The 57,671-nt window shown below is 62.1% G+C and carries 49 protein-coding genes (2 of these 49 running past the window's edge); 27 read left to right on the plus strand and 22 right to left on the minus strand.

All coding sequences use genetic code 11. From position 1 onward, the window contains the following. On the plus strand, positions 1–2,362 hold the 3' portion of the coding sequence (locus tag DWB85_RS10210) for a TonB-dependent receptor (RefSeq protein ID WP_117954137.1). The gene continues 92 nt to the left of window position 1, outside the view; the window shows 2,362 of its 2,454 coding nt (coding positions 93–2,454); the start codon falls outside the window, past its left edge; the stop codon is at positions 2,360–2,362. Here DWB85_RS10210 and DWB85_RS10215 read toward each other — a convergent pair. Further along, entirely contained in the window at positions 2,359–3,039 is a 681-nt protein-coding gene (locus DWB85_RS10215; protein WP_117954138.1) for an SOS response-associated peptidase, read from the minus strand. The two genes, DWB85_RS10210 and DWB85_RS10215, sit on opposite strands and share 4 nt — an antisense overlap. Positions 3,040–3,178: 139 nt before the next feature. Between DWB85_RS10215 and DWB85_RS10220 the strand changes: the two genes are divergently transcribed. The 5 genes from DWB85_RS10220 (at position 3,179) to DWB85_RS19955 (ending at position 6,278) form a co-directional block, all read left to right on the plus strand. Beyond that, positions 3,179–3,613, plus strand: a complete 435-nt coding sequence (locus DWB85_RS10220) for a Zn-ribbon domain-containing OB-fold protein (RefSeq protein ID WP_117954139.1) — start codon at positions 3,179–3,181, stop codon at positions 3,611–3,613. Between the two features lie 31 nt (positions 3,614–3,644). Beyond that, positions 3,645–4,832 carry a lipid-transfer protein gene (locus tag DWB85_RS10225; RefSeq protein WP_117954140.1) on the plus strand — a complete coding sequence of 396 codons (1,188 nt, stop codon included), beginning with the start codon at positions 3,645–3,647 and terminating at the stop codon, positions 4,830–4,832. 557 nt (positions 4,833–5,389) lie between these two features. Beyond that, positions 5,390–5,623 (plus strand): CopG family transcriptional regulator, encoded by a 234-nt coding sequence (locus DWB85_RS10230; protein WP_117954141.1) that lies wholly within the window; start codon positions 5,390–5,392, stop codon positions 5,621–5,623. Next, positions 5,610–5,873: a type II toxin-antitoxin system RelE family toxin gene (locus tag DWB85_RS10235; protein WP_117954142.1), complete on the plus strand. Its 264-nt coding sequence runs from the start codon at positions 5,610–5,612 to the stop codon at positions 5,871–5,873. Before DWB85_RS10230 ends, DWB85_RS10235 begins: the two co-directional genes overlap by 14 nt. Before the next feature lie 147 nt (positions 5,874–6,020). Further along, complete coding sequence (locus DWB85_RS19955) at positions 6,021–6,278, plus strand: GNAT family N-acetyltransferase (protein WP_117954143.1); 258 nt, start codon at positions 6,021–6,023, stop codon at positions 6,276–6,278. 73 nt (positions 6,279–6,351) lie between these two features. Here DWB85_RS19955 and DWB85_RS10245 read toward each other — a convergent pair whose 3' ends face one another. Next, positions 6,352–7,008, minus strand: coding sequence for a TetR/AcrR family transcriptional regulator (locus tag DWB85_RS10245; RefSeq protein WP_117954146.1), 657 nt, complete (start codon positions 7,006–7,008; stop codon positions 6,352–6,354). Positions 7,009–7,200: 192 nt separating this feature from the next. Between DWB85_RS10245 and DWB85_RS10250 the strand changes: the two genes are divergently transcribed. Together DWB85_RS10250 and DWB85_RS10255 are read left to right on the plus strand one after the other, a co-directional pair. Further along, a complete protein-coding gene (locus tag DWB85_RS10250; protein WP_162846079.1) occupies positions 7,201–9,492 on the plus strand; it encodes a TonB-dependent receptor in 2,292 nt (763 codons plus the stop codon). Positions 9,493–9,544: 52 nt separating this feature from the next. Continuing rightward, positions 9,545–10,780: a serine hydrolase domain-containing protein gene (locus DWB85_RS10255; RefSeq protein WP_117954150.1), complete on the plus strand. Its 1,236-nt coding sequence runs from the start codon at positions 9,545–9,547 to the stop codon at positions 10,778–10,780. 184 nt (positions 10,781–10,964) lie between these two features. On the opposite strand, the gene DWB85_RS10260 is transcribed toward DWB85_RS10255, so the two are convergent. Continuing rightward, entirely contained in the window at positions 10,965–11,600 is a 636-nt protein-coding gene (locus DWB85_RS10260; RefSeq protein ID WP_117954153.1) for a hypothetical protein, read from the minus strand. Positions 11,601–11,991: 391 nt separating this feature from the next. On the opposite strand from DWB85_RS10260, the gene DWB85_RS10265 reads away from it, so the two are divergent. Genes DWB85_RS10265 through DWB85_RS10275 form a run of 3 tightly spaced genes read left to right on the plus strand, consistent with a single transcriptional unit; the run spans position 11,992 to position 17,085 of the window. Beyond that, positions 11,992–12,630 carry a TetR/AcrR family transcriptional regulator gene (locus DWB85_RS10265; RefSeq protein ID WP_117954155.1) on the plus strand — a complete coding sequence of 213 codons (639 nt, stop codon included), beginning with the start codon at positions 11,992–11,994 and terminating at the stop codon, positions 12,628–12,630. After that, entirely contained in the window at positions 12,614–13,987 is a 1,374-nt protein-coding gene (locus tag DWB85_RS10270) for an efflux RND transporter periplasmic adaptor subunit (protein WP_117954159.1), read from the plus strand. Before DWB85_RS10265 ends, DWB85_RS10270 begins: the two co-directional genes overlap by 17 nt. After that, positions 13,984–17,085, plus strand: a complete 3,102-nt coding sequence (locus DWB85_RS10275; RefSeq protein WP_117954161.1) for an efflux RND transporter permease subunit — start codon at positions 13,984–13,986, stop codon at positions 17,083–17,085. Before DWB85_RS10270 ends, DWB85_RS10275 begins: the two co-directional genes overlap by 4 nt. Positions 17,086–17,130: 45 nt before the next feature. On the opposite strand, the gene DWB85_RS10280 is transcribed toward DWB85_RS10275, so the two are convergent. From DWB85_RS10280 to DWB85_RS10300, 5 genes are all read right to left on the minus strand, one after another. Continuing rightward, positions 17,131–17,634 (minus strand): thioesterase family protein, encoded by a 504-nt coding sequence (locus tag DWB85_RS10280; RefSeq protein ID WP_117954163.1) that lies wholly within the window; start codon positions 17,632–17,634, stop codon positions 17,131–17,133. A 54-nt stretch (positions 17,635–17,688) separates the two neighbouring features. Further along, entirely contained in the window at positions 17,689–18,165 is a 477-nt protein-coding gene (locus DWB85_RS10285) for a nucleoside deaminase (RefSeq protein WP_117954165.1), read from the minus strand. A gap of 319 nt (positions 18,166–18,484) precedes the next feature. Next, a complete protein-coding gene (locus DWB85_RS10290) occupies positions 18,485–18,901 on the minus strand; it encodes a c-type cytochrome (protein ID WP_117954167.1) in 417 nt (138 codons plus the stop codon). Next, a complete protein-coding gene (locus DWB85_RS10295) occupies positions 18,901–20,421 on the minus strand; it encodes an FAD-dependent oxidoreductase (protein ID WP_117954169.1) in 1,521 nt (506 codons plus the stop codon). The genes DWB85_RS10290 and DWB85_RS10295 overlap by 1 nt, the downstream gene beginning before the upstream one ends. Before the next feature lie 11 nt (positions 20,422–20,432). Continuing rightward, positions 20,433–20,888, minus strand: a complete 456-nt coding sequence (locus tag DWB85_RS10300) for a MaoC family dehydratase (RefSeq protein WP_117954171.1) — start codon at positions 20,886–20,888, stop codon at positions 20,433–20,435. 156 nt (positions 20,889–21,044) lie between these two features. Here DWB85_RS10300 and DWB85_RS10305 point away from each other — a divergent pair, with 156 nt between their 5' ends. From DWB85_RS10305 to DWB85_RS10315, 3 genes are all read left to right on the plus strand, one after another. After that, on the plus strand, positions 21,045–21,851 hold the full coding sequence (locus DWB85_RS10305) for a mechanosensitive ion channel family protein (RefSeq protein ID WP_117954174.1): 807 nt from the start codon (positions 21,045–21,047) through the stop codon (positions 21,849–21,851). 149 nt (positions 21,852–22,000) lie between these two features. Next, positions 22,001–23,263 (plus strand): efflux RND transporter periplasmic adaptor subunit, encoded by a 1,263-nt coding sequence (locus DWB85_RS10310; RefSeq protein WP_117954176.1) that lies wholly within the window; start codon positions 22,001–22,003, stop codon positions 23,261–23,263. Next, a complete protein-coding gene (locus tag DWB85_RS10315) occupies positions 23,260–26,406 on the plus strand; it encodes an efflux RND transporter permease subunit (RefSeq protein WP_117954178.1) in 3,147 nt (1,048 codons plus the stop codon). The genes DWB85_RS10310 and DWB85_RS10315 overlap by 4 nt, the downstream gene beginning before the upstream one ends. Here the strand turns inward: DWB85_RS10315 and sppA are convergent. The 4 genes from sppA to arsC are packed head-to-tail and all read right to left on the minus strand — an operon-like array spanning position 26,403 to position 29,577. Next, the gene (gene sppA / locus DWB85_RS10320; protein ID WP_117954180.1) at positions 26,403–28,253 is read right to left on the minus strand and encodes a signal peptide peptidase SppA; all 1,851 of its coding nucleotides are present in this window, start codon (positions 28,251–28,253) and stop codon (positions 26,403–26,405) included. The two genes, DWB85_RS10315 and sppA, sit on opposite strands and share 4 nt — an antisense overlap. Positions 28,254–28,259: 6 nt before the next feature. Then, positions 28,260–28,631, minus strand: coding sequence for a DUF2069 domain-containing protein (locus tag DWB85_RS10325; protein WP_117954182.1), 372 nt, complete (start codon positions 28,629–28,631; stop codon positions 28,260–28,262). After that, positions 28,628–29,227 (minus strand): NAD(P)H:quinone oxidoreductase, encoded by a 600-nt coding sequence (wrbA, locus tag DWB85_RS10330; RefSeq protein WP_117954184.1) that lies wholly within the window; start codon positions 29,225–29,227, stop codon positions 28,628–28,630. The genes DWB85_RS10325 and wrbA overlap by 4 nt, the downstream gene beginning before the upstream one ends. After that, positions 29,227–29,577 carry an arsenate reductase (glutaredoxin) gene (gene arsC / locus DWB85_RS10335; protein ID WP_117954187.1) on the minus strand — a complete coding sequence of 117 codons (351 nt, stop codon included), beginning with the start codon at positions 29,575–29,577 and terminating at the stop codon, positions 29,227–29,229. Before arsC ends, wrbA begins: the two co-directional genes overlap by 1 nt. A gap of 84 nt (positions 29,578–29,661) precedes the next feature. On the opposite strand from arsC, the gene DWB85_RS10340 reads away from it, so the two are divergent. The 3 genes from DWB85_RS10340 to cysK all read left to right on the plus strand — a co-directional run bounded on the left by DWB85_RS10340 (position 29,662) and on the right by cysK (position 32,711). After that, entirely contained in the window at positions 29,662–30,891 is a 1,230-nt protein-coding gene (locus DWB85_RS10340) for a YihY family inner membrane protein (RefSeq protein ID WP_117954190.1), read from the plus strand. Then, positions 30,888–31,397, plus strand: coding sequence for a TlpA family protein disulfide reductase (locus DWB85_RS10345; RefSeq protein ID WP_117954192.1), 510 nt, complete (start codon positions 30,888–30,890; stop codon positions 31,395–31,397). Before DWB85_RS10340 ends, DWB85_RS10345 begins: the two co-directional genes overlap by 4 nt. Before the next feature lie 333 nt (positions 31,398–31,730). Further along, entirely contained in the window at positions 31,731–32,711 is a 981-nt protein-coding gene (gene cysK / locus DWB85_RS10350) for a cysteine synthase A (protein ID WP_117954258.1), read from the plus strand. Positions 32,712–32,723: 12 nt separating this feature from the next. On the opposite strand, the gene DWB85_RS10355 is transcribed toward cysK, so the two are convergent. The 5 genes from DWB85_RS10355 to DWB85_RS10375 all read right to left on the minus strand — a co-directional run bounded on the left by DWB85_RS10355 (position 32,724) and on the right by DWB85_RS10375 (position 39,743). Beyond that, the gene (locus tag DWB85_RS10355; RefSeq protein ID WP_117954194.1) at positions 32,724–33,302 is read right to left on the minus strand and encodes a GNAT family N-acetyltransferase; all 579 of its coding nucleotides are present in this window, start codon (positions 33,300–33,302) and stop codon (positions 32,724–32,726) included. 5 nt (positions 33,303–33,307) lie between these two features. Then, positions 33,308–34,285, minus strand: coding sequence for a quinone oxidoreductase family protein (locus DWB85_RS10360; RefSeq protein WP_117954196.1), 978 nt, complete (start codon positions 34,283–34,285; stop codon positions 33,308–33,310). Then, positions 34,285–35,622, minus strand: a complete 1,338-nt coding sequence (locus DWB85_RS10365) for an NTP/NDP exchange transporter (RefSeq protein WP_117954198.1) — start codon at positions 35,620–35,622, stop codon at positions 34,285–34,287. Before DWB85_RS10365 ends, DWB85_RS10360 begins: the two co-directional genes overlap by 1 nt. 24 nt (positions 35,623–35,646) lie before the next feature. Beyond that, positions 35,647–37,533 carry a metallophosphoesterase gene (locus DWB85_RS10370; protein ID WP_117954200.1) on the minus strand — a complete coding sequence of 629 codons (1,887 nt, stop codon included), beginning with the start codon at positions 37,531–37,533 and terminating at the stop codon, positions 35,647–35,649. 68 nt (positions 37,534–37,601) lie between these two features. Continuing rightward, positions 37,602–39,743: a cation:dicarboxylate symporter family transporter gene (locus DWB85_RS10375; protein ID WP_117954202.1), complete on the minus strand. Its 2,142-nt coding sequence runs from the start codon at positions 39,741–39,743 to the stop codon at positions 37,602–37,604. 51 nt (positions 39,744–39,794) lie between these two features. Between DWB85_RS10375 and DWB85_RS10380 the strand changes: the two genes are divergently transcribed. The 3 genes from DWB85_RS10380 (at position 39,795) to prlC (ending at position 43,759) form a co-directional block, all read left to right on the plus strand. After that, on the plus strand, positions 39,795–41,135 hold the full coding sequence (locus DWB85_RS10380) for a DEAD/DEAH box helicase (protein ID WP_117954205.1): 1,341 nt from the start codon (positions 39,795–39,797) through the stop codon (positions 41,133–41,135). Next, on the plus strand, positions 41,135–41,656 hold the full coding sequence (thpR, locus tag DWB85_RS10385; protein WP_117954207.1) for an RNA 2',3'-cyclic phosphodiesterase: 522 nt from the start codon (positions 41,135–41,137) through the stop codon (positions 41,654–41,656). Before DWB85_RS10380 ends, thpR begins: the two co-directional genes overlap by 1 nt. A 69-nt stretch (positions 41,657–41,725) precedes the next feature. After that, a complete protein-coding gene (prlC, locus tag DWB85_RS10390) occupies positions 41,726–43,759 on the plus strand; it encodes an oligopeptidase A (protein WP_117954209.1) in 2,034 nt (677 codons plus the stop codon). A 29-nt stretch (positions 43,760–43,788) separates the two neighbouring features. Here prlC and DWB85_RS10395 read toward each other — a convergent pair whose 3' ends face one another. After that, positions 43,789–44,271, minus strand: a complete 483-nt coding sequence (locus tag DWB85_RS10395; protein ID WP_117954260.1) for a 6-pyruvoyl trahydropterin synthase family protein — start codon at positions 44,269–44,271, stop codon at positions 43,789–43,791. A gap of 124 nt (positions 44,272–44,395) precedes the next feature. Between DWB85_RS10395 and DWB85_RS10400 the strand changes: the two genes are divergently transcribed. Next, entirely contained in the window at positions 44,396–45,097 is a 702-nt protein-coding gene (locus DWB85_RS10400; protein ID WP_117954211.1) for an SDR family oxidoreductase, read from the plus strand. Beyond that, complete coding sequence (locus DWB85_RS10405; RefSeq protein WP_117954214.1) at positions 45,098–45,877, plus strand: queuosine precursor transporter; 780 nt, start codon at positions 45,098–45,100, stop codon at positions 45,875–45,877. A 16-nt stretch (positions 45,878–45,893) separates the two neighbouring features. On the opposite strand, the gene DWB85_RS10410 is transcribed toward DWB85_RS10405, so the two are convergent. Next, positions 45,894–46,949 carry a Glu/Leu/Phe/Val family dehydrogenase gene (locus tag DWB85_RS10410; protein WP_117954216.1) on the minus strand — a complete coding sequence of 352 codons (1,056 nt, stop codon included), beginning with the start codon at positions 46,947–46,949 and terminating at the stop codon, positions 45,894–45,896. Positions 46,950–46,980: 31 nt separating this feature from the next. After that, positions 46,981–50,481, minus strand: coding sequence for an indolepyruvate ferredoxin oxidoreductase family protein (locus tag DWB85_RS10415; protein ID WP_117954219.1), 3,501 nt, complete (start codon positions 50,479–50,481; stop codon positions 46,981–46,983). Between the two features lie 129 nt (positions 50,482–50,610). On the opposite strand from DWB85_RS10415, the gene DWB85_RS10420 reads away from it, so the two are divergent. The 4 genes from DWB85_RS10420 (at position 50,611) to DWB85_RS10435 (ending at position 53,954) form a co-directional block, all read left to right on the plus strand. Beyond that, the gene (locus DWB85_RS10420) at positions 50,611–51,087 is read left to right on the plus strand and encodes an Lrp/AsnC family transcriptional regulator (protein ID WP_117954221.1); all 477 of its coding nucleotides are present in this window, start codon (positions 50,611–50,613) and stop codon (positions 51,085–51,087) included. After that, a complete protein-coding gene (locus DWB85_RS10425) occupies positions 51,084–52,235 on the plus strand; it encodes a methionine aminotransferase (RefSeq protein WP_239017287.1) in 1,152 nt (383 codons plus the stop codon). The genes DWB85_RS10420 and DWB85_RS10425 overlap by 4 nt, the downstream gene beginning before the upstream one ends. Further along, positions 52,223–52,996: an amidohydrolase gene (locus tag DWB85_RS10430; protein WP_117954223.1), complete on the plus strand. Its 774-nt coding sequence runs from the start codon at positions 52,223–52,225 to the stop codon at positions 52,994–52,996. Before DWB85_RS10425 ends, DWB85_RS10430 begins: the two co-directional genes overlap by 13 nt. A 79-nt stretch (positions 52,997–53,075) precedes the next feature. Further along, positions 53,076–53,954, plus strand: coding sequence for a DUF3014 domain-containing protein (locus DWB85_RS10435; RefSeq protein WP_117954225.1), 879 nt, complete (start codon positions 53,076–53,078; stop codon positions 53,952–53,954). A 19-nt stretch (positions 53,955–53,973) separates the two neighbouring features. Here DWB85_RS10435 and DWB85_RS10440 read toward each other — a convergent pair whose 3' ends face one another. Both DWB85_RS10440 and DWB85_RS10445 read right to left on the minus strand, forming a co-directional pair. After that, on the minus strand, positions 53,974–55,158 hold the full coding sequence (locus tag DWB85_RS10440) for a serine hydrolase domain-containing protein (RefSeq protein WP_117954227.1): 1,185 nt from the start codon (positions 55,156–55,158) through the stop codon (positions 53,974–53,976). A 24-nt stretch (positions 55,159–55,182) separates the two neighbouring features. Then, the gene (locus DWB85_RS10445; protein ID WP_117954229.1) at positions 55,183–56,607 is read right to left on the minus strand and encodes an aldehyde dehydrogenase family protein; all 1,425 of its coding nucleotides are present in this window, start codon (positions 56,605–56,607) and stop codon (positions 55,183–55,185) included. 221 nt (positions 56,608–56,828) lie between these two features. Between DWB85_RS10445 and DWB85_RS10450 the strand changes: the two genes are divergently transcribed. Then, a protein-coding gene (locus tag DWB85_RS10450; RefSeq protein WP_117954231.1) for an NAD-dependent succinate-semialdehyde dehydrogenase crosses the window boundary here: on the plus strand, positions 56,829–57,671 show its 5' portion. 621 nt of this gene lie beyond the right edge of the window; only the first 843 of its 1,464 coding nucleotides appear in the window; it begins with the start codon at positions 56,829–56,831; the stop codon falls past the right edge of the window.

Here is a 57,671-nt window from a genome sequence, read left to right on the forward strand (position 1 = left end):
TTCCGCTGTCGCCACCCCTGCGCTGGCCCAGGACGAGCCCCGGCAGAGTCGTTACAACCTGCAGCTGGAGGAGGTTCTCGTCACCGCCCAGAAGCGGGAAGAGGACTTCATGTCCGTGCCCGGCGCCGTCAACGCTTTTACTTCACAGGACATGGTCAACACCGGCGCCGCTACCATCCAGGATATCGACGCGTTTATGCCGGGTGTGGAGATCGGCGATGCGGTGGGCGGCTCCACCCAGCTGGGCATCACCGTGCGCGGAGTCAGCAGCCCCAATATCAGCTCCGGCCAGGATCCCTCGGTGGCGACTTTTTACGACGGCTCCTACATGCCCCGGGCAGTAACCTCCATCCCCTTCACCGACATCGCCCGCACCGAGGTGCTGAAGGGCCCCCAGGGCACCCTGTTCGGCCGCAATGCCACCGCGGGGGTGATCAATATTGTGCCCAACAAACCGCACGCGGATTTTGAGGGTTTCGCCAAGGCCCGCCTGGGCACCAACGACCTGGTTCGCGTGGAAGGCATGGTCAACGCCCCACTGACTGACGACCTGTTCCTGCGCGCCAACGTGTTCAGCAACCAGCGCAGTGGCAACACCGGGTCCGCTACCAATGGCGGCGACTACCGCGACGAGGGTTACTGGGCGGCCCGCGGCGTACTGCTGTGGGAAGTCGGCGAAGACACCGAGATCCAGCTGGCGGCGGACTACGAGGACCGTGACGAAATGCCCCGGGCCACTATCGGGGTCAGCAAGTACGCCTACCAGGGCAGCGACAAGCCCTTCCGCAGCAAGGACCAGCACGATGTAGTTGGCGACGGCAGCAGTTATGACAACAGGCGTAACAACGAGGAAGAGACCCGCGAGATGTACGGCGTCTCGCTGAAAGTGGAGCACAATTTCAGCGACCAGTGGTCCATGTTCGGCCTCGTCAGCTACCGCGACTGGGAAACCACCAACCTGGAGGAGGAAGACGGCACCCCGGATCCTCGCCGCTACCTCGATACCAACAATATCGAGGACTCTGACATCTTCTACTCGGAAGTCCGTTTCAATTACGTGGATAAAAAAATCAACCTGATCACTGGCGCCAACTACAGTGAAGAGGACGTATTCCAGCGCACCGATATCGGCCTGCTGGCAGATTCATACATGCAGTTCCTGACCATCCTGGGTGGCTTCGGCGGGCCCGACGTCATTATCTGGGATCTGCTGGAAGGTGCTCCGGAGGAGGTCTACCTCGCCCTGTCGGCGGGTGAAGGCATCGCCGTACTGCCGCCCTCCCTCTCCGGCACCTATATGCTGGAAACCATGGATAACACCGGCGACTTTGTTAACTGGGGTGTATTTGTTGACGGCAGCTACCAGTTGACCGACAGCATCCGCGTGGCGGCGGGCCTGCGCTACAGCTACGACGAGAAAGAGTACTCCTGGCAAACCTATGAATCAGCGCTGAACTGGCCCTTCGCGCCCGAGCGGGTGAACTACAACCCCGCGGAAACCGGGGCCCCGGAAGAGGACTGGTTCGACAGGTTTGTCGCCGATGACGACTGGAGCAAAACCACGGGACGACTGGTGGTCGACTGGCAGTTCACCGATTACGCAATGACCTACGCGTCGGTCGCCACCGGTTACAAGTCCGGCGGCTTCGATGGCCAGAGCTTCAAGTCCTTCACCACCGGCGCCTTTGATCCCGAGGAAATGACCAGTTACGAAATCGGTATCAAGGGCGACTTTTTCGCTAACAGCCTGCGCACCGAGCTGGCCCTGTTCCACCACGAACTGGATGGCCGCCAGCGCTCCACGGATATCAAGGAAGGTCCCGACGACCCTACCGCCGCGCCCGGCGTGATCTCCAGTGACGAGGAAACAGACGGCATCGAGCTGATCGTGACCTGGAATATCAGCGACAGCCTGCGTGTCGCCGGCCTGACCACCTACCGTGAAACCGAGAGCATTTCCGAGGAGTACTACAACGCGGCAGGGGAACTCTCCGGCGGCGACAAGACCCAGTCGGAGAGCAACACCGAGTATACCCTGAAGCTCGACTGGACACCGGAGATCGCCTACGGATACCTGTTACTGCACATGAACTACCAGTTCCTCGAGGACCCGGGTCCCGACGAGAACACCGCCGTCTTCGCCACCGGCCCCTGGTACTTCCAGGACAGGAAGTACCTGAACGCGCGGCTGGCCTGGTCCAATGCGGACGACAGCATAGAAGTCGCGCTGTGGGGTAACAACCTGCTGGATGAAGAGTATGCGAGCAACCCGGGCGGTCTCGCGGCGGACACCCTCGGCGCTTACCACACCACCCCGGAGGACACCCTCACCTGGGGCCTGGACCTGCGCTACTCGTTCTAGTCCGGGTCCAGCACCACGGCTTCGGCGACTGCCCGCAGCAAGTCTTCGGACTTGTTGCGGGCGTTACCGACCTCTCGCGATAAGGGCGACAACCGCCACTGCTGCTTTAATTCACTCCTGAACAGGGGATCTTTGGCGGCGATCAACTGGCTGTTATCCAGCCAACGGGCCTGCTCCTGCGCATCCAGCACCACCGGCATCCGCTTGTGCCAGGGCTCGAAGGGCGGCGCGGCGGCCGTGGTGACCAGGGTGCAGCTGAGCAGCTCCGAGCCGTCGCCATTCCAGATATCCCACAGGGCGGCAGCGGCAAAGGCGCCCTGCGCGTTACTGACCAGCCAGGGCTGCTTGACCCCGCCCTCGCTGCGCCACTCGATAAAACTGCTCATCGGCACGATGCCCCGCTGGCGCTGGAAAGGCGCCTTGAACGCGCGACTGCTGGCCAGGGTCTCGCTGCGGGCATTGAACATGCTGTACTTCTGGTCCACCGCCGGTGCCCAGGAGGGGGTCAGCCACCAGCGGGCGGCGTCCAGCTGGTTGCCCGCGGGCAGCGCCCGCACCAGGCCCACCGCCTCGGTGGGGGCGATATTGGCCCGGGTCGGCAGCTGCAGGTCTATGCCCAGGTCCTGCAGCAGCTGCTGCAGGCCGGGGCTGTCGATCACGTTAAATCGTCCGCACATCAGCGAACTTTGCCCAAATACCCGCGCCGCGGCAAGGCAGGTCTGTATTGGTATACCCCGGCGCCCCTTGTCAGCCGCGCCCTTGCCTGCCTCGCCGCCGGCGGTTTACCCTGAGCCGCGCTTACCCCGGGAGACACCAATGAGCAACAAACCACTGGCCCCGGCCATTGACGGCTGGCACACCATGGAGGTCAAACCGCACCTGATCGGCACTCGCTGTACGGCCTGCGGAACCTACTTCTTTCCCAAGAATCTCGACTACTGCCGCAACCCGGCCTGTGACAGCACCGATTTCACTGAAGTTGAGCTGAGCCGCAGCGGGCACATCTGGAGCTACACCAACGCCTGCTACAAACCCCCGGAGCCCTATGTCGCCGCCGATCCCTTTGAACCCTACGCCATTGCCGCCGTGCAGCTGGAGAAGGAGCAAATGGTGGTGCTGGGGCAGGTGGTGACGGGCGTGTCCTGCGAGGACCTGAAAGTCGGCATGCCGGTGGAACTGGTGCTGGAACAGCTGCACGAGACCGATGACGACATCAAGATGACCTGGAAATGGAAGCCGGCCGCCCAGTAAGGGCCACGGCACACGCGGAGCAGCACAGACAATGTCCAATGAAATAGCAATTCTCGGCGCCGGCATGCACCCCTGGGGTAAATGGGGCCACAACTTCGTCCAGTACGGCGTGGCCGCCGCCCGGGAGGCCCTCAAGGATGCCGGCGTGCCCTGGCGGGACGTACGCTTTGTTTCCGGCGGCGCCACCGTGCGCTGCGGCTACCCCGGCTACGTGGCCGGCGCCACTTTTGCCCAGGCGCTGGGCTGGCAGGGCGCCGAGGTCAACACCTCCTACGCCGCCTGTGCCTCGGGCTCCCAGGCCCTGGCCGCGGCCCGCAACAAGATTCTCGCCGGCGAGTGCGATGTCGCCCTGGTGGTGGGCGCCGACACCACGCCCAAGGGCTTCCTGGCCCCCGCCGGCGGCTACCGCCCGGAGGACCCGGACTGGGTGCGCTTCTACCTCGGCATTACCAACCCCACCTACTTCGCCCTCTACGCGCGCCGGCGCATGGACCTGTACGGCGACACCCTCGAAGATTTCGCCGCGGTCAAGGTCAAGAACGCCGCCATCGGCAGCAAGAACCCGCGCGCCCGCTATCGCAAGTGCTTTACCGCCGAGGATGTGGCGGCATCGGCCATGGTCGCCGACCCGCTGCGACTGATGGACATCTGCGCCACCTCCGACGGCGGCGCGGCGCTGATCGTATCCAGCCTCGACTACGCGAAGAAGATCGGCAAGGGCGACGCGCCGCGGGTGGCCGCGATCTCGACCACCACCCCCACCTTCGCCAGCAGCGTGGTGGAAATGCCGGACATTGCCACCGACTCTGCAGCAGCAGCAGGTGTAGAGGCACACGCATTCCGCTCCACCCTGCCCCTGAAAGCCTATGAAGAGGCAGGCCTGGGACCAGAGGACGTCGACCTGGCGGAAGTCTACGATTTGTCCACCGCCCTGGAACTGGACTGGATAGAGGACCTGCAGCTGGCCCCGCGCGGTGAGGCCGCCGCGCTGTTGCGCGCCGGCGACACCGCCATCGGCGGCAGGATACCGGTCAACGTCTCCGGCGGCCTGGCCTGCTTCGGCGAGGCGGTGCCCGCCCAGGCCCTGGCCCAGGTCTGCGAGCTGACCTGGCAGCTGCGCGGCGAGGCCGGCGACCGCCAGGTCGCGGGAGCCAAAGTCGGCATTACCGCCAACCAGGGCCTGTTCGGCCACGGCAGCTCGGTGATCATCAAGCGCTAGTTCACCGGACGTCCGGCCCTGCTGCATCAGTCAGCGAGTGTTAAAGGTTTGCTAGCTCCCGGCCGATAGCATCAGTGGCCGGAGCCGCTTCGGAGCCCGGGCGAACTGGCGTCGCCGGCTTACAGCCCTTTCTGCTATCCTGATATTGGGGTCCGCTTTCATCCTACAAAGCGGACAGCCAGGTTTACAGGATTTTCGGGTGCACACTGAATTAATCAATATACTTAGCTGTTAATGTGCGCAAGTCTCTTTGGTGAGTTAAGCTGGAAAAATGAGGCATCGAGAAGGAATTCGATTCATGTCAGTATTTGCGCCGGGCAGTACATCATTGCGTCAGCCCACTTGGGCAGCAGGCTCCATCCTTTCACGTTTCCGCGGAAACGTTTTTCCCTTCCACGCTTGGCGCAAATTAACAAGTTGCGCCAATTCGCCCCTGGCGGGGCCGGACGCCCAAACCGCTACGCGGTTTCTGCGCCGTTGCGCAAGGCGTTAATTGCCCCCTTGAGCGTCGCGATGCCATAACGTTATAATGCTCTAGCGTTGTTGCGGAGGTCGCTATGAGCAATTTATCAAAGCGCTCAACTATCTATTTTGAGCCCAATATCCACCAAGCCCTGAAAGTACGGGCCGCTACATCACATTTGTCCGTGTCTGAGCTCGTCGACGAGGCGGTCCGTCTTCTTATGAGTGAAGACCAAGAAGATTTGGCGGCATTCTCTGAGCGAGAGAGCGAAAAAGAGATCAGCTATGAAGCCTTGCTCAACGACTTAAAGAAGCATGGCAAAATTTAAGATTACCTTTAAGAAGTCCGTTGCCAAAGACTTGCGGAGCATTCCACCAGCCGATGTTGAGCGCATTCTTCAGCGAATCGACATGCTAGCAGAAAACCCCAGAGGGGAAGGTTGCGTCAAACTTTCAGCCCAGGAGCGGTATAGGGTGCGCCAAGGAGTTTATCGTGTTGTATATGAAATCCGTGATGAATCTCTCATTGTTCTGGTGGTGAAAGTTGCGCACCGATCAGCCGTTTACAAGGTCAATTAACAAGGCCGTGTTGCGGACAACTTTCAGTTGCCGCAAATGGAGGCGTTGCCTGACATGAACATCGAGCTGCGTCCATTCGAGTTAGAGGATGCTGCGAGCGTGGCGAATCTTGTTGGAGATCGAGCGGTTTCAAAATGAACATCCAATATTCCATTTCCGTACTCCGAGCAAGATGCTATTGATTGGATCACGCATACAACATCAAGTTCACTCAGAATGCCCAGGGCAGTTGAATTGGATGGCCACTTTGTAGGCTGTGTTTCCTATTGGCCTCATCATCCGGGCGGCTTTGAAGTGGGCTATTGGGTGGGCAGGGACTTCTGGGGGAAAGGAGTATGTACGGCGGCCTTAATGCGACTAATGGCAAGCGATGGACATGGCCCAGTGCCCGGGATCGCTTACTAACTGCCTGGTGGACGCTACGTAGCGCTGAAAATACGCTGGATACCCGCGCAATGGTCGCCAGCGGAACCTGTCATCAATCTTCAAGCACACGTGCCAAATGGAAGATCCAGGTTTCGTAATCCAGACGATAAAAGGCCTGTTCCCTGTCGCTGCCCATGGTCGGGGCGATATCCCGGATTGAATCCGAGGTGATCATCAGGTAGCGCGCCAGGTGCGCCAGGTATTTCTCGGACCTGCCTGCGCCGTAGCGGCGCAGGTGCCTGACAAAGAACCGGGTCATGTATTCATAATGCAAATCCAGCATGCGCTGGAATTCCGGGTAACTTGCCCAGAACGGCATCAATAACGTATACGCCTTGTCGGACTCCGGCAGCGCGGCGATCATCTCGCCGTGCCTGGCAAAAAACTCCCGCCAGGGCAGTTCAAGCAATCCTTCCTCCTCCATCGCCACACAGCTTGCGCGAATCTTCGCCAGCCAGCGCTCTGCCGCCCAGTACAGTATTGCTTCCTTGTTGGGGAAGATGCGGTACAGCGAGGCAATATCGAGGTCAGCCTGCTCGGCAATCATATTGGTATTGATTGTCGATAAGCCCCTGGCCAGCGCTAGGTCTATCGCGGCATCAAGAATCCTGTCGAAGGCAGCCTGCGTCCTTTTTTGCTTGGGTTCGCTGCGCAGGCGAACACGCTCTGGCAATGAGTCGTTGGGTATCAGGGGGCTGCTGTGCTGCATCAACGGGCTCTCCTGGCTGGCTGGGGCAGTATATTCAATGGCTCACGTTTCCAAAAACATAGTTTGGTTTCAATACCTTGGGCCAATGGCCGACAGTCTCTTAGCGGCGGCTTGACAGGGGAAACGAGCCCACAATATCATATACCGCAGCTGTAACTGCGGTTTTAACCGCCAACAATAATGAGGCTTATCATGTCCAGAACCAGCACCACTGTATTTGATCATGGGGTTTTGCACCGCCCCTGGCTATTGTTTTTCGCCGTCGTGCCCGTGCTCGCAAGCGCCCAGGAGAGCACGAGAGTCCCCCTTGCCGCCATCGAGGAGGTTGTGGTAACCGCGCAGAAAAAAACCGAGTCCCTCCAGGACACGCCCATTTCCATTGCCGCTTTCGGCGAGGATACCCTGGTCGAGATTGGCGCCTTTGGTGCCACCGCCATCGGTGAATACACCCCCAATGTGGATGTTTATCCCACGCTGGGCAGCAGTAATAACATTACGATTAACATTCGCGGCCTGGGCACTGCCGAGCCCTCGCTGAGCATCGACCCCAAGACCGGCATTTATCTCGATGGTGTCTACATCGCCCGCAATGCCGGCGCCGTGTTCGACATTGTTGACCTGGAACGCATTGAAGTTCTGCGCGGACCGCAGGGCACCCTGTGGGGTAAAAACACCACCGGTGGCGCCCTGCAGATTATCACCAAAGCGCCCACTGGTGAGTTCGGTTTCAAGCAATTCCTGTCCGCGGCCAACGATGGCTATTTTCGCTCCTTGACCACGGTTGATACGCCCAGTACGGCCGGCATCAGCGCCAAACTCAGCTACATGTTCAGGCAGTACGACGGCTTTGCCCGGAATACCCATCAGTCTGGCGAGGAAGAGCTTGGCAGCGAGGATGTGGAGGCCGCTCGTCTCGCCATCGCCTGGGACATCAGCGATACATTCGGCCTGGTCTATCGCTACGACCAAACGGACAGCGATGCAGTGCCCAAGCCGCTACAGGTCACCGACGTCGGCCCGGGCGCTGCTGTTGGCGCAATTTTCGATTTGGCCAGCGGCGACCTCATCATCGGCAGCCCGCTGGGCGATCTCGCGGCAATTGCCGAGGGCAACAAGCGCCTGGACCGGTTCAACCTGGACTTCCAGGGGACAGAGTACGTGACTATCAAAGGTCACAACCTCACTTTCACTGCCGACCTGGGCGACAGCGAACTGAAATCCATTACCGCGCACCGGGAGTATGATTCTGACTTTTCGGAGGGCAATGACCTCGATGGCGGCGCGTGGCGCGGATTCTCCACTGGCAGTGGAGAAACGGTTGCAACGCCGATCTTCCATTACACCAACGAAAAGTCCCAGCGCCAGTTTTCACAGGAGTTTCAGCTTGTCGGCAGTGCGTTTGCCCAGAAACTCGACTATGTCACCGGTATTTTCTACTTCGAGGAAGCGGGAAAGGAAGAGAATCCCTGGAACACCACCACCTATTTGCCCGATTCACCGGTGCTCCTACGGGGTATTCCCATGGGCAGTTGGTATGAAACCGACAACAGTTCGCTTGCCGTGTACGGCCAGTTCTCATTCTACCTTGACGATCAATGGACGCTGACCCTGGGTGGCCGCTACACCGAGGATCGCAAGGAAATCAAAGTGCTCAGGGAGGACCCGAGGCTCACCTCCGACCATTCCGCATCGGCCCGGTGGAACAAGTTCACCCCCAGCATTACTGCCGCCTATCAGGCTACCGATGATCTGAACTTCTATGCCCGGATATCTGAAGGCTATAACGCCGGTGTTTTTAACCCGGGAGCGATCAACCCCGTCGATCCGGAGGACTTCAGTGTATTTGACCAACCTGCTGACGAAGAGGAAACCCTGGCTTACGAGATCGGCATGAAGTCTGAATGGTTTGACAACCGACTGCGCCTCAATGCGGCGATTTTCTATAACGATAACCAGAACCTGCAGGTCACCGATTTTATCAACGGTGTAAGAACCACCATCAATTCAGGCGAGTCCACCACCGAGGGGGTCGAGATTGATCTCCAGGCCATCCCCCTGCCGGGACTGGTGATCGACGCCGGTTATGGCTATGTACAGGGAAGCTACGATATCGGTGAGGAGCTGGTGGATGACGGCAACGGGCGCGGCACTGGCCGGCTCGGTGTCTCCTACAGCACACCGGTCATGAGTCTCGCCCTGCTGAGCGCGCGTATCGACACGACGTATTCGGGAAAATCCTACTACCTGGCATCCAGCCCCGTTGCGGTGGGAGAGTCCTATACCTTGCTCAATGCCCGCGTCACCCTGTCAGACCTGGAGTTCCTCGCTGGCAGAGTGTCAATGTCGCTGTGGGGTAAAAACCTCGAGGACAGGGAATACCGCATTCATGGCACTGACTTTGGTATGGAGGAAGGGTTTGGTTACTCCGGTCATGTTTTCGGCGACCCCCGAAGTATTGGCCTTGACCTGCAGTACGAATACTGAGGCCTGCTGGCAACACAGGCCATCGCAACTGGATTAACGAGCGGAGAAAGACATGTCGACCAGACACCTGCTGAAGACTGTGGCGCTGATAGTGGCTGCCGCTATTGTCGCCGCCTGCAGTACGGAGCGGGCCTTTACCATCACCGGTGGCGCTGCTGCCGATTGCAGCGAGAACACGGGATTCGACGCCTTATTCGCGCCTAAATGCCGCTTCGAAAACTTCCGTAATTTCGATCGTTTCGGCCCTACCACGGTAATCGAGGCCGCGACCAGGGCAGAGCCACTTCCCACTGATATCAATGAGATACAGTTCTCCCATTCCTACCTCGGCGAAGAGCTGACGCTCGGCCGGTTTCTGGAGCAAACGGCAAGCAGTGGCTTCATCGTTGTCAAAGATGGCACGGTAATAGACGAGCGCTACTACCATGGCAACCGCCCCAGCGCCCCCAATGCCGGCTTTTCCATGACCAAATCGATCGTTTCGGCACTGGTCGGGGCGGCACTGGCCGACGGTGATATCAAGAGCATCGACGATGCGGTCACTGACTATGTGCCGGCCCTGACTTCACCAACCTTCTCGGGGGTGACCATCAAGCAGGTGCTGCAGATGTCCAGTGGTGTGAAGTTCAACGAGGACTACAGTGATCCCGGGTCAGATATCAACAAGATGAGCTACCTGGTGCAGCAAATGAGCTATGTCGACTACATCAACACCCTCGACAGGCAGCACCCACCCGGGTCGCATCATGTTTACGCCAGTATCAATACACATATTCTCGGGCTGGTTGTTGCCAATGCCACCGGCAAAACCCTGTCGACCTACCTGGCTGAAAAAATATGGGAGCCCCTCGGCATGCAGTATTCCGCCCGGTGGATGGTGGACAAGGACGGTTATGAATTACCCATGGGCGGCCTTGCCATTACCCTGCGTGACTGGGCACGCTTTGGTCAACTGTATGCCAACAGAGGCGAGTGGCAGGGCCGGCAGATTCTGCCTGCCCCTTGGGTCGATGAGTCGACACAGCCCACCGAGGCGCATTTGCTGCCGGGGAAAAGGCAGAATTCTCAACATGACTTTGGCTACCAGTATCAGTGGTGGACGCCCGTTGCGGCCGCCAGGGACTTCATGGCGCTGGGCATCTGGGGCCAGGTGATGTACATCAATCCCGAGCACAACACGGTCATCGTAAAACTCAGCGCTGATCCACAGAGTTTTTCCGCGGACAGTGAGCACGAGATAGTCGCGTACCTGCAGGCCTTGAGTGCCGCGCTGGATAAGGAAAAGTAGCGTCTTCAGCTGAAAAGCCACGGACCGACTCAACCCACAGATGAGAGCGGGCAATAAAGCCCGCTTCCATCGGCTACCGAGTGCCGGACGGAGCCAGGGTAATTACAATCAGGTCACTCTTCTCGTGCCCAAATAAAACCCCGCTTGTAGCGGGGCTTCGTAGTGGCCTTGAGAAAGCTACCAATTAAACAGCCTTACGTAATCTCCTGGCCCCAAGGAGTCCCATGACACCAACGAGGATCCAAAGTGCCGTCAAGGGAACCGTTGGAACTGGAACGGCTGGTGTGGGCGGTGCGGCCGGTCCGGAGCCTACCGCAGTGACCTCGGAATACAGTGTAGAGTGACCACCTATTACGGTTGTAACCGGCGTGACTTCTGGAAGAATAATATCCGCATCGGTCGCGGCATCCATGGTCAGCGTGCCATTGATAGTAATTACGTCGCCTGTGCTCAGAGTCCCGACGGGAAGAGCGAAAAGAAAGGAAACATCTTCCGGCGTCCAGGGAGACTGGAAACCAGGCCTGTACTGCCAACCGTTCCACCAGTCCAGATTCACCGCGGGGCCACCGTTGACAGACATCGTTGCAGAACCTGAGATACGAGAGCCATCGGATACCGACCCTCCCCCTGGTAAAAATACATCGAGATACGCGACATAGAGGATATTCTGGGACTGATCGGCAGTCAGGGTGTAAGTTTCGTTCACCACTTCCATGGTGACCTCATCCCCATTCTGGCTGAAAGTTACTGCTGCGTTAGCAAGCCCCGACCAAAACCCCAAGGCTGCAATCAATGCAGCCAGCATCGTTTTACTGATCATAAAAATTTCCCCTTCTTATAGATTGAAATAAATGTTATCGGCTGACGCTAAATCATCGCGGCTTCCTTTTCAAGATGTAATAGTCCACTAACCCGCAAGCGCGAGCCCCGTTCCCGCTGTTGAAAATCAGCATCTGACAGATGCAGTAAGTGCTGAGGCCGGCGCACCGGCCTCACCCGGTTGACCTCGAGGCCGCGCGATCCACTCGGCGCTGCCGCAGGCGGCTCGGTAAACGGACAGATTATCGGCAACCCAGCCAGCACCCGCCGGGTTTTACCACCGTCTCGCCTTCGATAGGGTTTCCATTCGCTGCGGGAAACCGGCCCTTGCTTTATCTGTGTCCGCCGGCCAGAATAAAGCAATTACTCACTTTCTTTTTGCTGTAAGCCCTATGGCCATCTCGTCCACACCCGCGAAGCGCGCTTACCAGCGCACTGAATTGCGTCAGTCGGCTACCATCGAAGCCGTGATCCAGCTGAGTGCCGAGCAGGACCCGGCCACGCTCACTACCGCCCGCATTGCGAATAAAGTGGGTCTTTCGCAGGGCGCCCTGTTCAAGCACTTCCCCAACAAGAGCAGGCTGTGGGAGTCCGTGGCTGCCTGGGTGTCGCAACAGCTCACGCGACAGGTCTTCAGCGTTGCGGACCAGCATGCACATGCAGATCAGGCACTGGAGGCCATGTTCCTGGCCCACGTGGGATTTGTCGTCCGGCACCCGGGGATTCCGCGCCTGATACTCGGCGAGTTGCAGAAGCCCGACAACGGTCCCGCCAAGCACATCATCCGCAACATGCTGGCAGCTTATCGCCAGAAAGTGATCGGTTTGCTGGACCAGGGCATGACAGGTGGGCGGATAGCCGCCGGTATCGACACTGAAGCGGCGGCAGTGTTGTACCTCGGAGCGATCCAGGGGCTGGTCATCCAGGCTATGGTCCATGGCGAGATGAGCAGCCTTGAGCAGATGGCGCCCCGCGTTTTCAGACTCTACAGCGCCAGTTTCCAGGAGTTGCCTGATGACCCGGAAAAATAAACTGATGCTGGCTATTGCCCTGGTAACAGGCATCGCCTTTGTGGTGCTGATGGTCAAGTTCAGGCAGGCGCCTGAACGCTCGCAGGCCCCACCGTCGGCAATCCCGGTGCGGATCCTGCAAATCAGCCCCCAGGTGTTTCACACCGAAGCACACGGTTACGGTCAGGTTATGCCAGCGCAAAGCTGGAACGCCGTGGCCAATGTGGGGGGGCGGATCATCTGGAAACACCCGGAACTGGAGAGTGGCAGCCTGGTCCCCGCAGGTACCCGCCTGCTCGAGATCGACCCTGGCCGTTACCAACTGGCGCTAGACTCCACCATGGCCGACCTGGCCGGGATCGAAGCCGAACGGCGCCAGCTCGAGCAGGAAGAACACAATACGCGCGAGCTGCTGCAACTGGAAGAAAGCCGGCTGGCACTGGCCAGCCGGGAACTGGAGCGGGCAAAAACCCTGTCCGGACAGGGTGCCCTGTCGCAAACCCGGCTGGATGAACAACAGCGTGCCACCCTGCAACAGCAACACGCGGTACAGAGCCTGCAAAACCAGCTCAGGCTTATCCCCTTGCGACGGGAGACCCTGGCGGCGCGCAAGACTCGCCTGGAAACCGTTTTGGCCTCCGCCCAGGAAGACCTAAAGGATACCCGTTTCGAGGCGCCCTGGAACATGCGCATTCACCAGGCCAAGGTCGACACTGGCCAGCATGTCAGCCCCGGCCAGACACTTTTCGTTGCCGACAACATCAGCCGCGCCGAAGCGACAGTACAGCTGGAAGTTGCGGAACTGCGGCGAGTGCTGTCACAGCTTACTGACACGGACCGGCCGGCACCCGCTAACCGGCCCGCCGGGGATTTCACCGACTTCCACCGCACACTGCCGCTGCACCAGCTGGAAGTCTGGGTTACCCCCACCAGCATGCCAGATACTCGCTGGTCTGGCAGGCTCACCCGGGTAACCAGCAGCCTGGATTCCACCACCCGCACCGTTCAGGCGGTCATCTCGGTTGAAGAGCCCTATCGCAATGCTCGCCCGCCGGCCCGGCCCCCGCTGGTCCGCAACATGTTCGTTCAGGCCACCCTCAGCGCCCCAACACCGAAGCCCGTGATCGCGGTTCCGGTCAGCGCGGTACACCAGGGTGTGGTGTACCTGGTGAGCGATGATGCCCGCCTGCAGCGCCAGCCAGTTACCCTCGCCTGGCAACAGGGTGATGTGGCGATCATTGCCGACGGGCTCGCAGCCGGTGACCGCCTGATTCTGGATGACCTCGTGCCCGCCATTGACGGCACTCCCCTGGCCCCGCACGTGGAAGAACCGGCCAGCATGGCCGCGCGACAGCCGGGCGCGGAAAAGCAACCATGATCCGCTGGTTTGCCGGCCATCCCACCGCGGGCAACCTGCTGCTGATCCTGATTCTGGCCGCGGGATTGTTCGCCGCGCCGGTCCTGGTGCGGGAAACGTTCCCGGATTATCTGCCACCCGAAGTCAGCGTGACCATGGAGTACCGTGGCGCCACGGCAGCAGACGTGGAAGAAGCCATCTGCCAGCGACTGGGAGAAGCCCTGCAACGGGTGGACTATCTGCGAGAAATGTCCTGTACCGCGAGAGACAACCAGGCCAGCAGCATAGCCAGCATGGAAGCCGGCGGCGACATTGGCCGGTTTCTGGACGACATTCGCACCGAAATCGAAGCCCTGACAGACCTGCCGGAAGAAGCCGAAGAACCGATTATCCGTGAGCTCTATCGCACCGATCTGGTCGCAGCCATTGCCGTTACCGGCCGTATGAGCTTCGCCCACCTGGAAAGCTACACCAGACAACTGGAAGACCATCTGTTCGCCATTGATGGCGTCGCAGATGTGGTGCCGGTGGGGCTTTCGCAGCGCCAGTGGCAGGTGACCCTGTCCCGGGACCTGTTGCGCCAGTACGGGATGGGGGTACGAGATATTGCCCGGGCTATTGGCAGCCAGAATGTCGACATGCCACTGGGTACACTGGAAACCCGCAGCCAGGATATCCAGTTGCGCTTTGTGGACGAACGTCGCTCGCTGCAGGCACTGGCCAACCTGCCCGTGCTGGGAGGCAAGGCGGGGGCCGTACTGACCCTGGGGGACATTGCCACCCTGACGGAAATCCATGAACGGCGCGAGGAGCGGGTCGAGTTCAACGGGCAGCGCGCCATCATACTGGAGGTGCACAAGAACAGGGGCGAAGACGCCCTGCGGGTCATGGATGCACTGCGCACCTTCATCGCCGGAGAAGCAGCCCGGCGGCACGGCATGGTCAATCTGAAGATCACCCAGGATATGACCTCCATCGTCAAGGACCGCCTGCAAATGCTGGTCGGCAATGGCATTACCGGCCTGCTGCTGGTGGGCCTGGTGATGGCCCTGTTCTTCAGGCCCGGATTGGCGTTCTGGGCGCTGTTCGGTTTGCCCGCGGCATTTGCCGGTGCTTTCGTGGTGATGGCCCTGACCGGCCTGTCCCTGAACATGATCACGCTGGTCGCGCTGCTGATGGCCATCGGCATCGTGATGGATGACTCCGTGGTGATCACCGAGAACATTGCCCGCCGGGCCGGCGAGGGCGGATCGCCTATGGCAGCTGCCAGCGCAGGGACCCTGGAGATTCTGCCCGGGGTGATGTCGTCGTTCCTGACCACCGCCGCCGTATTCGTGCCACTGGCCTTCCTCGCCGGTGAACTGGGCTCGGTGCTGGAAGTTCTGCCGGTGGCGTTGATTGCCGCCCTGGCCGCCTCCCTGGTCGAAGCCTTCTGGATTCTGCCGCATCACCTGAAGGCGGGTCTGGGCAAAGGCGAGGACAAACCGCCATCGCGCTTTCGCGGGTGGTTCGACCGGGCATTCGCGGCCGCCCGTGAAAAGATCGGCCAGCTCGCCGACATGGCTATCCATTATCGCTATGCTGTACTGGCTGCCATGCTGATCATCCTGCTTGGCTCTGCAGGCATGCTTGCAGGGGGCCATGTACGCATGGAGGCCATGCCGGAAATCGACGGCGATGTACTCGAGGCCCGCTTGCTGATGCCCCAGGGCACCCCGCTGCACCGCACCCGGGAAGTCGCCGCACAGCTTACCGATGCAATGCTCAGGCTGGATGCCGAATACAGCCCGGAGCAGCCCGGCCAACGCGCTCTGGTGCGCAATATCCAGACCCGCTTCAATCAACACAGCGGCGTTGGCGAGAAAGGTGCCCATGTCGCCACCGTGATGGCTGACCTGCTCACCGCGGAGCATCGCAGCATCGACCTCGCGACGCTCACCGACCGCTGGTACCAGGAAGTTGGCGACATCCCCGGGCTGATTGCGCTGAACATCCAGGAGCCGGGCTTTGGCCCCGCGGGCATCCCCATCGAGATCCGTATCCAGGGCGAGGACCTCGATCAGCTGAAACAGGCGGCCCGCTATCTGGGCGGCGAAATAGCTTCCTACACTGGTACGTTCAACGTACTCGACGACCTGCGCCCCGGTAACCCCCAGCGCACCCTTAAACTGAAGGACAGTGCGCTGGCCCTGGGCCTGACTGCCAGCGACGTCGGCAGCCAGATCCGCACCGGGCTGCTGGGGGATATCGTGGACAGCGTGCAGCTCGGCGACCAGCACATCGAGATTCTGGTGCGCCAGAGCAGTGCCGAACGCAGCACCCTGGCGTTTCTGGAAGACACGGTGATTAGCGCCAGGGACGGGCAGATGATCCCGCTGAGAGAAGTCGCCAATATCATCGAAGAGCGTCACTGGGCCCAGGTTACACGCATTGACGGCCGGCGTACCGTCACCGTATCGGCAGATGTAAATGGCCGGGTCAGCAACGCCGACGCCATTGTGACTGATTTGCAGCAACGCGTGTTTCCGACGCTTGCTGAACAGTGGCCCGCGCTCCGCCTGCAGGTGGAAGGACAGACTGCCCGCTCCCGGGAAACCGGCCAGTCCATTGCCCGGGGCCTGCTGATCGGGCTGCTGGGTATCTTCCTGATCCTGTCGTTCCAGTTCCGCAGCTATCTGGAGCCGCTCATCGTCATGCTGTCGATTCCGGTGGCATTCATGGGCGCGGTCTGGGGGCACCTGCTGATGGGCTACAACCTGTCCATGCCTTCACTGATTGGAGCAGCGTCACTGGCCGGAATTGTGGTGAACAACGCCATCCTGCTGGTGCAGTTCATCAAGGATTACCGTGAACAGGGCATGACAGCTGCCAAAGCCGCTGGCGCTGCGAGCCGGAACCGCTTCCGGGCGATCCTGATCACCACCAGCACCACCGTGGCCGGACTGCTGCCCCTGCTGGCGGAGACCAGCACCCAGGCCATGGCAGTGATACCCATGGTGATCTCCGTGGTTTTCGGGCTGCTCGTGTCTACTGTGCTGGTACTGCTGGTCCTGCCTGCGCTCTATGCCATCCTCGAAGACATGGGATGGGCAACGACACCTTCAGTGGAGCGGGAATGACCAGCGCGCAGGACCGGCCATGTCAGCACCGGCGGGCAACAGCGGCTAAAGATCCATCAGGCCGGAAACCGGCACTGACCAGCCCATGGAGCTGTGTCGGGCATGCAGCTCATCCAGCCTGCCGCTGATTTCTTCGGGAAATGCGCTTGCGCGACGCTGGTCCATGTCGATACAAATCGAGAGATACTCGATGGTCGCGGCCAGCTGTTGCCGGGTAACATTGACGACGAAGAACATACCCTGAAACAGCTTGCTATTACGGCTGAGCATGCGATTGTGGACACTGACGACATCACCCACCCTGATTTCAGCGAGGTAAGTGATGTGATGCTCCAGATCGAAAATGCTCACTCTTTGCTCTGACAGGCAGGACTCGTCGATACCTAACTGCTCCAGCATCTGCCACCCTCCGAGCTCGTAGAGCGTCAGGTAATACTGGACGTTGACATGGCCATTCCTGTCTTCCCATTCCGGCGGCACGGTCATTGTAACGTCAGCGGGTAGCTCGCCTATTTCCGTGATAGCAGGATGGGCGGTTTTCTGTTTCATTCCGGGTATTCCTGTGCAATCAGTGAATGAGCGCCGCTTACCCGCGACCCGGTTCTACAGGCCGTGAAAGCGACGGTGTAACACACGTATCTGCCCAGCCAGTTCGGGCACAGGCCCTTCGACCTCCAGGCCCGGAACAATGTCCTCAATCGGCAGCGGGCTAACCGGCGACGGGCCGATACCCATCTCTGCCAGCCAGCGGGCGTGTTGTTCGGCTGAGCAGATATAAACGATGCGCCCCAAACCGGCCCAGCCATGGGCAGCGGCACACATCGGGCAATGTTCGCCAGAGGTATAGACGGTCGACGCCGCTCTTTCCTCCGGCGTCATGTTAGCGGCCGCCCAGCGAGCGATGGCGAACTCCGGGTGGCGGGTGCGATCACCGCCGCCGACCTGGTTACGGGCTTCCATGAGGATGGATCCCGCGCTGTCGACCAGCACCGAGGCAAAAGGTTCGTCACCCGCCTCCAGCGCCTGGGTGGCGAGTTCCACGCAGCGCTGCAGATACTGCAGCTCCTGTTCTTCGGGCATGAGAGACTCCCTGCTACATCAATTTCGGGGGTGGCGCCGAGACCGTCCAGCCCAGTGGCGGGGACTGCAGTTCGGGTGCCCTGCGGGGATCACTGACGCGTACCACGCTACCGCAAACCAGCCGCGCTAATGATAGGCTTTTCCCCCAGCGACGGAAAGCCATCGCTGTGGCAGCCATCGCTGTGGCAGCCATCGCTGTGGCAGCCATCGCTGTGGCAGCCATCGCTGTGGTGGGCCCTCTCGCAGCCACGGCGACACTTCGCCATGCCCGCGGCCATCCATTATCGCGCCGGCTGGCATCGGGGGAATTACCATCAGCTCAGCTCCCGGGCTCCTCCTGCGGCAGGCTCGCCTGTTTGAGGTAGGCAATCAGGTCAGCCCGGTCCTGTGGGTCCGGCACCCCGCGGCTCATCATCACCGAGTCCGGGAACATGGCCATGGGATTTTCCAGCCAGGCGTACATCAGCTGCGGCGTCCACACAAATTCCGCGTCCCGGAAACGTCTGGAATAGTACTTGAAACCGGGCTGCTTGCCCGCCACCTTGCCGAAGATGCCGCTCAGGTTGGGGCCGCTGTTGTGCCCCATGGACGACTCCGGATAGTGGCAGGTGCGGCAGGGCCCGAAAACCAGGCGCCCGCGATCGACATCGGCCAGCGCCAGCCGGCTCTGCAATTCGTCGGCGGCCAGTGGCAGTGACCAGGCGGCCGCCAACGCAATCAGCAACAGCACACGCATCAGTTTGCCCTCGCCGCCGCGCGGCCGGCCCGACGGCCAAAGAAGGTGGCATCGCCCACCGACAGGCCACTGGCGAGATACGGCGCCGCGGGTATGCCGGCAGCATTGCGGCCCGCGGCGAACAGACCCGGGATGGCTTGGCCAAAACTGTTCATCACCGCACCATCGACATCCGTGGCGAGACCGCCGAAGGTATGGGCCGGGAAGAACGCGCGATCCACGGAAATATCCCAGGCCCTGAAGGGCGGCCGCTGCAGCGGCCTGACGTAGGCTTTGGCCTTGTTGAACATCGGGTCCTGGCCCTTGCCGGCATAGCGATTGTAGTAGGCCACACAGTTCTGCAGGGCACCGACCGGCAGTTTGAGCTGGCCGGCAATGCCGCCGATACTGCTGCTTTCGGCGACCAGGGGGAAGTTGTCCTGGGGGGCGGGATAACTGCTGGACTGGTCGCTTACCAGGTAGGCCCGGCCCTGTTGCTGGTAGGCGATACTGTGGCCGATCATCCCGTGGTAGGAATCCTCGGCGATAAAGCGCTGCCCGGCGGCGTTCACCAGGATGCCGGCAATGGCGTTCTCGGGGGGATAAATGGGGGCAATGGCAAAGCCTTCGTGCATGCGCAGCGCTGCCGCGCCGACACCAATGCCCATGTTAATGCCCTGGCCCAGGTCGCCGGCGCCACCCCAGGGCACCGAGCAGCGGGACAGCTGGGGGGCGTACTGCTCCAGCATCGCGGTATTGTGGATGAAGCCACCGCAGGCCAGCACCACAGCCCGCCGTGCCCGCAGGTAAATCTCTTGCCCATCCTGACGCACCAGCGCACCGGCCACCCGGCCGTCTGTCTCGACCACCAGCCGCTCCACCTCGGCGCGGGTTTGCGTCTGCACCCCGAGCTTGCGCAACTGACCGTGCAAGGCCTGCATCATGCTGCGGCCTCCGTTCATCCCGGCGACGCCGGGCACATGCCCGCGCGGGGCAGGATCGGCGACGTCCCGGGCCGGCCACACCAGCTCGCTGCCCGAGTAGTACAACGACTCATCGCCCATGGGCAGCCCCTTGGCGGTAGTCATCTTCTCCGAATAAGGCACGCCTTGGGCAACCAGCCAGTCAAAGTGCTCGGGGCTTTGTTCGCAGTACAGCTGGAGCTTCTCCCGCGAGGGCGGCACCGGGCCGGCCCGAAACAGGTAGTCGAACATGGCCTCCGGCGAATCCGTGACCTTCAGGGCCCGCTGCAGGGAGGTACCGCCGCCGGCGTAAACCACACCACCGGACAGGATCGAACTGCCACCAGGCACGGCCAGCGCTTCCAGCAGGCACACACTGGCGCCGCCCCGCCGCGCCTCTATGGCCGTGCAGGTACCTGCAGCACCGGAGCCCGCCACCAGCACGTCCACCTGCCCGTCCCAGCCGGGCACATTGCTGCGGGGCAGTGCCAGGGCCGGGGCTGCGCCCACCGCCACAGCGCCGGCGGCGGCGCCAAGAAACTGGCGGCGACCGGGATTATCGGGGCGCGACCTGTCCATGGCGGGCTATTTCAGGGGAAAAAGCGGCTGATCGTGTCGATGACGCAGGCGGGGCGCTCGCCGCCCTCAATCTCAATGGTCATGCGCACAACCACCTGCACGCCGCCCTTGATCTCTTCGGCACTGATCACCTCGCCGCCGCCGCGCACCCGCGAACCCACCGGCACGGCGGCGGGAAAACGGACCTTCTCACAGCCGTAATTAACGCCCATGGAGGTATTTCTCACTTCCATGATCTGCGGCAAAAACAGGTTGGCCAGAGACAGGGTCAGGTAGCCGTGGGCGATGGTCTTGCCGAAGGGGCCCGACGCGGCCTTCTCCGGGTCCACATGAATCCACTGGTGATCACCGGTGGCATCGGCGAACTGGTTTATCCGCTGCTGGTCGATCTCCAGCCACTCGCTGAAACCCAGGTGCTGGCCGACTGCCTGCAATAAATCCGCCGGTTGCTCGAAAACTGTGCTCATCTGCTTACTCCTCTGTTGGACCGGGAACTATATCACCGGCGCTTCCCGACGGCGGTTCAACTGTTCTCACCCGCCGGGATAAATACCCTGCGCTTGAATTGTGCCTGCACTGGACTATATATTGATGCACGCTTCCCTAAAAATCAGGAAAAATCTATGGATACCAGCAAACTTCTGGACACGATCATTGTGCCCTGGGGCATTAAAATTGCGCTCGCGCTCGTTATTTTCTACGTCGGTCGCATTGTGGTCGGCGCCGTGGTGAGAGTCGTCGAGAAGTTCATGACCGCTCGCGGCATGGACGAAATCCTGATCAAGTTCCTCTGTTCCATCCTGCGCTGGGTGCTGTTGCTGTTTGTGGTAATAGCCTCACTCAGCCAGCTGGGCATAGACACCACCTCCCTGGTTGCCCTCCTGGGTGCCGCCGGCCTGGCCATTGGCCTGTCGCTGCAGAGTTCCCTCGCCAACTTCGCATCCGGGGTGATGCTGATCGTGTTTCGCCCCTTTACCAAGGGTAACTTTGTCGAAGTCGCCGGCACTTCCGGCTCGGTGGACAAAATCAGCATCTTCACCACCACCCTGACCACACCCGACAACAAGGAGGTTATCGTCCCCAACGGCGCGGTGATCGGCAACAACATCATCAACTACTCCGCCCGGCCCACCCGCCGGGTCGACATGGTGTTCGGCATCAGCTACGACGACGACATCAGGAAAGCCAAGCAGATACTGGAAGAGATCGTGGCCGGTGACGAGCGCATCCTCCAGGAACCGGCGCCCGTGATTGCCCTGGGAGCGCTGGCAGACTCCAGTGTCAACTTCCTGGTTCGCCCCTGGGTGAATTCCGCAGACTACTGGGCTGTGCTCTGGGATACCACCGAGGCGGTCAAGCTCAAGTTTGACGAGGCGGACATTACCATCCCCTATCCGCAGATGGACGTTCACTTCAACAAAGGCGAGTAGCACCTTCCCGAAACGGGGGCCACCGGCCCCCGACCTCCCCTGTTCCGACCCTGCGAAACACGCGTACGACCGTGATATTACAAGTTTTTCACAGAGCGCCCCGGCGCCCTGTGATATAACGGCGTTCTGGCTTTCCTGCGGACTATCCCGTGACCCCGATCAAGAAACAACTGCTGCTGTCCACCACATTCCTCGGCCTGGCGGCCGCGGTGGCAGTGCTGCTTTACCTGAACAGAACGCCGGCCCGGATAGCCGAGCCGGTTTACCAGCCACTGTCGGTGGATGTGGCGGTCGCGACGCCGGAAACCGTACGGGTACAGGTCCAGGCCCAGGGCACTGTCAAGGCCCTGCGCGAGACCAGCGTCATGTCTGAGGTATCCGGCCGCATCATCGAGACCGCCGACAATTTCCTGGTAGGCGGCTTTGTCGCCGAGGGTGACGTTTTGCTGCGTATCGACCCCCGCGACTACCAGACGGAACTGCTGCGCGCCCAGGCATCGGTCGAATCGGCGGAAAGCAACCTGGTCCAGGAGCGCGGCCGCGCCGAAGTCGCCCTGCGGGAGTGGCAAAAGCTGCCCAGCGGCAGCCAGCGCAGCAAGGAGGCCCGGGATCTGTACCTGCGCAAGCCACAGCTGGAACTGGCCGAGGCACAACTGCTGGCGGCCACGGCTGACCTCAACACCGCCCGCGACCGGCTCGAGCGCACTATCATCAAGGCGCCCTACAACGCGGTCATCCGCGCCAAGCACAGCGACCTGGGACAATTCGTGAGCGAGGGGACGCGGCTGGCGGAAATATTTGCGGTCGACCAGGCGGAGGTGCGCCTGCCCATACCCCAGAGCAGGCTGGAGTACCTGGAGTTACCGGGCATCGCAGGCGACGCCCGGGAACAGGCCATCGACCTCTACACCGATGTGGCCGGCGAGGTAAAACACTGGCAGGCAACACTGCATCGCACCGAGGGAGTATTTGACGAACGCTCCCGCGTACTCTATGCCGTGGCCCGCATTGACGACCCCTATGCGCTCACACACCCCGGGCGCGAGCCCCTGCGCCTGGGCACCTTCGTCAATGCCAACATTACCGGGCGTGCCTTTGACAATATTGTGGTTCTGCCACGGCACATTCTGCGCGCGGGCAACAACCTGTGGGTGGTCGACGAAAACAGCATCCTGCGCAACCGCCAGGTAAGCATCCTGCGCGCCGGTGACAATGAGATCTTCGTCACCGCCGGCCTGGACGCGGGTGAGCGGGTGTCGCTGACGTCAGTTGATGCGTCACTCAACGGGGCCGAAGTCAGCATCAACAAAAGCACCCCCAGTGACCGCTTACGCAGACAGCCGCTCACCGAACTGCCGGAAGAGCCGGCACTGGACAGCGACCCCACCGCGACCGCGGCGGTTACCCCATGACCTCCGAGCCCGGCCAGCGCCAGACCGGCATTATCGCCTGGTTTGCCCGCAATCCTGTCGCCGCCAACCTGTTGATGATGATTATCATCGCGGTGGGCACCGGTAGCGCCTTTACCATCCAGCGCGCCATGTTCCCGGCCCTGGAAATCGAGCTGATTTTCGTCACTGTTCCCTATCCGGGCGCCGCGCCGGAAGAAGTCGAGCAGGGCGTGGTAATGAAAATCGAGGAGGCCATCAATGACCTCGACGGCATCAAGCGGGTGGAGTCGGACTCCTGGGAGTCGGTAGGCCGTATCATGATCGAGCCCGAGGACGGGGTATCGGTCGACAAGCTGTTCAATGACATCCAGAACCGCATAGACGGCGTCGCCACCTTCCCGGAGGAGGCGGAGGAGCCTGTCATCTCGCTGCCGGAGGTCCTGTTCCCGGCGCTGACGATCCAGATCTCCGGCCCCCTGGACGAGCGCAGCATGAAGGGTCTGGCCGACGAGATGCGCCGGGAACTGCTGAGTGAGCCAAAAATCTCCGCCGCCGATGTGGTGGGCGCCCGGGAGTATGAAATCGCCATTGAGATTTCCGAGCAGCTGCTGCGCGAGTACCACCTGACCCTGAGTGACGTCGCCGATACCATCGCCATGTCCTCCCTGGACCTGCCCTCGGGTTCGGTACAGACCCGCAACGGTGACATTATGCTGCGCACCCTGGGCCAGGCCTATGTGCAGCAGGACTTCGAGCAAATCGTGCTGAAAACCTGGCCGGACGGCACTCGCCTGCTGCTGGGCGACATCGCCAATGTGGAAGACGGCTTTGAGGACGCCCAGGGCTTCGCCCTGTTCAATGGGCAATATTCGCTGGGCATCAACGTGTTCGCCATGGGCAAGCAGGACATTATCGAAACCGCCGATGCCACCAAGGCCTATATCGAACAAAAGCGGCAGCAACTGCCCGAGGGTGTTTCCCTGGATATCTGGTCAGACGCGACCTACTACCTGCAGGAGCGCCTGGGCATGATGCTGAAGAACCTCGCCATCGGTGCCCTGCTGGTGTTCATCACCCTCACTCTGTTCCTGGAAATCAAGCTCGCGTTCTGGGTCATGCTGGGAATCCCGATCTCCTTCCTCGGCGCCATGGCGGTCATCAACACTCCCTACATCGACTCCAGCCTCAACATGATCAGCATCTTCGGCTTTATCCTGGTGCTCGGCATCGTGGTGGATGACGCGATCATCATGGGGGAGAGCGCCTTCGCGGAAACGGAGCGCTATGGACACAGCCTGGACAATGTCATTCGCGGTGTTTACCGGGTCTCGACCCCGGCAACCTTCGGCGTCCTGACCACTATTGTCGCCTTTGTGCCCACCCTCTTCGTGCAGGGTATTTTCGCCCCCATGCCCGCCGCCTGCGGCTGGGTGGTCATCCTCTGCCTGCTGTTTTCCCTGATAGAGTCCAAGTGGATACTGCCGGCCCACCTCGCCCACAGCAAGCCCACCCGCAATGCCCTCCTGCTCAAGGTTGATCATCTGCAGGAGGGGATCAACGCGCGCCTGCGCAAGGTGGTGGACGGCCCCTACCGCCGGCTGGTCGCACACTGCGTCGCCAACCGTTACCTCACCCTGGCGGTCTTCCTGTCACTGCTGATCATGGCCGCCGGGCTGATCGCCGGCGGCGTGGTACGCACCGTCCTGTCGCCGCACACCACGGGGGAATTCTTCTCCGCGGAGCTGCGCATGTCCAACGGCACCCCCGAGGATCGCACCATTGAGGCTGTGGTCCATATCATCGATTCCCTGCACCAGGTCGATACCGGGTACCGGCAGCAAAGCGGGGACAAGAACGGCCTGGTTGCCCATGTGGCGGCCTACGGCTATGACCGCATCAATGGCCGGATCGATGTCGAACTGACCAAACAGGATACCCGGGCGCTCTCCAACGACGAGGTGCTGGCCCGCTGGCGTGCGGCGGTGGGCACCATACATGGCGCCGACGTGCTGAGTTTCCAGTCTGCCGACGGCCCCAACTTTGGACCCAATGTGTCCTTCGACCTGAAGCACAGCAATTTCGAGACCCTGCGCCAGGCGTCAGAAGAACTGGAAGAAAAACTGCGTCATTTTGAAGGTGTCAGCGATATCCGCAACGGCGCCAGCGACAGCCGCGAAGAGTTCCATATCGAGCTGCTACCGGAAGGGGAAGCCCTGGGGCTGTCCCGCTACGACCTCGGCAGCCAGGTCCGCCACGCCTTCTTCGGCGCCGAGGCGCAGCGCATCCAGCGCGGCATAGACGAGATCAAGGTCATGGTGCGCTACCCGCGGGCCGACCGGGAAAACATTGCCAGCCTGAACAATATGTTCATCCGCACGCCCCAGGGAGACGAGGTTCCCTTTGAAACCGTGGCCCGGCTCAAGGTGGAGCAGGGTCTGCTGAAATCAACCCGTATCGACTTCCAGCGTGCCGCAGAGGTGACCGCCGAAGCCGATGTCGCGGTGGTGGAGCCGGCCAAGGTGACCCAGGAGATGACGGAAAACGTCCTGCCGGCACTGGTGAGCAAGTACCCGGGACTGAGCTGGGAAATCTCCGGCCTGGCGGAAGAAGAGTCCAAACTGGCGATCAGTATGGGGGTTGGTTTCGCCCTGGCCCTGTTCGGGATTTATGCCCTGCTGGCCGTACCCACCCACTCCTACCTGCAGCCCTTTATCATCATGGGGGTCATCCCCTTCGGGGTCATCGGCGGGATCATCGGTCACTGGATGATGGGCTACGACATGAGCATGATGTCGGTGATGGGGCTGATCGCCCTCAGCGGGGTGGTGGTCAACGACAGCCTGATACTGGTGGACTATGTCAACAAATCCACCGCCGATGGCAGCGTGGACAAAACCCGGGCCATCCTCGATGCCGGCTGCCGGCGCTTCCGCGCCATCATGCTGACCTCAATGACGACCTTCCTCGGCCTCGCACCCATGCTGGTTGAACAGAGCGCCCAGGCGCAGTTCATGATTCCCATGGCCATTTCCCTGGCCTTCGGCATTGTGTTCGCCACCGTCATCACCCTGCTGCTGGTACCCAGCCTCTATATGATTCTCGATGACCTCAGCCGGCTGACCCGGGGCCGGCAACAGCCCGTCGCCAGCCACGCCGCAAGTTAAAAAATCGCCTCGGTGCAGCCCAGGCAACGCATGAACATGTGGCGCGGGTCCTGCAGGCTGGACAGCATATCCGCCGCCCCCAGCAGGGGACGGGCGAGGCCCGCCAGCGTCGCCACGCTGTCTGACCGCGGAATCAATCCCAGGCCACCGACGCGCTCGGCAAACTGGCGCAGGATCAATTCGCTGGGGCTCAGGCGCGGCTCGACATACTGCACCTCGTAGTCCGCCAGCTCCGCTCTCGCGGCAGCTGCTTCGATAGCGGCGTCCAGGCCACCCAACTGGTCAACAAGGCCCAGCTCCAGAGCATCACCGGCGCTCCAGACCCGACCCTCGGCCACCGCGGCCACCTCGTCCAGCGGCATCTGGCGGCCGTCGGCGACGATCTGCAGGAACACCTGGTAGGCGTGGGCAACCCCCGCATCCAGCGATTGCGCCAGCTGCGGATTCAGTGGACGGTCCAGGCGCAGCGAACCCGCCAGGGGTGTGGTGCCGACACCGTCGGTATAGATTCCCCCCCGCTGCAGCAGATTCTCCAGGGTCGGGAAGGCGGCGAACACGCCAATGGATCCGGTAATGGTATTGGCGGTGGCGACTATTTCATCGGCCGCGGCGGCAATATAATAGCCACCCGACGCGGCCATGGCGCCCATGGAAACCACTACCGGGGTCCCCTCGGACCTGACCTCAAGAATCTGCTGGCGGATGATCTCCGAGGCGAACATGCTGCCGCCGGGGGTGTTGACGCGCAGCACTATCGCCTCCACTCCCGGCCTGTCGGCGGTGGTGCGGATCAGCCGGCTGAGGCTGTCGGCGCCGATCGTACCCGGGGGCTGGTCACCCGGTAGCATATTGCCCTGGGCGGTGATCACCGCCACCCGCGGCTGGCTGTCCAGAGACAGGTGCATTGGCCGCTTGCGGGACAGGTATTTTTCAAACGGTACGGCCTCGTAGAGACCCTCGTCATTGCGCGCGCCAACCACCCCGGCCAGGTAATCGTTGGCCGCGGTGCGGGTCATCAACTGATCCACCAGTCCGGCCTCCAGGGCAAGCCTGGCCGAGTCGCCGTCGCCCGCGGTCATCGCTGCGGCAAACCCGTTCACGTAGTCATCGACCGCCCCGGGAGCCAGCTGCCGGTTCTGCTCGATGATGGTGGTGTAATTGCCCCACAGGTCCTGCAGCCAGTCCAGGGCAACCTCTTTCTCACCCGCCGACATATCCGAGCGGATAAGGGGCTCCACCGCGGACTTGTGCTGCCCGGCGCGGAACACATGCATGCTCACCGACAGCTTGTCGAGGGCCTCGGCGTAATAGTTGTGGTAGACGCTGAAGCCCTCCAGGGCGACACCGCCCATGGGATGGGAAATCAGTTCATCGGCATAGCTGGCCAGCAGGTACTGGTCCTGGGTGAAAAAATCCCCTACCGCCACTATCGGCTTGCCGCTGGCGCGAAACGACGTCAGCGCCGCGACGATTTCCTGGCTGCGGCTGATACCGGCGTACATCAGGTAGTCCAGTTCCATCACCAGGGCATTGATGGCGTCGTCTCTTTCCGCCAGTTCGATGGCATCGATGACATCCCGCAGCAACACCTCGTGGTCTGCCGGCGTGGGCTCTCCCAGTAGCGCCTGCAGGGGATCTACCGGACTCTTCTGGTCGACGATTTGCCCCATGGGATTGAGCAGCAGCGCCGCTTTTTCCGGCAGCGGCTCCGGCGAGCCGCCAAAATAGACGAAGTAAATCACCGCCAGCATCAGCAGAAACAGGATGTTGGCCAGCGCCAGCCGGACGTAGGTTATGGCTCTCCAGATACCGCCGAAGATGCGGCGCAACAGGGAAGGTTTACTCATTCGCTATCAGTCTCCATGTCCAGACGCGACCATCGCCGCCTGGCGCAGTTCACGGGCCCGCCAGCGCACATACATCATGCCGCTGCAGAACAGCAGCACCACCGCGATCATGCCACTGATGGCGAGTGGGTCGGCGGGGTTCTCAAACAGGTCTACCACCAGCCGCATGAAGTAAAGCAGGCAGACAAAGCACAACCAGATAAAAGTGCGCAGGTTATCCTGCAACATGCCGGGCAGGAAGATCAGCAGTGGCAACAACACCGCCAGCCAGATAATCCACGGCGCCTGCCCCAGCCAGGCCGCCAGCGCCTGCTGCAGGAACAACACCGTATAACTGAGCCAGCACAGCACGCGGGTTCTGGAGGCCAGCGACATCATGCCCTGCCCCCCAGCGCCAGCCTGGCAACCCGCTTACCCAGCGCCAGGCACAGTGACGCCTCGGTTTCATCGATGCGCCGGTTGTTCTCCGGCCCCGCCCAGTGGGAGGCGCCGTAGGGCGTGCCGCCCGATCCTGTGCTGCTGAGGCCGGATTCGCTGTAGGGCAGCCCGGCTACCAGCATGCCGTGATGCAGCAGGGGCAGCATCATGCTCAGCAGCGTGGACTCCTGGCCACCGTGCAGGCTGGAGGTGGAGGTAAATGCCGCCGCCGGCTTGTCGATCATGGCGCCGCTTAGCCACAAGCTGGAGGTCTGGTCGATAAAGTACTTGAGTGGCGCCGCCATGTTGCCGAAGCGGGTTGGGCTGCCCAGCACCAGGCCGGCACAGTCCCGCAGGTCATCGATCTCGCAATACAATGGACCCTGCGCGGGAATCTCGTCCTCGGTTTGTTCGCTGTTGGCCGAAATGGCGGGAACGGTGCGCAACCGGGCTTCAATGCCGCCCTGCTGTTGCACCCCCCGGGCCACCAACTGCGCCATCTCGGCGGTCGCCCCGCTGCGGGAGTAATACAGCACCAGCACGTAAGGCACAGCCATCAGTCGATCAGCTCCAGCACGTTTTCGGGAGGACGGCCGAGCACGGCACGGTCGCCATGTACCACCACCGGACGCTCTATCAGTTTCGGCTGCGCTGCCATGGCCGCGATCAGCTCCTCCTCGCTGGAGTTCCTGTCCAGCCCCGCGATCTTGTAGGCCTCCTCGCCGCGACGCACCAGTTGCCCCGCGCTCATCTCCAGCTTGTCCAGCAGCGAGCGGATTTCAGCCGCGTCCGGGCGGGTCTCCAGGTAGAGCACTACTTCCGGCTGAATCCCGCGTTCTTCCAGCAGGGCCAGGGTGGTGCGCGACTTTGAGCAGCGCGGGTTGTGGTAGATGGTGAATTCGCTCATGAACAACTCCGATACTATTAATTACGGGGCGAGTATAGCAAAGCGGCTTCTCCCCGTTGCGAACATTCATGCCATAATGTGGACATGGAAGACCCCAAAATACTCATGCATGGCTTATGGCGCCGGGGACACTATCTGATCTCGCGCTTTTCCGCCGATCGCTGCTCGGAGAACGCCGCCGCCCTCACCTACATGAGCCTGTTTGCCATGGTGCCGCTGCTCACGGTGCTGTACACCATGGCCTCCGCCATCCCGACCTTCCAGGGGCTGGAGAATGAGGTACAGAGCTTCCTGTTCCAGCACCTGATGCCGGAGACCAGTTCCGAGGTCGAAAACTACATCAATGACTTTTCCCGCCAGGCAAAAAACCTCACCGGCCCGGGCATCGTATTCCTGGTGGTGACCGCGGTATTGATGCTGCGCAACATCGAGAAAGCCTTCAACCTGATCTGGCGGGCGCGGGAGAATCGCAGCCCGGTATCCAGCTTCCTGCTGTACTGGGCGGTATTGAGCCTCGCCCCGGTGGCGCTGGGCCTGGCCCTCGGCATCAGCACCTACCTGACCTCATTCACCAGCGCGCTGGACGGCTATGATATTTTTGGGGCCAGGGCGCTGGTGCTCAAATTGACGCCCCTGCTGTTGACCACCGCCGCCTTTACCTTACTGTATATCGCCGTGCCGAATTGCCGGGTGCCATTCAAGCACACCCTTATCGGCGGCTTTGTCGCCGCCGTGGCCTTCCACATCGCCCGCGCCGCGTTCACCGATCTGGTCGTGGGCTCCAGCTACACTTTTATCTACGGTGCGTTCGCCGCGGTTCCCCTGTTCCTGCTGTGGATTTACCTGTCCTGGAACATCGTGCTGATGGGCGGCATCCTGGTGCACAGTCTCTCAGGCTACCAGAATGAGGCGCAGGCCAGCCGGCCCACCGTGCTCAAGGCCCTGGATATTCTCTACGTATTCTGGGAGCGCCAGCGCAATGGCCAGACGGTGCGGGAAATCGAGATTCTCAATAACAGTCACGCCGCCATCCGCGGCCTGGACAGCGAAACCTGGCGCTACCTGCGGGATGTATTTATCGAAAAAAACATCCTCACCCAGAGTGACCGGGGACACTACCTGCTCAGCCGCGACCTGCACGGCATCAGCTTCTGGCAATTGAAGGAGTGGGTCAACGATGAACAGCCCCTGGCAACGGCGGATATCAGCAGCCATCTGGGCTGGCAGGAAAACGCTTACGCCCTGCTGCGCAAACAGCGCGGGGACCAGCGTGAGCTGCTTAATATGAACCTTGTGGAGTTATTTGAAGGATGAAGTTTGTTGTCGCGGCAATCACCGCACTGTTACTGACCGCCTGCACCGCACCGGAACCGCCACTGCCGGACAACCTGTTGCCGTCGCTGGACAGGGAGCGCTACCAGGGTCAGTGGGTGGTCATCAATTACTGGGCCAAATGGTGCAAACCCTGCATCAAGGAGATTCCCGAGCTCAACGCGCTGGACCGCAAGTACGAGCAGGTGGCGGTCCTGGGGGTTAATTTCGATGCCGTAAGGGGTGACGAATTGCAGGCGCAGATCAGCCAGCTGGGGATAGAATTCCCGATCCTCCTGGAGGAGCCATCCTCCGCCCTGGGCACGCCAATGCCCCAGGTGCTGCCCACAACCCTGATCCTGGACCCCGACGGCAAGCTGGTGGCTACCCTCGTTGGCCCCCAGGACCTGGCATCCCTGGCACTGGCCACCGGTCAGGTAGGCATGCCCGATTCCGGTCCCACAGCGGAGGATATACTCCCGGCTGAAACCGATGAACGCAGTCCCTGAGCGCGCCCTGGCTATCGGCCAGGGGATGACCGCCGGGCAATACCCCCGGCCGCTGGCAGGGAAACTCAGGACAAAAAAAACCGGCCCCATGGGGGCCGGAACACACTAGCATCTCTCACAGAGGGATATGAAACCTGGATGAATCCAGTCGGAAACAGTGCGGGAGTCTTTTGCCTGCCTGGCATTCGCACTGTATCCGGAAATTAGGACCCGGCGAATTCGGCGAAGTTCCACGGCGGGCAATATTTTTTACCAGGACTGAACATGGACAGAGCCCCGGTCATTTACTAGGCTTTCCCCTGCTTCCCGCGCCCCCCCACGAGGACAATGATCATGAGCAAAATATTCGATGACAATGCTGAAACCATCGGCGGCACCCCGCTGGTGAAAATCAACCGTATTTGCAGCGGCACTGTCTACGCCAAACTGGAGAACCGTAATCCGGCGATGTCGGTCAAGTGCCGGATAGGCACCAGCATGGTACTGGCGGCGGAGAAGGACGGCAGCCTCAAGCCGGGGATGACCATCGTCGAGCCCACCAGCGGCAATACCGGTATTGCCCTGGCCTTTGTGGCCGCCGCCAGGGGCTACGACTGTATTCTTACCATGCCCAACACCTTCAGCCTGGAGCGCCGCAAGCTGATGAAGGCCCTGGGCGCCGAAATTCGCCTCACCGATGGCACCCAGGGCATTGCCGCCGCGATTCAGGCCGCGGAGGACATCATTGCCTCGGACCCGGACAAGTACTGGGGTCCCCACCAGTTCGAGAACCCGGCCAACCCGGCGATTCACGAGACCACCACCGGGCCGGAGATCTGGGAAGACACCGATGGCGCCATTGATATCCTGGTCTCCGGGGTGGGCACCGGCGGCACCCTGACCGGCATCTCCCGCTACATCAAGAACACCTGCGGCAAGGCGATAACCACCGTGGCGGTGGAACCGGACACCACCACCATGATTACCGCCACTCTGGCCGGTGAGGAGCCGACCCACTCGCCGCACAAGATCCAGGGTATTGGCGCCGGTTTTGTGCCCCGGAACCTCGACCTGGATATGGTGGACGCGGTGGAGCAGGTGAGCAGTGAGGAGGCCATGACGTACGCCCACCGGCTGATGCAGGAAGAAGGCATTCTCGCGGGGGTGTCCTGCGGTGCCGCCATCGCGGTAGCGGACCGGCTGTCACGGCGGGAGGAGAACCGGGGCAAGGTAATTGTCGCCATCCTGCCGGACTCCGGCGAACGCTACCTGAGCTCGCCGCTGTTCGAAGGCCGGTTCTCGGACAACGAAACCATCCAGGCCACCGTCAGCTGAGGACGGCGGGCATCAGCGGCTGGCCAGGGCCTGCAGCCGCTGTTTCACCGCCGGCCACTCATCATCGATAATGCTGAAGTACACCGAATCCCGGTGATAGCCGCGCTGCACGATCATGTGCTTGCGCAACACCCCCTCGCGCACCGCCCCTAGCCGTTCCAGGGCCTGCTGGCTGCGCTCATTGCGGGCATCGGTCTTGAATTCGACCCGGATACAGCCCAGTTTCTCGAAGGCGTGGGTCAGCAGCAGCAGCTTGGCTTCGGTATTGACGCCGGTGCGCTGGAAATCCTGGCCCAGCCAGGTCCAGCCGATCTCCAGCGAGCGGTGCTCCGGCCTGATATTGAGGTAGCTGGTGCTGCCCGCCACCCGGCCCTTGGCATTCTCCACGATGGCAAAGGCGATTCGGCCGGGCTGGGCCGCGGCTGCGTCAATCCAGTGCCGCACGTCTGCTGTGTCGACAAAACAGGCCCTGGGCATGTAGGCCCAGTCCGGCTCATGCCTGCCGCGGGTGTAAAGCCCCTGGGCGTGGTCATGGCACAGGGGCTCCAGGCGCACGCAGTCGCCCTCCAGCAATACCGGCCTGACTTCCATCCCTATCACGGCAGCAGTACCGTCGAGCCCGTGGTCTGGCGACTCTCCAGGTCGCGGTGGGCCTGCTGCACCTCGGCCAGCGCATAGCGCTGGTTGATCTCCACCCTGATGTCGCCGGCCAGGATGCGCGCGAACAGGTCCTCGCTGGACTGGCGCAGCTCTTCCTCGGTGGCGGTATAGCTGAGCATGGTGGGCCGGGTAATATAGAGAGAACCGTGTGCCGCCAGCCGCTGCAGGTCCAGCGGCGCCGGTGCGCCGGAGGCATTGCCAAAGCTGACCATCAGGCCACGCGGGCGCAGACACTCCAGTGACAGGTCGAAGGTGTCGGCGCCCACGCCGTCGTAGACCACGGGCAATTTGTCGCCGCCGGTGATTTCCAGCAGGCGCTGCAGCACGTCCTCCTCGCGGTAATTGATCACCTGGGCATAGCCGTGCTCCCGGGCCAGGTCGGCCTTGGCCGCTGAACCCACCGTGCCGATGGCTATCGCGCCGATACTCGCGGCCCACTGGCCGAACAGCAGGCCCACCCCGCCCGCGGCGGCGTGAAACAGGCAGGTTTCGCCCGCCTGCAGCGGGTAGGTGCGCTGGATGAGGTACTCCGCAGTCTGCCCCTTGAGCAGGCAGGCGGCCGCCTGTTCGTAATCGATACCCTCGGGAATGGGCACCAGGCGACTGGCCGGCAGGTTCAAGGCCTCGGCATAGGCGCCGAACCCCGCGGAGCAGTAGGCCACCCGGTCACCCACCGCCAGCTCGACCCCCTCGCCCACCGCTGCGACTTCCCCGGCGCCTTCCAGGCCAATGCCGGTGGGCAGGGGCAAGGGATAAAGCCCGCTGCGATGGTAGGTGTCGATATAGTTAAGCCCGATGGCGTGATTGCGCACGGTAACCATGCCCGGTCCCGGCGCCTCCAGGGCCACGTCCTCCAGCGCCATGACTTCGGGGCCGCCGGTAGCGGCTATTCTGATTGCTTTCACTGTCGTCATTATGTGTCCTCCGTGGGTTTTTCCGCCGCCAGCAAACGCGAACGTTCGCGGGCGATGAGTATTGCCAGGGTCAGGGTGCCGGCGGCCAGCAGTGCCGCCAGGGGAATGAAGTCCGTTGACGCCCAGCCCAGTACATTGAGTCCCGCAAATATCAGCCCGGCCTGCAGTAAATCGCCGAGGCGCTGGCCGAAGGGATCGATCACCGCCCGCGCCTCATACTTTTCCTGGCGACTGAGCGGCAGGTACAGCATTTGCCGGGCGGTGTTTTGCAGTGAGTAATCCAGGCTGTTTTCCGCCATTTTGAAGTAACGGAACCAGCCGATGACCGGCAGCAGGGCCAGCGAGGCATAGCCCAGGAAAATCAGCAGCGGCGTCAACAGGAATGCCACGCTGAAGCCTGCCAGGCGAATCAGGCGGGCCACCAGGAAGAACTGGATCAGCACCCCGAGCAGGTTCACCATAAAGTAAAAGCCACCGTAGAAGCGGCCGACATAAGTGCCCTTGTCCACCGCGATGGTGCCGGCGGCTGCCCCCTCGGCGTACATGGTCTCGAGAATCGCCGACAACAGGTACTCCCCCGTGGTATTGACCAGGTTGAGCATGATGACAAAGCCGGCCATCAGCATCAGGTAGCGCCGGCTCAACACCAGCTGGAAACCGGCAAAGATCGACGGCTGGGCCGGTGCCGCGGCGCTCTTGCTGTCGCCACGGGACCCCGGCGGCACCGATTTGCTGGCAATGCCGGCGGGCAGACTGGCCAGCGCCAGGGTTACCGCCCCGGCGATCATCAGGCCATAGGCATCAAGGTAATTGACCAGTTCCCGCGACGCGGCCGAGCCCACCCAGGCGCCCAGGGACGCGCCCAGGGCCACGATGACAAACAGACGCTCCCCCGCCTCCCGGCTGTAAAGCTCTGAGGCGTAGGCCCAGAACTGGGCAATGATGAGCACGCTGTAGGCGCCCAGCCAGACAAAATAGGGCACCGATACCGCCATCCCGGACATTCCGGCGGCGGCAAAAGCGGCCAGCGTCAGCACGCATACGGCAGTGACGAGTTGCATGTAGCGGAAACTGTCGAAGCCCCGGGAGAACTTGCCGTACAGGGGAATGAATACCAGCAGCAGCAAGGCCTGCAGGGCCACGGCGTAGCTGCGAATCTCCGCCGTACCCTCGGTGAGAATGAGCATCTCCCGGGCCGGTTTGAGCAGGTAGGCGGTGAACAGGATGAGGAACAGGCTGGCGAACATGGCCACCACCCCGGCGGTCTCCCCGGGGCGCAGCTCCACCCCGAGGAACAGGGTGCGCTTGAGCCACACGCCCGCGGAAATCTCAGTCACCTGGCCAGGTCTCGATCAGGACAATTACCTGCCGCTACCCCTGGCCTCTTTGAGGATCAGGTCCCTGCGGGCGAGGATCGCCTCGATCTGGCGCGGATGGAGATAGGGAGACAGCTGCGCCTCCAGCGCCTGCTCATTGAGACTCAGCAAACGTTGCTTTAACAGGTCGGACACTTCCAGTTCGACCTTGCGATATTGCTTGGGCCGCCTCTCGGTGGTGCGGAAAGCAAGGCTGTGATCGATAAACTTCATCATGAAATCATCCCTGGTCCACAGGATATTGGTGAGGTTGCGGTCCTCGTTGTAAATCAGGATATCGAACACAAAGCGCAGCCGGTACTGCTCCCATTGCTTGCAGTGCCCCTGGAACGGCAGGTCCTCCTCCAGGCGGTCACGTTCGTTGATCGAATTCTCCACCCAGTCGGACAGCGCCCCCTCGTTGCCGTCGATCTCCGTCAGCACTGCGGTGGGCACCATCTGCCAGTCCAGCATGCGATCAAGCTTGTAGGCCGCCACATCGTACTGGTAACGGTCGCTGTCGTTGTTCCGCCGGGTGACGAACTTGACCTGGGATTCCAGCCGCGGGTGGGTGTCCTCATATTTGAATACCGCATCATTGACCACCCCGTCGCGCTCCTGGGTCACCCGCTTTGGCTTGGTAACGCCGGTGCCAATATCTTCCACCCGGGTGACCGGTGCGGTGCGCATGAACTCTTCCAGTTCGGCATCACTCATGCCGGACAGCTGTTGCGACAGGCTGGTGACTTCCGCCGTCGGCTGGGCCCGCTGGTCCTGGCCCAGGTAGTGCACGTAGTCGGGGCCGTCGTTGGAGATCAAGGCCGACGCGTGGCCCTTGTAGACGGCGCGGAGCATACCGGTATCAAGACGGATGGCCAGCCCGTCCATACGCGAGTGGACTTTGCCCCTGGTGGGGGTGTGTCCCATCACCAGCTGTTTGCCGCCCACCCGCTTGAGGAATCGCTCGGTATTAAATGACTCTGACAGCGGGTGGCACCAGGCGGTACCCCGGTACCAGTTAGGGCTGTCGGTGCTGAATACAAAGGCTTCCTGGGCCTCGAATACCTGCTGCACCAGGGTAAACCAGTCCGCCCGGTCCTTGGGATTGGCCGCCACGAATTCCTCGACCCTGGCATTGAGGAAATTGAGACGGTCGTGGTAGTCCACGTACCAGGGCATCACCCCGGCGTCCCGCAGCCCGTCCATGCTGGACAGGAAGCCGCGCAGCTCGCCGTTCAGCTCTTCGTTAAGTGTCGCTATGGACTTCTCCACCGCGCCGGCGGCAATGCCACCGTGCATGTACACCTTGTCATTGACCTTGACCACGAAGGGCTGGCGAATCAGCCAGCTCCCCAGTTCACCGTCCAGGGAATAGGCCCTGCGCAGGGCGACAAATCCCGGGGGATATTGTTCATCGAAGGTGTTGCGAACGGTGGTCTCGTCACCGCCCGGATTGAAGCGGCGGTAGTCCGCGTACAGCGCGTCGCGATCGGCCTGGGTTTCGTCACCGGCGAAAGCCGCGAACTCGTCGGCGGAAACATAACGCAGGTCGCCGGTCATCACCATCACCTCGTGATTGCCCAGGACCATATGGACAGCGCCGCCGGCCTGTTCCGCCTGGGCATCGAGTTTCATCAACAGCTGCACCACCTGGCGGGAACCGGGACCCCGGTCGACCAGGTCGCCCAGGGAGACCAGGTGGGTCTTGCCGCCGCTCCAGTTCAGCTGCTCATCCACCACGCCCACCTCCCTGAGCAGGGCCACCCAGTCGTCATAGGCGCCGTGCACATCGCCAAAGGCCACTACTCTGGAGGAGGTATTTACCTCGTAGGCAGGGACGACTGAGGGCAAAGACAGGAACAGGGTGAGCAGTAAGCTGGTAAAGAGGCGCATGGATAGATTCCGGCTACAACGTTATCTGGCAAGAGTGTAGATGCAAACAAAGGGTTTCGCACCCAGAATCAGTCCACCCAGCCAAGCACATCGCGAATGACTGACCAGCGCGGACTCTTGCTGGCTGTGGCTCCGCCGTGCATCCAGTACTGGTAAAGCTCGTCGATCGTGCCTTCGCTGCGCTTCAGTTCTATCCAGTTGCTGACAAACTCGACCATTTCCAGGTCGCCCTTGGGTACTGCATAGGCCGCGGGCAGGCCGACCCGGTTCTCGGTGGTAACCACGCCGTAACGGGGGTAACGATAGGCGTAGGCGGCACCCTCTTCCTCGGTCAGCAGCAAGGCGTGGGCGCCCTGGTCGTTACCATTGAAAAAGTCTTCGGCGGCGTCCAGAAAAACCACGCGAACGTGGGGCAGCATGCGCTGCAGGCGGTTCTCATAATAGCTGCTGCTGACCAACGCAATGGTCAGGTCATCCCGGGCTTCCAGCGCCTCCATGTCCCTGAAGGTTTGCCGCTGGTGATCCAGGGTAATAAAGGCCAGGGCCAGGTCCAGGTAAGGCCGCGAGTAACTGGTATCCGCATAGCGATCGGGCAGGCTGGCAATGCAGGACATGGCGATATCGATCTGGCCGGACGCCAGCATGCGCTTGAGTCCATCAAACTCGAAGGGTATGAATTCAAGCCCGACCTCGAGATCCTGGGCCATCATGTGGGCCATTTCAACATCGAAGCCGACCAGTTCGCCCCTGGGGGTAACAAAGCTGCAGGGAAGATTATTGGGGCGATATCCCACCTGCAGTATCCCCGAGCTGAGAATGTGGTCCAGCCGGGTGCCGGCAAGCTGGGTCACGCTGGCCTCCGGCACATCAGTCACAACCCGCGCCGGCACCCGCTGTGCCATCAGCTCGATATTCGACAGCACCTGGTCACGGGGCGGGGGCGGCGGCACGAAGGCGCGAAAATACAGCTGCAGCGCCAGCACCATGACAGCCAGGGCCGCGGCGGACACCAGCAGGTAGCGCCCCAGGTTCACCCAGCGAAGGCGCAGTCGGCCCGCCACCGCCAGCGGGCCGACAACCGCCAGCACGACGATATGCAGGGCGGCGAGCATCGCCCCGAAGCGCCCCACCACAATGCCGGTGACCAGGAACAACTGGAACATGTCGGAGGGAATCTGCAGCGAGTCGAGCATATAGGGCACGGCCACGTTAATGCTGCCAAACAGGCTGAACAGCCCGCCAAGGGCCAGCGACAGCCGATCGATAAGCGCCAGTTCGGTGTCGGTGAACCAGGCCGCGAACAGCACGAACAGCAACACCAGCAGCTTGCCCAGGGAAGGGAAGTTGAATGACACCGGCACGATAATATCCACCGCGGACTCAGTATCCCTGCCCGCGGCATGGTGCCTGGCCAGTAACTGCTTGGCATTTTCAGCAATCTGCGGCAGCACCACGAACTGGTTACCGGTGGCGAAGGCGGTAACCAGGGCATCGCGAAAGGCATTCAGCACCTCGCGATAGGGAATACCGCTGAGGGTGGCAACCAGCCCCGGGAATATCCAGAAGGTGACCAGCAGGGCGAGGCTGACGTAGGTCACCAGATAGACCTGCACCCGGCTCAATTCCTCAATGGTCATGGTGCCCGCAGCCGCGGCGGCGATCGCGAAAATACCGTAGGGAGTCAGCTTCACCATGGCGGCATTGATCCGCGCCATGGCCTCGGCCAGGCCGTCGAATACCGGCAGTATCTTGCTCTTGTCTTCCAGCTGGATCAGGGCGACGCCTACCAGGATGGAGAAGAACACCACCGCCGGAACCAGGTTGTTGGACAGGGAGTAGAAAATGTTCGCCGGCAGGTACAACGCCAGCAAATCCGGCTGGCTTGACTCCACCCGGGTAGGGGCAGAAAAAAATGATGCAGTGTCGATATCCGGAAACGCCAGCGCGGCGACGAATATAAGGCACAGCGCCAGCCCCCAGATCACCAGCAGCACGGCGGTGCCGCGCAGGGCCAGTTGCCGGGCCTGCGCCATCTGCATACGGCCAAAGCCGGCGATGAGGGAGACGATAATATACGGCAATACCGTGATCTGCAGCAGCCTGACGAAGATGTCGCCAACCAGCTTCAGGTCGGCAACCAGTTCACCAAAAAAAAGCCCGGTGGCGACCCCCGCCAGCAGGCCGACCAATATTCTCCCCGACAAGCTCATGGACAGACTGTTGTTCCCTCGCTAATTAGCCTAGGATGATAACAGAACACCATGAAAGTGAGATCGCACGTGCTGCAGCAACTTGAACTGGATCGGGGCCTGCGCTTGGGCCTTGATGACCTGGGTTTTGATACCCCTACCGAGGTCCAGCAACAGGTAATACCCGTCGCCCTGTCCGGCCGCGACCTGCGGGTCAGCGCCGAAACCGGCAGCGGCAAGACGCTCGCCTATCTGCTGCCCGGTGTGCAGCGCATTCTCGCCCGCCCCATCGAGCGCCAGGCCGGGGCGCTGATGGTAATCCTGGTACCGACCCGGGAACTCGCCCGCCAGGTGCTGAAGAACTGCCGCGACCTGATCGACAAAACGCCGCTGGCGGCCCAGGCCATCACCGGGGGCGCCGATTTCAAGTACCAGAAGGCGCTGCTGCGCAAAAATCCGGAAATCATCATCGCCACTCCGGGGCGCCTGCTGGAGCACTGCGAGAAAGGCAGTGCCGATCTCGCCGCGCTCAGGACCCTGGTGCTGGACGAGGCCGACCGCATGCTCGACCTGGGCTTTCGCGACGAGGTGCTCAAGCTCGCTTCGTTCTGTGGCGACCAGCGTCAGGTCATCCTCCTCTCCGCCACGCTCCGGCACCGGGGACTGGGCGGCGTGGCGCGGGAGATGATGAATGACCCCGCATCCATCGCCGTCGGCGAAGTGAGACAGCCCCACAGCAGCATCCATCACCAGCGTATTCTGGCTGACTCCCAGGAGCACAAGGACAAACTGCTCATCGCCCTGATGCAGCAGGGCGGTTTCACCCGGGCCCTGGTGTTCGCCAACAAGCGCATTAATGCCCAGCGTCTCGCCGGGCTGCTGGCCCACCAGGGGCTGCGCTGCGGCTGCCTGCACGGGGAGCTGACCACCGAGGAGCGCAAGCACGTATTGGCGCAATTGCGCGATGGCAAGATCGATATCCTCTGCGCATCGGACGTAGCCGCCCGCGGCCTGGACGTGAAAGATATCGACCTGGTGGTCAACTACGACGTGCCGCACAAGGGCGACGACTATCTGCACCGCACCGGCCGCACCGGCCGGGCCGGGTCCCGGGGCCTGGCGATCTCCCTGGTCAGCGGCAGCGAGTGGAACCTGATGGTCAGCATCCAGCGCTACCTGAAGCTGGAGTTTGAGCCGCGCGCCCTGCCGGGGCTGAAGGCCCGTTACAGCGGGCCGAAGAAAACCAAGGCCTCGGGCAAGGCGGCCGGCAGCAAGAAGAAGCGCAGTAAATCGCCCGCGGACAAGGCCAAATCCAGGGCCCGCAACCAGAAAAGCAAGGGCAAACCCCGCGCCGGCAAAGCGGTATCCAGTGATGGCTTCGCCCCCCTGATGAAGAAGAAGCCACAGTCCTGATGCGGCTGTTTTTTGCCCTCGAGCTGCCGGGCGAACTGGCGATACAGATTGCCGACTGGCGCCAGCGCCAGCTCCCCGCCCTGGGCAGGCCGGTGCCGCCGGCCAATTTTCATATCACCCTGGCTTTTCTTGGCGAGCTCGGTGAAAAGCAGCTGGAGCAATTATGCCTGGCGACAGACGAGCTGGTGGCGCAAGGCCGTTTCGAGGCCGGGGAAATCATCCTGGACCAGGTGGGCTACTGGCCCAAACCCGGCATTTACTGGCTGGGGCCCAAACACTGGCCCGATTCCCTGGGCCAGTTGGCAGACACGCTGGCCCGGCGTGGCAATGCGCTGGGGGCGAAGCGCAAACGCGGGCAGTTCCGCCCGCACCTGACCCTGTTCCGCGGCTGTCAGGCCCCGCCGCCGGCAGCGGCTGAGCTGGGCGACTTCCCCCTGCCCTACCACGGTTTCACCCTGCTGGAGTCACGCGCCGGGCGCAATGGCGTGCGCTACAGCCCGGTTGCCCGGTGGCACTTTTAAGCGCCGAGCAGGTGTTAGCGGCAGCTCACTGGGTTAAAATCGGCGCCGAATCCGACCTGGAAACCCAAGATGAGCAATTCCCTGTTAGACAACGCCGAGCTACCCAGCTTTTCCACCCTGCAGATTGCGGATATCGAACCTGCTATCAGGCAGTTGATCGAGCGCAACAAGGCCGAAATAGACTCGCTGCTGGCGGCCAATGAGCACTACACCGTCGACAACCTGCTGCAACCCATCGAGGAACTCGACGACGAGCTGTCGCGGGTATTCTCCCCGGTCTCCCACCTCAACAGCGTGCGCAACAGCGACCAACTGCGGGCCGCCTACAATGCCTGCCTGCCACTGCTGTCTGCCTATGGCACCTGGATGGGACAGCACCAGGCCCTGTACCAGGCCTACCTGCAGATTGCCGGGAGTGAGCAATTTGCCGGCCTGGAGGCCGGCCGCAGGAAAGCCGTCGACAATGCCCTGCGCGACTTCCGCCTCGCCGGCGTGGCTTTGCCAGAGACACAGCAGCAGCGCTACGGCGAGGTGAAAAAGCGGCTGTCCGAACTGGGCAGCAAGTTTGGCGAGAACGTACTCGACGCCACCAATGCCTGGTCGAAGGAAGTCAGCGCCGAGCAGCTGGCGGGCTTACCGGAATCCGCCCTGGCCAGCGCCCGACAGGCGGCAGAGCAGGCGGGCAAACCAGGCTATCTCATCACTCTGGAATTTCCCTCCTACTATCCGGTACTGACCTACTGCGATAACGCCGAACTGCGCGAGGAAGTGTATCTCGCCAACGCCACCCGGGCGTCCGATCAGGGACCCCACGGCGGGCAGTGGGACAACTCGGCGGTAATGACGGAAATCCTCGACCTGCGCCTGGAGCTGGCCCGCCTGCTGGATTTCGACAACTATGCCCAGTTGTCACTGGCGACCAAGATGGCCGACACCCCGGCCCAGGTGGTGGAGTTTCTCAACCAGCTGGCAGACAGGTCCCACGACCAGGCTCGCCGGGAATGGGACGAACTCAGCCGCTTTGCCCGGGAAAAGCACGGGGTGCAGCAGCTGCAGGCCTGGGACGGGCCCTATTACAGTGAAAAGCTCAGGCAGCAGCGCTACCAGATATCGCAGGAAGACATCCGCCCCTACCTGCCGGCGGACAGGGTATTACCCGGTCTGTTCGAGGTGGTCCGGCGCCTGTACGGCGTGACTGTCGAGGAAGTCGGCGACTTCGACAGCTACCACCCGGATGTGAAACTGTTCAATGTACTGAGCGAGGGCGAGGTCATTGCCCGCTTTTACCTGGACCTCTACGCCCGCCCCAAAAAGCAGGGCGGCGCCTGGATGGACGACTGCCGGGTGCGGCGACAGCGGCAGGACGGCCTGCAGTTGCCGGTGGCCTACCTGACCTGCAACTTCACCCCGCCGGTGGGCGACAAGCCCGCGCTGCTGACCCACGACGAGCTGACCACCCTGTTCCACGAGTTCGGGCACGGACTGCACCACATGCTGACTCGCCAGACAGTGGCCGCCATTTCCGGGATTAACGGCGTGGCCTGGGATGCAGTGGAGCTGCCCAGCCAGTTCCTGGAAAACTGGTGCTGGGAGCCCGAGGCCCTGGCTTTCATCTCCGGCCACTACCAGACCGGCGAGCCGCTGCCGGCAGAAATGCTGGACAGGATGCTCGCCGCCCGCAACTTCAACTCCGCGATGCAAATGGCCCGGCAGCTGGAATTTGCCCTGTTCGACTTTCAGCTGCACATGAACTGGAGCGGCGGCGACGCCGGCGAGATCCAGCAGGTCCTGGATGCGGTGCGGGCCCGGGTCAGTGTTGTGCCAACGCCGGACTACAACCGTTTCCAGCACGGCTTCAGCCACATCTTCGCCGGCGGCTACGCCGCGGGCTACTACAGCTACAAATGGGCGGAAGTACTGTCTGCCGACGCCTATTCACGGTTTGAGGAAGAGGGAATATTCAACCCGGAAACCGGGGCCGCTTTCCAGCGGGAAGTGCTGGCGGTCGGCGGTGCCCGCGAGGCCATGGAGACCTTTGTCGCCTTCCGCGGGCGCGAGCCCGACATTGCGCCGCTACTGCGTCACTCGGGCATCGCCGCCTGAAGGCCAGGCCCCGGGGCAGCCGCTATGCGCTAGCCGCCGCGCCACAGGGAGCCCGCCTTCTGGCCGGGTCCCGAGGCCACAAACAGTTCGATTTCGATCAACCCCTCTCCGGCTGACTGGTCGACGAGCTTGTGCAGCAGGTAGCGGGAGAACTCCTCGACCGTAGCGTTGCGGATTGGCAGCACCAGGGTATCGGCGCGCAGGAACAGCATTTCCTCCCCATTGAAATGCACCCGGTAGTAGTCGCCCTCTTCCTCTATGCGCTGGTGGGGCGACTCGGCCGCCAGCAGCATGTACTCATCCAGCTCCTCGCACAGTGCTGCCAGGCGGTTTTTGTACACGTTGTAGTCGGCGGAAAACCCGTTGTCGCCCAGCGGGGCGACAAAACGGGCGGAGACGGAATAGTTGTGGCCGTGCAGGCGTTCGCGCTCGCGAGCAGAAAAAATAGTGTAATGTGCGGCGGAGAACTTGTGCTTCTCCTTGTCTATGTGCAGCGAGGTGTAATCCGTCATCATCTTCCCTTGCGTATCAGCTGGCATCATTGTCATGCCTGCCAATGACGAGCGCAACCGCGGTGCAAAGCTTGACGCACTGCTGCAAATCCTCGACTCTGGAACAATTTAACGGATTCTATGTATGAAATCGGCAATTATTACTGGCGCCAGCGTTGGCATTGGCAGGCAGACGGCTGCGTTGTTTGTGGCCGAGGGCTATCGCGTATTCAACCTGTCGCGCCGCCCATGCCCCCTGGCCGAGGTTGACAACCTTAGCTGTGACCTGGCTTCCACCGAGTCAGTGGCGGCAACCGTGGCCACCCTGCAGCAGGAGCTCGCCGGTGGCGGCACCGTTGCCCTCGTTCACAACGCCAGCCAGATGCTCAAGGACAGTTGCGGCGCCTGCGACAGCGCCAGCCTGCGAGGGGTCATGGAAACCAATGTCGTGGCCATCAACAGCCTCAACCAGGGCATACTGCCGCTGATGCAGGCGGGCTCCAGTATTACCTATGTCGGCTCCACCCTGTCGGAAAAGGCGGTGGCGAATTCCTTCAGCTACGTGGTCAGCAAGCACGCGCAACTGGGCATGATGCGCGCCACCTGCCAGGACCTGATGGGCAGGGGTGTCCACACCGCGCTGGTGTGCCCGGGTTTTACCGACACCGAGATGCTGCGTACCCACATTGGCACCGACCCCGAGGTGGAGGGCGCGATTGCCGGCATGAACAGTTTCAACCGGCTGGTGCAGCCGGTCGAGATTGCCGAGCTCATCCACTGGGCTCACCACCACCCGGTGATCAACGGCGCCGTACTGCATGCCAACCTGGGGCAACGGGAAGCCTGAATGGCGCAGCTACAGGCGCACATACAGGAGCGACGGGAACGGGTATTCCTGGTGCTGGCGGGCACCTTCCTCTGCGCCATGACTCTGCTGAACGTGATCGGCATCACCCGCTTCGTGCAGCTGGGCCCCATGGCGCTGGCGGTAGGGGTTCTACCCTACCCCCTGACCTTTCTCTGCACCGATCTTATCTGCGAGCTGTATGGCAAGGCCAGGGCCAACTTCCTGGTATCGGTCGGCCTCGGACTCAACTTCATGATCCTCGGCGTACTGCTGCTGGGCAACAGCCTGCCCTCGGTCCCCGCGGACAGTATGCCGCCCTGGCAAATCCTGCAACTGGCGGCACCGGTGGCGCTGCCCAACGGCGACATGGTGGAGCAGTCGGTAGGGCTATACCAGCTGATATACGCCACTACCTCCGGGGCGGTGTTCGCCTCCATGCTGGCCTACATCGCCGCGCAGTACTGCGATGTACAGCTGTTCCACTTCTGGAAGCGGGTAACCCGCGGCAAATATCTCTGGGTGCGCAACAACTTCAGCACCCTGATGAGCCAGATGGTCGATTCCATCATGGTGATTACCGTCACCTTCGGCGCCGCTTTCCTGCGCGACGAGATGACCTTCAAAACCCTGTTGCTACTGGTGGGCAGCAACTACCTGTTCAAGGCGACGGTGGCCCTGCTGGATACAGGCCCCTTCTACCTGGGTGTTTACTACCTGCGGCGCTACCTGCACCTCACCCCGGGGGAAATCGCCACCCCGCTGGGTAGCAGCGTCAGCTAGGGCCTGACCACACAACCTAGGCGGCCAGCGACTGGCCGGCGCGGTTGATAATGTCCCGCGCCAGTTCCTCGGCAATGGCATTGGTGTGGCGATGGCTTTCATCGGCACGCTGCAGCACCTGCGAAAGGGTCTGCTCGATGCGCTGGATATGGGCCCGTTTTTCACTGTCGGCGGAACCGCTGCGCTGGTGATGCACGTCGATAATACCGCCGGCGTTGATCAGGAAATCCGGGCAGTAGAGAATCCCCCGCTCCTGCAGGCTGACGCCGTCTGCTTCGGTGGCCAGCTGGTTATTGGCGGCGCCGGCGACAATACCGGCGCGCAGGCCGGGAATGGTTGCGGCATTGAGTATCGCGCCCATGGCGCAGGGCGCAAACACGTCAACCTCGGCAGCGAGAATGGCGTCGCTGGCCACGGCTTGCACCCCGTGGTCCTGCACCGCCCGGCGCAGATTGTCCTCGTTGACGTCGGCACCCAGCACCGTGGCGCCGGCATCGGCCAGGTAACCGGCCAGGTAGTAACCGACGTGGCCCAGGCCCTGCACCGCGACGCGCACACCCTGCAGGCTGTTCTCGCCGAGGCGGTGGCGAACGGCGGCGCGTATGGCCAGGAACACGCCCCGGGCTGTACTCGGGGACGGGTCGCCGCCAAATTCATTATCGTCCATGCCGCTGACATGCGGGGTACGTTCGGCCATCAGGCGGATATCGGCGACACCGGTGCCTGAATCCTCGGCGGCCACGTAGCGACCGCCCTGGGAGTTGACGAAGTCGCCCATGGCGCGCATCAGCGCCGGCGTCTTGTCCTTGCGCGGATCGCCGATAATCACCGACTTGCCGCCGCCGAAGGGCAGCCCGGCCAGGGCCGATTTATAGGTCATGCCCCGGGACAGGCGCAGCACGTCGTTGAGCGCCTCATCATCGCCGGCATAGGGATACATGCGGCAACCGCCCACCGCCGGACCCAGTACCGTGCTGTGCACGGCGATAATGGCACGCAGGCCGGTGGCCGCGTCCCTGCCGAAAGTAACCAGTTCGTGGCCATCGTAGGCCGGTGCATCAAAAATAGACATCCTGCTATCCTCCCGGGATATTCTTTATAGATCAGGCCGCGTTCAAAAAGCGGACGCTTGACTCTTCCACCGCCTCGCCGCGCAGCCGCGCCAACAGGGCTGCCTGCTGCTCCTGCAACTGCTCGCGATTGCGGTCCTTGATGTGGCCGTAGCCACGCAACTGGTAAGCACTGGCCGCCAGTTCCACGGCGGTGCTGTAATTATCATCGTCGAGATGCCTGGCGATCTCGCTCAGCAGCTGGCAATAGTCAGCGATATCCTGTCGCTCCTGTCTGCGCTCGGTGGTATAGCCAAAGATATCCAGCGCGGTACCACGCAGGAATTTCGCCTTCGCCAGCCAGCTGAAAGCGGTTTGCATCCAGGGCCCGAACTCTCTCTTGATCAGCTCTCCGCTCCCCGGATCCCGCTTTGAAAACAGCGGCGGCGCGAGGTTGAAGCGAAGCTCGTAGTCGCCCTCGAAGCGGGCTGCCAGCTTGCGCTGGAATTCGCCATCGGAATACAGGCGCGCAACTTCGTATTCATCCTTGTATGCCATCAAGCGGTAGAGCTGGCGGGCGCCAGCCCGGGTCAGCGAGTCGTCCTCATCGGGCCGGGGGTCGACACTGCGCAGCCGGTCTATGTGCTGGCGGTAGTCTTTCGCGTAGGCGCTGTTCTGGTAGTCAGTCAGGCGCCGTTCCCGGTCGGCGATGAGCTCGTCGAGGGTCAGCGGCGTTACCGTGTCCTGCTCCGGGGGCAGCAGCGACAACACCTTCTCCGGCTGATCGGCGCAGCGGCGCCCCCAGAGGAAGGCCTGCTTGTTGAAGTCGATCGCCACGCCATTGAGCTCGACCGCCTGTTCCAGGGCCTCGCTGGACACCGGCACCAGTCCGCGCTGCCAGGCGAAGCCCAGCAGGAACAGATTGCTGGCGATGGAATCGCCCAGCAGTTCGGTGGCAACCCGGGTGGCATCGATAAAGTGGCAGCTGTCCGCACCGACTTCCGTGACCACTTTGTCCTGCATCGCCCGAGTGGGGAATTTGGCATCCGGATTGCGGATAAACGCCGAGGTCGGCACCTCCGCTGCATTGACCACGGCATAGCTGCGGCCCTGTGCCACCTTGCCCATGGCCTCGTAGGTGGACGCTACCACCAGGTCGCAGCCTACCAGCAGGTCCGCCTCGCCGGCGGGAATGCGCACGGCGTGAATGTCTTCCTGGTTTTCGCTCACCCGTACGTGACTGACCACCGCACCGAACTTCTGCGCCAGGCCGGTCTGGTTCAGGGTGGCGCAGCCCTTGCCCTCGATGTGCGCAGCCATGGCGACCAGTGCGGTGATGGTCAGCACACCGGTGCCGCCAACGCCGGTAACAACCGTGTTCCAGGGTCTTTCCAGCGAGGGCAACTGTGGCTGTGGCAGCGGGTCGAACACCAGCTCGCCGGCGTTGGCGACGGCGCTGGACTTTTTCAGCTGGCCGCCGACCACGCTGACGAAGCTGGGGCAGAAACCGCGGGCACAGCTGTAATCCCTGTTACAGGCACTCTGGTCGATTTCCCGCTTGCGACCCAGCTCGGTTTCTCTGGGCAGCACCGACAGGCAATTGGATTTGACGCTGCAATCACCGCAGCCCTCGCATACCGCTTCGTTGATAAACAGACGCCTGGCCGGATCTTCCAGCATGCCCTTTTTGCGCCTACGGCGTTTTTCGGCGGCACAGGTTTGCTGGTAGACGATCACCGAGGTGCCCTTGAACTCCCGCAGTTCCTTTTGCAGGCTGTCCATCTCGTCGCGATGGTGCAGGCTGTAACCCGGCGTCGCGGTAAACTGGCCGCGCCACTGCTGGGGCTCATCGCTGACCAGGGCGATACGACGGACGCCTTCACCGCGCAGCTGCATGATCAGGTCTGCCAGCTTCAGGCCCCCGTCCACCGGCTGGCCGCCGGTCATGGCCACCGCGTCGTTGTAGAGAATTTTGTAGGTGATGTTCACCTTTGCAGCCACAGCCGCCCGTACCGCGAGAATGCCGGAGTGGGAATAGGTGCCGTCACCCAGGTTCTGGAACACGTGCGGGATGTCGGTAAACGGCGCCTGGCCCACCCAGGTCACCCCCTCACCCCCCATCTGGGTAAAGGTGTGGGTTTCCCGGTCCGGCATCCAGGTTGCCATGTAGTGGCAGCCGATGCCGCCCATGGCATGACTGCCCTCGGGCACCCTGGTGGAAGTGTTGTGGGGGCAGCCGCTGCAGAAATGCGGCACCCGCTCAATGGTATCGCGCGGGGTGGCGAGGGAGGCTTCCTTTTCCTCGATCCAGCGGATCCGCCGGTCCATGGTCTCCGACTGGTAAAAGCGGCGCAGGCGGCTGTGAATGGCCAGGGCAATGGTTGCCGGCGACAGTTCGCCCAGGTTGGTCAACAGGTCGCGGCCGTGCTCGTCAAACTCGCCGATCACCCGCGGACGCGAGTGCGAGGCGTAGTTGTACAGCTGGCCGGTAAGCTGGTCCTCGATAACCGAGCGCTTTTCCTCCACCACCAGGATTTCTTCCAGTCCCTCGGCAAACGCCGCGGTGGCCCGGGGCTCCAGCGGCCAGGGCATGCCGACCTTGTAGACCCGCAGGCCGATCTCGGCCGCCACGGCGTCGCTGATACCCATGTCTTCCAGCGCCTGCATCACATCCAGGTAGGCCTTGCCTGAGGTGACAATGCCCAGGCGGGCATTGGGCGAGTCAACCACGATCCGGTTGATGCCGTTAACCCGGGCAAACTCCCGGGCCGCGTAAATTTTGTACTTGTTGAGGCGCCATTCCTGTTCCAGCGGCTTGTCCGGCCAGCGCCCGTGCACGCCGCCCGGCGGCAGCTCAAAGTCTTCCGGAATCACGATCTCGATACGGCCGGGGTCGATGTCGGCGGAGATCGCCGAATCCATGTTCTCGGTAATGGCTTTCAGGGCTACCCAGCAACCGCTGTAGCGCGACAGTTCCCAGCCATACACGCCCAGGTCCAGCACCTCCTGCACGTTGGCGGGCGCCAGCACCGGCACCGAGGCCCCCATGAACATATGTTCAGACTGGTGCGGCAGGGTGGACGACTTGCAGGCGTGGTCGTCACCGGCCACCGCCAGTACGCCGCCGTAGCGGGAGGTACCGAAGGCATTGGCGTGCTTGATCACGTCCATAGAGCGGTCCACGCCCGGGCCCTTGCCGTACCACATGCCGAACACGCCGTCGTATCTGGCGCCGGCGAACAGGTTGGTCTGCTGGCTGCCCCAGACGGCAGTGGCCGCCAGCTCCTCATTAATGCCGGCTTCGAAATGTACCTTGTGTTGTTGCAGCCAGGAACGCGCCTTCCACATGGACTGGTCAACCGTACCCAGGGGCGAGCCGCGGTAACCGGAAATAAACGCCGCGGTGTTGAGCCCGCGCCGCTGGTCGCGCTGGTGCTGCAGCATCGGCAGCCGCACCAGGGCCTCTATGCCGGTCATGTAGGCGCGGGTGGCGTCAAGGGCGTACTTGTCGTCCAGGGAGACCTTGCGCATTGGGGTCGCGTTCTGAGAACTCATGATAGCTGCCGTGTACTTATGTAATCTGCTTATTCTGGCCAAGGTCAGCGGAAATTGTTATTTGATTTCATCGAATATTTCGGCAACATGTGCATAATTTATCCACTAGGAATGACTTAACAGATTAAAATGACCGAGTCTCTCTCCAGACAGGATATCGACATCCTGAAAATGCTCCAGCGGGACAGCACCACCAGCACCGCGGCCATTGCCGAGCGCATCAATATTTCCCAGTCCCCCTGCTGGCGACGCATCAACCGCCTGGAACAGGATGGCCTGATCAAGCGGCGGGTTGCGCTGCTGGATCGCACCGCCCTGGGCATGGATGTGGTGGTATTCGCCACCATTAACCTGACCTCTACCGGGCGCCAGAACCTGATGGAATTTGAGCGCGAGATTATCGATCACCCGGAAGTGATCGAGTGCTATACCATGACCGGGATCTGGGACTACATGCTGAAAATAGTCACCCGGGACATTCGCCACTACGAGGATTTCGTGCGCAACACCCTCACCGCCAGTCCGTCGATCCGCGAACTGCATTCCCACATGGCGGTGACCGAGATCAAGAACACCACCGAACTGCCCCTGGATACCCAGCTTTGAGCCCGCGCATCCACAGCAAGCTACCCAGGGTCGGCACGACTATTTTCGCCCGCATGTCTGCCCTGGCCGCTGAAACCGGTGCACTCAACCTGTCCCAGGGCTGCCCGGATTTCGACGCGCCAGAGGAATTGCGGGAGGCGCTGGCGAAAGCGGTCATGGACGGCCACAACCAGTACGCACCGCTCGCAGGCTTGCCCGCCTTGCGCGAACAACTGGCGATCCAGCAGCAACTGCACCGGTGTGTGGACTGCGACCCGGACAGCGAAATCACCGTGGTGCCCGGCGCCACCGAAGGCATCTTCTGCGCCATCATGGCCAGCGTCCAGCCGGGAGACGATGTGCTGGTGCTGGACCCCAGTTACGACAGCTATGTGCCCGCTATCGAGATGGCCGGCGGCAGGGCGGTGCGGGTCGCGCTGCGCCAGCCGGACTTTGCGGTCGACTGGGAGGTGGTTGCCGCCCGGCTCAACTCACGCAGCCGGATGATTGTGATCAACTCCCCGCACAACCCAACCGGAACCATGCTGACCGACAGCGACCTGCGCACCCTGGAGGAACTGGCCGTCCGTCACGACCTGCTGGTCTGCAGCGACGAGGTATACGAACACCTGACCTTCGACAGCCGCCCCCACCGCAGCGTGTTGCAGTACCCGCAACTGCGGGAGCGCAGCTTCGCCCATTTCTCCTTCGGCAAGACCTTCAGCGTTACCGGGTGGAAAACCGGCTACTGTGTCGCTCCCCCGGCGCTGACCGCCGAGTTGCGCAAGGTGCACCAGTTTGTCGCCTTCGTGGCGGTCACCCCGGTACAGCAGGCAGTCGCTGAATTCCTCGCGCAATACCCGGACTATCCCGCCGGCCTCGCCGATTTTTACCAGCGCAAGCGGGACCTGTTCTGCGCCGCTCTGGCCGGATCCGCATTCAGTTTTGAACCCAGTGCCGGCACCTATTTCCAGTTGTTGGACTATAGTGAGATCAGCCGGGCGGCGGACCAGCAACTGTGCGAACGGTGGACCCGGGAGTTCGGGGTGGCGTCCATTCCCGTCTCGGTGTTTTATGAATCGCCGCCGGAGCAGCATTACCTGAGATTCTGCTTCGCCAAGAGCGATGTCACCTTGAAACAGGCCGCGGAGATTTTATGCGCGATTTGAGCGTTACCCTGGTACAGCCGGAACTACAGTGGGAACAGCCTGCTGAAAACCGCAAGGCCATTGGGGAGGGCCTCAAGGGGCTGGCCGGCAAGACCGACCTGGTGGTACTGCCGGAAATGTTCACCACCGGCTTTTCAATGAACGCCCTGGCTAACGCCGAGCTCCCCGGTGGCGTCACCGAACAGTGGCTGCGAGCGCTCGCCAGCGAACTGGACTGTGCGGTCACCGGCAGCATTGCGGTGAAGGTTGGTGACGATGTTTACAATCGCATGCTGTTTGCGACCCCGGAAGCGCTGCACCACTATGACAAGCGCCACCTGTTCCGCATGGCCGGGGAACACCAACGCTATCGCGGCGGCAGTGAGCGCGTGATCGTCGAGTGGCGCGACTGGCGCATACTGCTGCAGGTCTGTTACGACCTGCGCTTCCCCGTGTTCAGCCGCAACCGGCAGGACTACGACCTGGCGCTCTACATTGCCAACTGGCCCGCAGCCAGGCGCATGCACTGGCGCCAACTGCTGCTCGCCCGGGCCATCGAGAACCTCGCCTGTGTGGTCGGCATCAACCGTATTGGCAGCGATGCCAAAGGTTTGGACTACACTGGTGATAGCCTGGCAGTCGCCGCGGATGGCCGGCTGCTGGCCGACCTCGAGGCGCGGGCCGATGTCCGCACGGTAAGCCTGTCGGCGGGAGAACTGCGCCAGTACCGGGAGCGCTTCCCCGCGCACATGGACGCCGACCGCTTCAGCCTGGACCGCTGAGTAATTTCGCCGCCGGGTGAACTGGCCATCACGGAAACAGTCATAGCAAGCAAAGTGCTACACAACAAGAGGACTCGTCATGCAGGTTGATTCGGAAGATCGCTACGCCCCGGAGCAAGACTCACCCGGGCTGCCCAAGCTGCCTATCGCCCTGGCGGTGCTGGCGCTGGTTATCGGTATTGCCTGGTACTTCAGCGGCAGCAGCCCCGAACCGGAACCACCCGCCGCCGAGCTGATCACCCCGGTACCGGCGGAGTCACCGCCGCCGCTGGCGCCGCCACCGGCACCCGCACCGGACATCCCGGCACCGACAACCATTGGCACCGATACCAGCGACCCCAATGATACGGTTATAGAGCCGGAGCCAGAGCCTGAACTGACACTGGAAGACAGCGACCCCGTGGTCAGGGAGACCCTGGCCCCGGCGCTGGATAACAGCGTGTTCGCCCAGGCGCTGCGCCAGGATGACCTGCTTGAACGGGGCACCGCATTCATCGACGCGGCGGGCAAGGGTTCACTGCTCAACAAGGTCTTCACCCTGCCGCCGCCGGAAGGCAAATTCGAGGTGCGGGAAGAGGCCGGCCGAGTAGTGATGGATCCCGCCACCTACGCCCGCTATGACGACTACGCCGAGGCCATCGGGGCCCTGGATCCGGAGACCCTGGCCGCGGCCTTCCACCGCTTCCGGCCGCTGCTGGAACAGGCCTACGGCAACCTGGGTTACCCGCAGGAGGACATGGACAACAGCCTGATTCGCGCCCTGGACCAGGTGATCGCCGCGCCGGTGCTGGATGAACCGCCGGCCCTGAAACAGCATGTGACCACCTACACCTACGCCGATGAATCTCTGGAAGAGCTGCCGCCGATTGCCAAGCAGTTGCTGCGCATGGGGCCGGACAACCAGCGCATCATCCAGGACCAGGCCCGGGCACTGCGGGCTGCACTGCTGGCCGAATAGCTGCGCGGCGTGAGGCCGCCTATTCCCTGTCGACCGCCGCCTGCACGGCGCGATAGAAGGCCTGGCGCTGCTCGCTTTCACCGTCGACACCGCGGGCCCGCGGCCAGTTGCTGTTGGAAGCGATCACCAGTTCCCGCGCGGGATCGATAAAAATCCCCTGGCCGAAAATACCCTGGGCGGCATAACTGCCGTCATCGTAGGTCCACCACTGGTAGCCATAGCCCCGGCCCGGCACACCGATATCGGCCTGCTTGCGGGTTGCCGCGGACAGCCAGCCCTGGGGCAGTATGCTTTGACCGTTTACTTTTCCACCACCGAGCATGAACAGGCCGAAGCGGGCGAAATCCCGGGTGGCGGCCTGCAGGCAGCAGCCGCCTATCTCATGGCCGGTCGATCCCAGCAGCCAGCTGGCGTCCTGCTCCATGCCATAGGGCGTCCAGATTTTTTCCGCCAGGTAATCCGCCAGTTGCTTGCCGCTGGCGGCGCTCACCAGCACCCCGATCAGGTTGGTTTCGCCGGTTTTGTACACCCACTCCGCGCCGGCGGGCACGTCCCGCGGCAGGGCGCGCATGTAGCTGACGGTGACGTCCACGCCCGGCTCCGCCTGGTGCTCATTGAACTGGGCGACATCGCTGTTCCGGTCCTCGTAGTCCTCGTTCCAGGCCACGCCCGAGGTCATGGTCAGTAACTGGCGGATGGACACATCGTCGTAGGCCGAGCCGCGCAGGCCGGGAATATAGTCGGACACCCTGTCGTCGACACTATCGATATAACCGTCCGCTATGGCGGCACCCACCAGGGTCGAGGTAAGCGACTTGGCCACCGAAAAGCTGGTCCAGCGGCCGGCGGCGTTGAATCCCAGACCGTATTTCTCCAGCCGGACCGCACCGCCCTGGACGATGACCAGACCTGCCGTGCGCTGCTGCGCCATGTACTGGTCAACATCCAGATCCAGCACCAGTGGCTCACCCGCCGCCAGCGGCGATACCCCACTACCCGCTGCAACCACCCGCGAGCGCGCCAGTACCGGCAGCCGGTCCATGGTCCGGAATGCGGCATCGCGCTGGGGCAGCGACCAGAACAACACGTTCCGGTCGCTGGGCAGGTTGGCCAGCAGGGTGCGTGTGTCCCTGTCCGTGCCCAGGTAAACGCCTACCAGGATCAGCGAAACGACCGCAAACGATACAAGCAACCACTTCCGCATAGCTTCGCCGCTCTCTCCCTGCCGTCAGGCTGCGCCGGACAGCGCCTTTACTTCCAGGTAGTCGGTAAAGCCGTGGGCTCCCCACTCGCGACCATTGCCGGACTGCTTGTAGCCGCCAAAGGGGGTGTTGAGATCGCCGGAAGTGCCATTGATACTGATATTGCCGGCACGGATCCGGCTGGCAACATCCATCACCTCGTCGCCATTGTTGCCCTGTATGTAGCCGGCAAGCCCGTAGGGCGTGTCGTTGGCGATGGCAATGGCCTCTTCCACGCTGTCGTAGGGCATCATGACCAGCACAGGGCCAAAGATCTCTTCCCGGGCGATGGTCATGTCATTGTTGACCTTGCTGAATACCGTGGGCCTGACGTAGTAGCCATGCTCCAGCCCCTCGGGACGACCGACACCACCGCACACCAGTTTCGCGCCTTCATCAATACCGGCCTGGATCAGGCCCTGGATCTTGTTGAACTGGGCCTCGCTCACCACCGGCCCCATGGTAGTCTCTTCGGCTTTGGGGTCCCCCACCACCACCGACCCGGTAACCGCAGCGGCAATCGCCTCCGCCTGTTCCAGCAGGGACCGGGGCACCAGCATGCGCGACGGCGCGTTACAGGACTGGCCGGTGTTGTTGTACATGTGCATCACGCCGCGGGTAACGGCGGCCTCGAGGTCCACGTCCTCGAGAATAATATTGGGCGACTTGCCGCCCAGCTCCTGGGTGACGCGCTTGATACTGGGAGCCGCGTTCTGGGCCACCAGGGAGCCTGCCCGGGTGGAGCCGGTGAAGGACACCATGTCGATTTCCGGGTGCGATGAAATCGCGGTGCCAACGCCGGCGCCATCGCCATTGATCATGTTGAACACGCCAGCCGGGACGCCGGCCTCATGCATCACCTCGGTAAACAGATAGCCGGAAAGCGGCGCCACCTCGGAGGGCTTGAGCACCACGGTGCAACCGACAGCCAGTGCCGGCGCCACCTTGCAGGAAATCTGGTTGATCGGCCAGTTCCAGGGGGTAATCAATCCGCAGACGCCGATCGGCTCCTTGATAATCCGGCTGTTGCCAGCCATTTCCTCGAACTCGTAGGTTTTCAGAATTTCCAGGGCCGTGGACAAATGTCCGAGACCGCTGGCAGCCTGGGCATCGACCGCCAGCCTGGTCGGCGCGCCCATTTCCTCGGAAATAGCATCGGCGATGTCGTTGTAGCGCTTCTGGTAGGTCTCGACCACCGCCGTCAGCAGGGCTATACGCTCGTCCCGGGAGCTGCGGCCGTAGCTCGCAAAAGCCGCCCGGGCCGCCCGGGCCGCCTTGTCGACATCCGCCGCGGAGCCAATGGAGATAGTGGCGCACACCTGTTCAGTGGCGGGATTGATCACCTCCAGGGATTTCGGTGTCACCGGGTCTACCCACTCACCGTTGATATAAAACTTGTCATACACTCTCATAAATCTCTCCAGCTTGTCTGTCTGTTCCGGGATTGAAATCACGGGGACGCGGCGGCACTCGTCTGGCGGCCGGTCTGCAGGTCGGAGAGGCAATATAGCACCCGCCACCGCTGGCGGCCAATGCCGGGCGCCCGGCCAGAAACTGCTGGCCTGCCCCCCCGGCCGGCGTGATAACCTGAGCCCGATTGCAAGCGACCTGTACCCTAGAAAGGAAGAAAACCATGTCTCTATCCCTCTCCGATCCCGGTCTGCTGAAAGGGCAGGCGTATATCAACGGCCAGTGGGTAAACGCGGATGATGGCGCCACGTTTGCCGTCACCAACCCGGCCACTGGCGAACACATCATTGAAGTGGCCATGGTGGGCGCCGCCGAGACGGCCCGGGCCGTGGCCGCCGCCGATACCGCCATGACGGCCTGGAAGAAACAGCCGGCCAAGGCCCGCGCCGGGCTGCTCAGGAAATGGTTCGACCTGATGATGGAGCACCAGGAGGACCTGGCCCAGATCATGACCGCGGAACAGGGCAAGGTGCTGGCCGAGTCGCGCGGTGAAGTCGCCTATGGCGCCGCTTTCGTCGAGTGGTTCGGCGAGCAGGCCAAGCGTATCGACGGCGATGTGATCCCGGCCCCCTCAGCTGACAAGCGCATTGTCTGCATCAAGCAGCCGGTAGGCGTGGTGGCCGCCATCACCCCGTGGAACTTTCCCAATGCCATGATCGCCAGGAAGGCGGCCCCCGCCCTGGCGGCAGGCTGCAGCATCGTCATCAAGCCAGCCACCGAAACCCCGCTATCGGCCTTTGCCATGGCCGAGCTGGCCGAACGCGCAGGCATTCCCGCCGGCGTCATCAACGTGGTGGCCGGCAGCTCCAGCGACATCGGTGGCGAACTGACCTCCAACCCCGTGGTGCGCAAACTCACCTTCACCGGCTCCACCCCGGTGGGCAAAAAGCTCACCGCCGCCTGTGCCGACACCATGAAGAAAGTGTCCATGGAACTGGGCGGCAATGCCCCCTTTATTGTCTTTGACGACGCCGATATCGACGCCGCCGTCGAGGGCGCGATGATC

The sequence above is a fragment of the Seongchinamella sediminis genome (assembly GCF_003457605.1).
Classification (GTDB): Bacteria; Pseudomonadota; Gammaproteobacteria; order Pseudomonadales; family Halieaceae; genus Halioglobus; species Halioglobus sediminis.

Excerpts from the sequence above, each read along its gene's own strand:
- DWB85_RS10305 (WP_117954174.1), top strand. The coding sequence starts at position 21,045 with ATGGATACCAGCAAACTTCTGGACACGATCATTGTGCCCTGGGGCATT.
- DWB85_RS10410 (WP_117954216.1), bottom strand. The coding sequence starts at position 46,949 with ATGTCTATTTTTGATGCACCGGCCTACGATGGCCACGAACTGGTTACT.
- DWB85_RS10440 (WP_117954227.1), bottom strand. The coding sequence starts at position 55,158 with ATGCGGAAGTGGTTGCTTGTATCGTTTGCGGTCGTTTCGCTGATCCTG.
- DWB85_RS10325 (WP_117954182.1), bottom strand. The coding sequence starts at position 28,631 with ATGATGTCGCTGGCCTCCAGAACCCGCGTGCTGTGCTGGCTCAGTTAT.
- DWB85_RS10290 (WP_117954167.1), bottom strand. The coding sequence starts at position 18,901 with ATGCGTGTGCTGTTGCTGATTGCGTTGGCGGCCGCCTGGTCACTGCCA.
- cysK (WP_117954258.1), top strand. The coding sequence starts at position 31,731 with ATGAGCAAAATATTCGATGACAATGCTGAAACCATCGGCGGCACCCCG.
- DWB85_RS10255 (WP_117954150.1), top strand. The coding sequence starts at position 9,545 with ATGTCGACCAGACACCTGCTGAAGACTGTGGCGCTGATAGTGGCTGCC.
- DWB85_RS10275 (WP_117954161.1), top strand. The coding sequence starts at position 13,984 with ATGATCCGCTGGTTTGCCGGCCATCCCACCGCGGGCAACCTGCTGCTG.
- thpR (WP_117954207.1), top strand. The coding sequence starts at position 41,135 with ATGCGGCTGTTTTTTGCCCTCGAGCTGCCGGGCGAACTGGCGATACAG.
- DWB85_RS10230 (WP_117954141.1), top strand. The coding sequence starts at position 5,390 with ATGAGCAATTTATCAAAGCGCTCAACTATCTATTTTGAGCCCAATATC.
- DWB85_RS10395 (WP_117954260.1), bottom strand. The coding sequence starts at position 44,271 with ATGACGGATTACACCTCGCTGCACATAGACAAGGAGAAGCACAAGTTC.
- DWB85_RS10295 (WP_117954169.1), bottom strand. The coding sequence starts at position 20,421 with ATGGACAGGTCGCGCCCCGATAATCCCGGTCGCCGCCAGTTTCTTGGC.
- DWB85_RS10415 (WP_117954219.1), bottom strand. The coding sequence starts at position 50,481 with ATGAGTTCTCAGAACGCGACCCCAATGCGCAAGGTCTCCCTGGACGAC.
- DWB85_RS10435 (WP_117954225.1), top strand. The coding sequence starts at position 53,076 with ATGCAGGTTGATTCGGAAGATCGCTACGCCCCGGAGCAAGACTCACCC.
- DWB85_RS10345 (WP_117954192.1), top strand. The coding sequence starts at position 30,888 with ATGAAGTTTGTTGTCGCGGCAATCACCGCACTGTTACTGACCGCCTGC.
- DWB85_RS10250 (WP_162846079.1), top strand. The coding sequence starts at position 7,201 with ATGTCCAGAACCAGCACCACTGTATTTGATCATGGGGTTTTGCACCGC.
- DWB85_RS10370 (WP_117954200.1), bottom strand. The coding sequence starts at position 37,533 with ATGCGCCTCTTTACCAGCTTACTGCTCACCCTGTTCCTGTCTTTGCCC.
- DWB85_RS10265 (WP_117954155.1), top strand. The coding sequence starts at position 11,992 with ATGGCCATCTCGTCCACACCCGCGAAGCGCGCTTACCAGCGCACTGAA.
- wrbA (WP_117954184.1), bottom strand. The coding sequence starts at position 29,227 with ATGGCTGTGCCTTACGTGCTGGTGCTGTATTACTCCCGCAGCGGGGCG.
- prlC (WP_117954209.1), top strand. The coding sequence starts at position 41,726 with ATGAGCAATTCCCTGTTAGACAACGCCGAGCTACCCAGCTTTTCCACC.
- DWB85_RS10270 (WP_117954159.1), top strand. The coding sequence starts at position 12,614 with ATGACCCGGAAAAATAAACTGATGCTGGCTATTGCCCTGGTAACAGGC.
- DWB85_RS10400 (WP_117954211.1), top strand. The coding sequence starts at position 44,396 with ATGAAATCGGCAATTATTACTGGCGCCAGCGTTGGCATTGGCAGGCAG.
- DWB85_RS10355 (WP_117954194.1), bottom strand. The coding sequence starts at position 33,302 with ATGGAAGTCAGGCCGGTATTGCTGGAGGGCGACTGCGTGCGCCTGGAG.
- DWB85_RS10220 (WP_117954139.1), top strand. The coding sequence starts at position 3,179 with ATGAGCAACAAACCACTGGCCCCGGCCATTGACGGCTGGCACACCATG.
- DWB85_RS10430 (WP_117954223.1), top strand. The coding sequence starts at position 52,223 with ATGCGCGATTTGAGCGTTACCCTGGTACAGCCGGAACTACAGTGGGAA.
- DWB85_RS10360 (WP_117954196.1), bottom strand. The coding sequence starts at position 34,285 with ATGACGACAGTGAAAGCAATCAGAATAGCCGCTACCGGCGGCCCCGAA.
- DWB85_RS10380 (WP_117954205.1), top strand. The coding sequence starts at position 39,795 with ATGAAAGTGAGATCGCACGTGCTGCAGCAACTTGAACTGGATCGGGGC.
- DWB85_RS10285 (WP_117954165.1), bottom strand. The coding sequence starts at position 18,165 with ATGCCCGAAGAACAGGAGCTGCAGTATCTGCAGCGCTGCGTGGAACTC.
- DWB85_RS10340 (WP_117954190.1), top strand. The coding sequence starts at position 29,662 with ATGGAAGACCCCAAAATACTCATGCATGGCTTATGGCGCCGGGGACAC.
- DWB85_RS10260 (WP_117954153.1), bottom strand. The coding sequence starts at position 11,600 with ATGATCAGTAAAACGATGCTGGCTGCATTGATTGCAGCCTTGGGGTTT.
- DWB85_RS10445 (WP_117954229.1), bottom strand. The coding sequence starts at position 56,607 with ATGAGAGTGTATGACAAGTTTTATATCAACGGTGAGTGGGTAGACCCG.
- DWB85_RS10315 (WP_117954178.1), top strand. The coding sequence starts at position 23,260 with ATGACCTCCGAGCCCGGCCAGCGCCAGACCGGCATTATCGCCTGGTTT.
- DWB85_RS10405 (WP_117954214.1), top strand. The coding sequence starts at position 45,098 with ATGGCGCAGCTACAGGCGCACATACAGGAGCGACGGGAACGGGTATTC.
- DWB85_RS10375 (WP_117954202.1), bottom strand. The coding sequence starts at position 39,743 with ATGAGCTTGTCGGGGAGAATATTGGTCGGCCTGCTGGCGGGGGTCGCC.
- DWB85_RS10420 (WP_117954221.1), top strand. The coding sequence starts at position 50,611 with ATGACCGAGTCTCTCTCCAGACAGGATATCGACATCCTGAAAATGCTC.
- DWB85_RS10225 (WP_117954140.1), top strand. The coding sequence starts at position 3,645 with ATGTCCAATGAAATAGCAATTCTCGGCGCCGGCATGCACCCCTGGGGT.
- sppA (WP_117954180.1), bottom strand. The coding sequence starts at position 28,253 with ATGAGTAAACCTTCCCTGTTGCGCCGCATCTTCGGCGGTATCTGGAGA.
- arsC (WP_117954187.1), bottom strand. The coding sequence starts at position 29,577 with ATGAGCGAATTCACCATCTACCACAACCCGCGCTGCTCAAAGTCGCGC.
- DWB85_RS10235 (WP_117954142.1), top strand. The coding sequence starts at position 5,610 with ATGGCAAAATTTAAGATTACCTTTAAGAAGTCCGTTGCCAAAGACTTG.
- DWB85_RS10245 (WP_117954146.1), bottom strand. The coding sequence starts at position 7,008 with ATGCAGCACAGCAGCCCCCTGATACCCAACGACTCATTGCCAGAGCGT.
- DWB85_RS10215 (WP_117954138.1), bottom strand. The coding sequence starts at position 3,039 with ATGTGCGGACGATTTAACGTGATCGACAGCCCCGGCCTGCAGCAGCTG.
- DWB85_RS10280 (WP_117954163.1), bottom strand. The coding sequence starts at position 17,634 with ATGAAACAGAAAACCGCCCATCCTGCTATCACGGAAATAGGCGAGCTA.
- DWB85_RS10300 (WP_117954171.1), bottom strand. The coding sequence starts at position 20,888 with ATGAGCACAGTTTTCGAGCAACCGGCGGATTTATTGCAGGCAGTCGGC.